The following is a 57,671-nucleotide window of genomic DNA, read 5'->3' as shown; positions in this document are numbered from 1 at the left end:
TGGGCTACTTGGCCAGCCAGCAAGAGAAGCCAAATTTTGTTTAAGATTGCGAGCATTATGCGAGAGAGGCTCTCTGACTTGGTACAGCTTGAAGTGTTAAACACAGGGAAAACGGTATCGGCGGCGAAGGGGCAAGTGTACCAAGCGATTGAAGACTTTGAGCTATACGCAGGTGCAATTACGACGATTCAAGGGGCTACAAAATCGGTTCCCAAGGGATTTTTTCACTATAGTGTAAAAGAACCGGTGGGGGTTTGTGCGCAGATTATCCCTTGGAACTATCCCTTGATGATGGCAGCATGGAAAATAGCTCCTGCTCTGGCGGCTGGATGCACGATTATTCTAAAACCAGCTAGTCTTACACCTCTTACTGCTTATGCACTAGCCGAGATTTGTCATGAAGCAGGCGTGCCAAAAGGCGTGTTGAATGTCATTACGGGAAGCGGTGCAGACGTTGGTTCCTATCTAGTCCAGCATGCCGGTGTTGATAAAGTTGCCTTTACAGGTGAAACCAGCACGGGCAAAGATATTATGGCAAAAGCTTCCGAGTCTCTAAAGCGGGTAACTCTTGAATTAGGTGGTAAATCCCCTAACATTGTGTTTGCCGATGCGGATTTGGAAGGTGCGATCCATGGTTCCATTTATGGTATCTACTATAATACGGGACAATCTTGTGAAGCGCGTTCTCGCCTACTGGTTCAAGAGGAAATCTATGATCAGTTTGTGGAGCAATTTGTAGAGAAGACGAAGAAACTTCGAATCGGGGATGTATGGAATAAAGATAGCCACGTAGGATCAATTATTTCCCGGGAACAGTGGGAAGTGGTAGATTCGTATGTAAAATCCGCGATTGTGGAAGGGGCTACCGTACTCTGCGGAGGGCGTACGCCGGAAGGGGAGTTATTTGCCCAAGGATATTGGTATGAGCCGACGGTGATTGTAGATGTTACTTCGAGAATGAAAGTGGTACAGGAAGAGATTTTTGGCCCTGTTGTCGTGATTCAGAAATTTTCAACGGAGCAGGAAGCGATTCAACTCGCTAACGATAGTCATTATGGCCTAGCGGCGGCTGTCTGGACAGCGGACCATGCCAAAGCGCATCGCGTTACTTCGCAATTAAAAGCGGGGGTTTTGATGGTGAATAATCCATTCTCTACCTTCCCTGGGCTTCCATTTGGTGGGTACAAACAATCTGGTTTTGGAAGAGAGTTGGCTACCGAATCACTTGAATTATATTTGGAAACCAAGAGTGTTTTATCCTATATAGGTCCAAAGCCACTCAATCCATTTCAATTATAAATTACAGCGAGATGATGATTTCACATGAAAACAGGTTTGGAAAAAGGGAATAAGAAATCAATGCAAATGACAGTATCACCAGAAATGACTGCTTCTTTTGCTGGCCGCTTGATTCACCCAGTCTTGTCCACTGTGGCCATGGTTTATCACATGGAATGGGTGGGGCGGTTGATTATTGAACCGTTCTTAGAGGAGAATGAAGAGGGGATTGGCGTGGAGATTCAAGTGAAGCATTGTTTGCCTGCTCCAGTTGGAGTAGATGTCGTGTTTGAAGCAGAGGTTATGGATCGGACAGATCGACAAGTTACCTGTAGAGTGACCGCTTCCCATGAACATGGGATAGTAGGAGAAGGAGAGTTTATACAGCGGATTGTCTCGAGAAAGAAGCTGTATGATAAATTTCGAGAGCTGTCTTAGCATTCTTTGCGAGTTTTGCCACTTGCCCGAAGTTTCGATGGACGATGCGGACTTGCTTTTTCACATCTTTGCTGGCTCACAAAATCAACTCCCATCTAACCCAAGTGCGTGTATTTTTGAAAATACCGCTTACTTGGGTTATTCTATTCTGATAGAGTAAAAAAGATAGAATCCAAAAAGAAACTTAGAAAAAGGTGTAAACGCCATGAGCATTTTAACAGTAAAAAACTTGAGCCACGGATTTGGTGATCGTGCTATTTTTAATAACGTGTCCTTCCGTTTGTTAAAAGGAGAACACGTAGGATTGATTGGTGCAAACGGAGAAGGAAAATCGACATTTATGAATATCATCACCCGTAAGTTGGAACCAGATGCGGGGAGTGTGGAGTGGGCGAATAATGTACGTGTTGGTTATCTAGACCAGCATGCGGTTCTCACTAAAGGATCTACGATTCGTGATGTGTTAAAAGGGGCCTTTTCTTATCTGTTTGATCTGGAAACGAAGATGAATCAGTCTTATGAGCGAATGGGGGAGTGTACTCCTGAGGAACTAGAGGCATTGTTAGAAGACGTAGGCGTTATTCAAGACCTCCTTACAAACAATGATTTCTATGTGATCGATGCGAAGGTAACTGAGATTGCTCGCGGTTTAGGCTTAGATGACATCGGACTGGATCGAGATGTAAATGATCTTAGTGGTGGCCAACGGACAAAGGTTCTTCTAGCTAAGCTGTTACTCGAAAAGCCTGATATCCTCCTATTAGACGAACCTACCAACTATCTGGATGAGCAACATATTACATGGTTGAAGCGATATCTTCAAGAATATGAAAATGCATTTATTTTAATATCACATGATATCCCGTTTCTCAATAGTGTAATCAACGTTATTTATCATATGGGGAATCAGGAGTTAAATCGTTATGTGGGTGATTATGATAACTTCTGTATGATCTATGAGGCGAAACAGGCCCAGTTAGAATCAGCATTTAAGAAGCAACAGCAAGAAATTGCCGATTTACAAGACTTTGTACAACGCAATAAAGCACGTGTCTCGACGCGTAATATGGCGATGTCTCGTCAGAAGAAGCTAGACAAGATGGAGAAAATAGAGCTAGCGCCTGAGAAGCCGAAGCCACAGTTCGATTTCAAAAGTGCTCGTACATCCGGTAGGATGATTTTCGAAGCGAAGGATCTAGTCATTGGTTACGATGATCCGTTATCTCGTCCTCTCAATCTCTCGATGGAACGAGGGCAAAAAATTGCGCTGGTCGGAGCCAATGGGATCGGAAAAACGACCCTACTGAAAAGTATTTTAGGACAAATACCATCCTTAGGAGGTTCTGTTGAGTTAGGAGACTACTTGGAAGTGGGCTATTTTGAGCAAGAGATCAAAAAAGCGAATCATAATACTTGTATCGAGGAATTGTGGCAAGAGTTTCCTTCCTTTACTCAGTTTGAAATAAGAGCTGCATTAGCTAGATGTGGACTGACTACCAAGCATATCGAGAGTAAAGTGGAAGTGCTGAGTGGAGGGGAAAAAGCAAAGGTTCGCCTATGTAAGTTAATCAATCGTCCTACGAATCTTCTAGTTTTAGACGAGCCTACCAACCACTTAGATGTAGATGCGAAAGAGGAATTAAAGCGAGCTTTGAAAGAGTATAAGGGCAGTGTCCTCATCATCTGTCATGAACCTGAGTTTTATCAGGATGTCGTAACAGATGTGTGGAATGGTGAAAACTGGACTACTAAGATTTTTTAAGTGAGGGCTTTGTAAGCCTAGCACCGTATGCATGGTCACATGTGGTGCTAGGCCTTTTTATGTTAATTATTCAGTTTACAGTTTATAGTAATCCACGAATAATGGTTAATTCATTTCTCTTTGAGTCATAGGTCATTGGATAGACTTGACCTGCGTCTAAATTAAAACGATCTAACGTTCTTGCTGTAAAACGTACGGCACTTCGTGATTCACCTGGGAATGTGAATAAAACAAACCTAAAGAAGAATACCTTACTTCCTAAGCGTACTTTAATGTGAGTAGTATTTGGTGAAATTCCGAGTCTTCGGGCGGCCGTTGCATTTATGAAAATAGTATGATTGGGTCTAGGAGATAGATTATAGAAACTACGATCTAGCTCCAGTACTCTAACTGGTACGTAATCGTAATGTGATTTTTTTTTCAAGTATGTTTTCCTCCTCTCAGTCTCTTTCTATATATATGTAAGTTTTTATAGATTGATAGGAACAAACGTTGATTCGTAAATCAAAATAGTTGAATAGGATTTATTAGATTTAGGAACGTGATAAAAGTTCTGTTTTTTCTTATTGTTTTATTATTATTTTTATTTTTTTATAAATGTGTACAATATATTAAAAAATATATTTATGCCTAGGAAGAATGATTTTGTTATGTTAAAGTGTTAAATAGTCGATATACAGAATTTAAATAATAATGTAATTTAGTGTGTTGAAACAAAATGATTTTCTAAATCAGTATAAATACAAAATAGAGTATTATTATAGGAGTTTGTATATATGGAAATGAAGTTGAGGCATAAACCATTTGAATCTCCATATGAAGAGCTTATCCACCCTCATCTATACAGAGTGCGTGATAATCTCTTTCTTGTTCAGTTTAAAGTGATGAAGGTGTTGCCGGCCTTTAATATTGTGCGTCGTGCAATGGATCGGGGAGAAATTAAACAAGATTCATTGGTGGTGGATACTTCGAGTGGGACATTTGCTCTAGGTCTTGCTCTAGTATGTCATCATTTTAAATTGAAATTGAAGATTGTAAGCGACCCTGCCTTAGATAAAAATTTAAAGGCTCGATTAGAAGACTTAGGGGCTCAAGTAGTAGTTGTTGAACAGCCGGACGAACAAGGTAATTATCAGTCGAAGCGCCTACAGGTTGTGAAGCAAATCGTAGAGGAAAATAAAAATGCCTTTTGGTGCAATCAATATGACAATCCTGATAATCTGCAGTCATACAGCCTGATTGCAGATTTGATTGCTGAGAAAATCGGTGATCAGGTTTCACTTGTAGGTGCTGTGGGGTCAGGTGGATCAACGAGTGGTATTATTCAAGCTCTTAGAGACCGAAACCCTGATTCGAAAATGATTGCAGTAGATACGTTTGGAAGTGTCTTGTTTGGATTAAATGATTCAAAAAGACAGCTACGGGGATTAGGGAATAGTGTGGTTCCAAAAAACTTAAAGCATGATCTTTATGATGAAGTTCACTGGGTAAGTGCACGATTGGCATACTCTTGGACCAGAAATTTACATAGAAAACATGCTATATATGCTGGAGGAACGACAGGAGCATGCTATGGTGTGGCTGATTTTCTTTCAAGGAATTCACCAGATGAAACGTTTGTGTTCATTGGACCTGATGATGGAGTCCGTTATATGGAAACGATTTATAACGATGATTGGCTACGGGAGAATCAGTTTCTTCTAGCCAGTAATGAGCTCGTGGAACCACAGGAATGCATAGGTCCGTGGGATGTATCTGGTAGTCCTCATGATTGGGCTTTTATGAAATGGAATCGAAAATCGGCTTTATAGGGGGGTTGATTTATGGAAGCTAGATCCATTGTTTTTGTGGAAAGTAATACCACGGGAACGGGTGAGCTTTTTATCAAAGAAGCTTTGGTGATGGGGTATAATGTATTTTTCTTATCAAAAGATCCGTTCAAATACCCGTTTTTAGAGAAGTACCCAATCCATTACGCTCAAATAAACACAGAAAATTTCGATGAAATCATTCATATGGTGGAAGGAATTCCTAATGTTGATCTTGTCTTTTCATCAAGCGAATTTTATGTAGAGATCGTGAATCAGATTAATATGCGTTTGGGGTTGGTATCGAACCGACCGGAAGCAATAGCAATCTGTAGAAACAAACTTGCATTATATGAAATGCTCAGTAAGAAGGAATTATGCCCGAAGGCAATACGTGTCTTACGTTCTACCGTTCTAACTAATACGGCTGATGATCTAATGCCATACCCGTTTGTTGTGAAGCCACTTAAAGGATCGGGTAGTCAGGGAGTACGTTTTATTCGGGATGCAGACCAATTAGCTATATACGCGAATGAGATAGATTCAGACGAGTTTATTGTCCAGGAATATATGGATGGTGAGGAATTTTCGGTAGAGGTTCTATCTGTACATGGTGAGCATCATGTGATGGGGATTACAAGAAAGTATCTGGGTAAGGAACCGAATTTTATTGAAATAGGGCACGATTTCCCTGCTAACTTGCATGGGGATGAGGCAGAGAAGATTTGCTGTATCGTACATAAGGCTCTTGATGAAATTGGTTATATGACAGGAGCATCCCATGTTGAAATCCGCGTAAAGCACCATACTGTGAAGATAATTGAGATCAATCCTAGATTAGCCGGTGGGATGATCCCAGTTTTGATGAACAAATGTACCAATATCAATATGATTCGACTTTGTCTGCTTTTACACTTAGACAAGGTGGGAGAGTTTGCCGAGGAGATGGCGGGATTTACATTCCGTCAAAAAGGTGTTATTCGTTTCAAACTGGCAGAAGATAGAGGAGAAATCGAGAACATAATGGTAAAGAAAGGAGAAAATGATGATAAGTTGGATCATGAGATCCTACTGTTGAAAAAGAGTGGAGATCAAATTACTCTCTCGGGAGATTTTAAGGATCGCATTGCATGCGTGATTGTAGCAGGTTCAGATACCAAGGAATGTGAGCAGGTTGCCAAAGGTTGGCTGTGCAGGATAGAAACTGTTTATTGCGATAGGAAGGATCCATCTTTAGCAGACCACACCCTTCATTTTTTAGAGAGTACAGGCAGGTTAAGTTCCACACTCCATCCTTATGCGCAAGCAGTTATGAAGACAGAAAAAAGCAGGACAAGCCTAGAAGAAATACGGCTAATTTGTGACATAGATGAAGCACATCAGATTATGCTTCTAGAAAGTGGGATTTTACCACATGATGATGTGATTCCAGTATTAAGAGAAATACAGAGATTACGAGGACTTGAGTTTGAGAGCGTTCTCAGTCTTCCAGCTCCAAGGGGCTTATATTTAACATATGAAAGCTATATGATAGCCCAGCTTGGGGAGAGGTTAGGGGGGAACTTGCAGTTGGCTCGATCTCGAAATGATATCAATGCAACGATGAATCATCTTTTTATCCGAGATCATGGGCTCGATTTGATTCAGACTCTTTGGAGATTGATGTCTTCGATGACGTTGCTCTCTAGAAAGTATGTAAACACCGTGTTCCCTATCTATAGCCAATATCAAACGGCATTGCCGGGGACATTTGGACACTATCTCATGGCAATTGTAGAAAGTCTGTTAGACCATACCCATCAGTTGAGTAGCCTTCTTGAATGGAGTATGAAGTCACCTTTAGGGGCTGGCTCTGGGGGAGGGACAACACTTCCGATCAATCCCAATATTACAGCTCAGTTACTAGGTTTCAGAACGGGATATCGAAATTCAATTGCTGCTGTTAGTAGTAGAGACCTGAATTTGCGTGTCGCTAGTGAGTGTTCCTTTATTGGTCTGACCCTCAGTCGATTCATTCAAGACCTGCAAATCTGGTCTTCGATAGAATTCTCGTTATGTTCATTACCGGATCACCTTTGTGGGGGGTCATCAGCCATGCCACAAAAAAAGAACCCGTACCTACTGGAGTGGGTAAAATCTCGGATAGATGAGTTATTAGCGATCAAGGATACCCTTACTTTTTCGGTACATAAGACTCCATTCTCGAACTCGTTTGAGATTTCAGGGATTAGCACAGACCATTCTTGTGAAATGATTTCAAAGGTAACGAAAGTCATCCATATGACTAATATCCTATTAAACGGTTTATCGATTCATGAGGCATCGGCTAAAAAGCACCTGATGGAAAGCCATTCCTATCTAAGTGATATAGCTGAGTATTTATTCCATGAACACTCCATTTCGTTTAGAGAATCGCACCATTATCTTGGTGAAATCATCCCGTTGGTTGGGACTGATTATGAGGCTCTCGTCAAGTTAGTAAATCAAAGGTTTGGTATTCAGATGAGTCAGGTGTTACCATCACAAGATCGATTTTATGGGATGGGTCCTGGAGAGAAGCAAGTGAATAAGCATATTTCCTACTGTATGGATTCATTAGAACTGATCAAGAATCAATTAGATGATGTTTCTCAGCAAATACGGATGGCATATCGTAAAAAGGAGCAGTTGATTTATCGTATGGTTCCGTCCACGTAAGTTAGACATGAGTACCCTACTTCAGTGAACGAAATAAAGAGGAGAAATTAGGTTATGCCGGAAGCAATCGCGAACTACACTCAATTGGGCGTGGATTGGGCAAGAGGTACTTTTGGAGAGTTGTTACAGGGACAGCTACCTGATGGAAATCATTTTCTCGTTACTCTACCGATCTCTTTACAATCCAAAGCAACTTTTTTACCCGACCAAAATACGAAGGTGATAAGTGTTTATCCTCCTAATAAGAAGAAAGTGAGAGTAGCAATCGACTACTTATTACGCCGATTTAATATTCAGTTTGGTGGCCTTCTCATGATTCATAGTGACATACCAGAGGGGAAAGGATTGGCTAGTTCATCTGCAGATATCGTCGCAAGTATTCGAGCTGTTTCTAAATATCTGAGTCTTCCTGTCACTCCCAGTATGATTGAGGAGGTCATGCGTCAAATCGAACCGAGTGATGGTGTCATGTATGAAGAATGTGTCACTTTCTATCATAGAGAAGTACGTCTAGCCGGGAGGCTGGGTGAATTGCCCCCGATGATTATTGTAGCTGCAGATACAGGAGGAATGGTTGATTCCATACAACATAATCGTAGGAGTCCTCAATATATCGATTCGGAACGAAATACGTTTCAACGTTTGCTTGAGGACCTTAGAATTGCGATCACACGTAGAGATTTAGATGCAATTGGTAGAGTTTCTACAATGAGTGCTGAAATGAATCAGAAAAGACTTTATAAAGAGTACTTTGATTTTTTCATGAGCTTGAATCATAAAAAAGAAGTTTGTGGTACAGTCATTGCACACTCTGGCACGATGATTGGATCGATTCTCAATCCATATGATTCTAGGGTGACAGGAGCAATAAACGACATATTGCAGGGATTTCAGGATAGAGATATCGAGCCCATAATCTATACCAATATGTAAGGTGTTTCAGAGGCACTGGATCACAACTCTCTGATAAGAGGGAATATTAGTATATTTTATGGGTGAGCTAGATGGAGAGGGAGAAAGCTATGACAACCAATACAGAACTCAAACTTAGCAAGTACGAGTTATCACACACACAGAAGCGCTTCTGGTTTACGGAACAATTGGAGTTTGTACAAGCATCAAAGGTAAATGCGCTGTCTCATGTATCTACTGCATTTACATTAAAAGGGAAGTTAGATAGAGAGGTCTTTCATCAAGTCATAAATACTTTAGTGAGTCGTCATGATATATTGCGCACTTGTTTTCGTGAAGAAGATGGAACTCCTGTACAAGTAGTCTTTTCCGATATTGACTATGATACGTATATGGTAGATATGTCTCAGCAGGATACATCTCTACAAGAGTTAGTGATGAGTGAGCTCAATAAACCATTTCGGTTAACGGAGGCGCCGCTCATTCGCATTACTCTATATAAGTTGTCGGAGTCAGAGCATATGTGTCTCCTTGTTGCACATCACATTATTGCGGATGGTTGGGCAATTGATATTTTAATGTCTGAGTTCGCTACTCTTTATCGTTCTATGGCAAATAAACAGCCTAATCCACTAGTACCTCTAGCGATTCAATATAGTGACTTTGCACACTGGCATAATGAATTGCTAGAGGGAGGAGAATTAGATGAACAACGGAAGTTTTGGTTAGATCGTTTGGCGGGGGAGTTGCCTGATCTCAATTTCCCCTTGGACTTTCCACGACCCCTCATGCAAAAATTTGATGGTGATACTGTTCCGCTCGTAATTGACGGGGAGTTAATGGAGAAATTAAAGAAAACGTGCGAAAAGCTAGATGTCAGCATGTATATGTTTCTATTAGCATCGTTTCAAGTTCTCTTAGCCAAGTATACTCGAAACAAAGATATTATCGTAGGAACGTCGTTATCGGGTCGAGTTCATCCAGAGGTAGCCGATCTGGTTGGATGCTTTATTAATACATTACCTGTACGAAATGAAGTAAACGGAAGTGAGTTGTTTACAGACTTTGTGAAACGAGTCAAACAAACAGTTCTCGAGTTATATGCGAATCAAGAATATCCGTTTGATCGCATTGTGGAAGAGTTAGGGATTGAACGGAATCTAAGTCGAAATCCAGTGTTTGATGCGGTTTTTGAATTACATACATTGCGTACAGATAAACAGTTAGAGGTAGAAGTGACGAAAGATCTTAGCCTCTCCTTTGAAAAGTCGTTAGATCATATCGAGTATTCGGGGTTTGACTTTGTTTTTGAACTGTTCCAGACGGAAGGCAAGATCGATGGCTATATCCAATACAGTACATCACTGTTTCGAAAGGAAACAATCGAACGTTTAAGTCGGCATTTTATTCAATTAGTGGCGCAAGTGGTAGAAAGACCCGAACAAAATGTTTGTGAGATTGACATGCTATTAGAGGAGGAAAAAAATCAAGTCCTGAAGCAGTTTCATTCGAGTAAAGAAATATTCCCTATTCACGTTCCGTTGCAAACTTTGTTTGAGGAGCAAGTGGCTAAAACGCCAGGTCATATTGCGGTGAGTTTTGAAGGAGAAGAGTTATCATATCAGGAGTTAAATGAACGAGCGAATCGCATGGCGTACTTACTTCGTTCACAAAGAATCGGGGCCAATCAATTTGTAGCAGTGGTAAGTGAGAGAAATCCCGATTGGGTTGTAACCATGTTGGCTATTTTTAAGAGTGGGGCTGCTTATGTGCCGATTGATCCCAACCTTCCAGATGAACGGATTGCGTATATCTTACAAAATAGCGAATCGAGGGCAATCGTGACCCAGAATGCTTTTGTGGAACGATTACTATCGCTACAGATCGACCAGACGGTACAAACGATGATCTGCTTGGATGCAGAAATGGGACATTCGAAACGAACCGGGCTTTATGCAAAGGGTGATCTAAATCAGTGCAGTTCAGATAATCTCGATCCGATCAACACTTCGATGGATCTTGCTTATATGATTTATACATCAGGTTCTACAGGTAAGCCTAAGGGGGCATTGGTACGTCATGATGGCATGATTAATCATCTTTATTCGAAGATTACTAGCTTGAGTTTAGGAGCTGGGGATGTCGTTGTGCAAAATGCATCTATCAGCTTTGATGTCTCTGTTTGGCAGTCCCTAGTGGCCTTGTTAGTAGGAGCGAAAACATCGATTGCTTCGTTTGAAGTTTCACGTGACCAAGCTTTATTGTTTGAGCATTTGCAAAAAGAAGGAGTAACGATAGTCGAAACTGTTCCTTCACTCCTGTTCGCATTTCTTGACACAGTAAAAGGATTATCGGAAGCCAATAGACAATTGCCCAAGTTACGTTGGATGATTGCGAATGGTGAAGAGCTACCTATTAAACTAGTAAATAGCTGGTTTGATCTGTATCCAACTATCAAATTAATTAATGCATACGGTCCTACAGAATGCTCGGATGATGTAACACAGCATGTTATGACTGGCGTGATAGATGCAGAGCAACTCCGTGTTCCGATCGGACAACCCTTACCCAATATGATTTTATATGTAGTAGATCAATACCATCATTTGGCACCAGTTGGGGTCAAAGGCGAAATTTGGATTAGTGGGATTGGAGTAGGCGATGGTTACTGGAAGAATGAAGCGCTGACAAAAGAAAAATTTATTTCGAATCCGTTTGCAGAGGATTGGACAGAGGAGCGTGCCTATCGAACAGGAGACTTAGGCCGCTGGTTGCCGGATGGATCGATTGAGTTCTTTAGTCGCATAGACTTTCAAGTGAAAGTACGTGGATTTCGAATTGAGCTAGGTGAGATTGAGAGTGCGATTGGAAACCATTCACAAGTTGACGAGGTAGCGGTTATCGTGAAGCAGACAGAAGCCGGTGATAATACGTTAGTGGCTTTCTATACCAGTAAGCAATTACTTGGATCTAGTGATCTACAGGAATATCTGCGGGGGATTCTACCCTATTATATGGTGCCGGCGCTCGTATTGAGAATTGATAGTATGCCTCTTCTAACGAGCGAAAAAATAGATCGCCATGCTTTAAGGGCGTGGGAAATAGGAGAGGGAGAGAAACAGAGAGTATCAGGGCTACACACGAAAACCGAGATAGAGCTTGCATCGATCTGGCAGGATATCCTTGAGTTGAACCAGATAGATGCCGGTGATAACTTCTTCCAACTGGGCGGACATTCAATTAATGCAGTAAAAGTGATCAACCGGATACGTGACCGATTCCAGATCAAAATGACTCTGCAACAGATCTTTATTACTCCTGAATTGAGTGAGTTGGCGGGTGTAATCGATATAGAGGTTGCGAAAAAGAGTGATTTAGAAGAAAAACACGATCTCTCCCTTCAACGTATGCCTAAGCAGGAGTTATATGAATTAGCTCCAGTACAGCTTCCTGAATGGTATATGCACCATTTTGAACCAGATAATCCGTTTTATAATACTAGTTTTGACTTGATGTTTCATGGAGATATGGACTTGCAGGTGTTTGAGAGGGTTTGGCAAACTCTCATGTCGCGACATGCAGTACTGCGTACCACCTTTAAAAACGAGAATGGAATCCCACTACAAATAGTAGCTCCAAGTAGAGAAATGAGGCTTAGTGATCTCTATGAAGATTATAGCCACATAGCGGAAGATCAGATTCCTGGGGCTATCAAAGAGCTTGCTGAGGCACATGCGAATCAAATATTTGATTTTGAGAGAGGTCCTTTATTTTCTACTAAGTTGGTTGAACTGCCAGGTAAACAGTTCTTATATATGTTTGCTAGTCACCATATCATTTGGGATGAAACTTCCTCGATGAACCTAATGAAAGAATTTAAAGAGCTTTATAATGCATATATAACAGGTAGACAGCCACAGTTACCCACTCTTGAGGTGGAGTATACAGATTATGTACAGTGGATGAATCGTTTGGTAAAGGAAGGGCATTTGGAGAATCAACGTCAATATTGGTTAAAGCAGTTCTCTAATGTGCCTCCAGGCCTTGATTTACCAACAGACTACCCTAGACCGCCTATGGTTACATTTAATGGGGGGACGATACTAGGAAGATTTGATCCAGGTCTTCAAAAGCAAATGGTTGATTTTTGTCAACAGAATGATATTACGTTAAATATGTTTTTGCTCACTGTATTAAATTTACAGTTGCACCGGTTAAGTGGTCAATCTGATTTTGTGGTAGGCTCACCGATTCTCAACCGTGATGATGTGAAGCTAGAAAGTATGCTTGGTTTGTTTGCTACAGCTCTCCCACTGCGCTGTACGATTGAGCCAGATATGACTTTTGAACAGCTACTTGCACATAGTAAGCAGACCTCGATTGAGGCATATGATCATCATGCATATCCAAGTAATTTTGTGATTGAGCAGATTGAAGCGGAAGTAGACTTGTCGCGAACGAAACTGTTTTCTGTGATGTATGGTTTACAAAATAACAAGCAGAGATTGATGGATGAGATTCAATTTGAAGGGTTGCAATGTAACTTTCGCGTGTATGATTTCATCGAGCGAAATTCCCGCTTTGACTTAACATTTGTTTTTGATGAATTAGAAAGTGGTCTTGAAATTAACCTTAATTACAACTCTGATTTATTTACGAAATCAACAGCAGAGCAGATTTCGCAGCAGTTTATATGGCTCGCGGAGCAGGTAGTTAGTGCACCAGGGAAACAGCTTCAAGAGTATGCGCTGGTATCGGAATCAGAGAAACAGCAGATGAATGAGTGGAATCAGACAGAGAATTCCTCCGAAGGTGCAATGTGTCTTCATGAAATGATCGAGAGACAGGCTGCGAAGACACCAGAAAATCCAGCCATTCTATATAACGAGACTACTCTCAGCTATCGTGAGCTAAATGAGAAAGCAAATCGCTTAGCACACTGGCTCACACACCTGGGTGTAAAGCCTGAAGATAAGGTAGGGATTACATTTGAGCCATCTACAGACATGATGGTGGCACTGATAGCTGTGTTAAAAGCAGGAGCTGCCTACGTTCCTCTTAGCCCAGAAGTTCCAATAAGTCGTCAGCAGATGATCATCCAACGCGCAGGAATTGATGTAATCCTTACGGAGAGTCAATATGTGAGAGAAGATCTATTATTTCAAGGGAAAAGGATTATCGTGGATGTAGATGGTTCGCTGATTGATAAGCAATCGAATACGAATCTAAATCTCTCTGTATCATCTAGCACGTTAGCCTATGTGTTATTTACTTCCGGTACGACAGGCATGCCAAAGGGAATCGAAATAGAACATCGCGGTATCATTAATCTGTTTGAGTGGAGTCAGAGCAAATATCCACTTTCTGATTCAGATGCAACTTTGTTTATGACACCTTATACATTTGATGCATCGCTACTTGAAATATTTTGGCCTCTAACACAAGGTGCGAAAGTAGTGATTCCAGAGCCTGCGGAACGTAAAAGCCCAGCTTCGATCGGGAAGTTGGTAAAGAAACATCAGATTACGATTCTCCAGTTTGTGCCGATATTATTAGAAGCCTTTGTAACGGCAAGGAAAAATGGGGATTTTGAAAACTTGCCGTCACTCCGTTATGTGATTTGTGGAGGGGCTCTACTTACTCGCGAGTTATGCGATCAATTCAAGAGTCAGTTTTCCTGTCGTCTGAGCAATCACTATGGCCCGACTGAAATAACAGTAGATGCGATTACATTTGATTGTGATGAGCCCTATTTAGGAAATGCCGTTCCGATTGGTAGGCCGATTCACAATGTGAAAGTGTACCTACTAGATGAATTCATGAATCGTGTGCCCGTTGGAGTACGGGGTGAAATTTATATCGATTCTCCAGGACTTGCACGTGGATATCTGCATGATCCAGCTATGACGGACCAGTACTTTGTACCGAATCCCTTTACGTCAGATGTGAACGCTCGATTATATAAAACGGGTGACGTTGCGAAGTATGTAGAAGATGGAAATATCGTCTACCTAGGCCGTATCGATCATCAAGTAAAAGTGCGTGGGAATCGAGTAGAGCTAGAAGAAGTAGAGAGTTGGCTAGCTTCGCACGAGCGTGTAAGTAGTTGTGTCGTGATTCATAAGAAAGATGAACGAATGGATGGACTCGTCGCTTATGTGGAAATGAAATCGGAAAGTCCTGTTCTTCAAATGGATGGGGAAGGGTTAAAGTTATATACTCTTTCACAAATCCCTAGTCTACAAGACAAAATGAACGAGCTTCATTTTACTGCATGGCCTGAATTTTTCTCTGGAGAAGAAGTGCTACGGGAATATTGGCCTCAACTCTTTACTCAATTTACCGAATACCAACTTGCTTTGGTCGATGGTTTAGGAGAGGTAGTAGCTGTTGGGAATGCAATTCCGATTTACTGGGAGGGTACCAAGGAGCATTTGCCACAAGGTTGGGATGAGGCTTTGATTAAAGGTTTTACAGACGCCAAAGGAGACCAAAAACCAAATACACTACTCGTTCTCGCGGGGGTAGTGAATACGAAATATCAAGGAAAAGGACTTGCAACATTACTAGTAAAAGCGTTTAAAATGCTCGCTCATGGACATGGATTACAAAGTCTGATTGTACCCGTTCGCCCAACAGGTAAAAATGCGTACACGGATCTCGATTTTTCTTCTTACTGCGAATTGCGGAGGGAAGACGGATTGCCTGTAGATAACTGGTTACGTTCACATGAGCGTGTAGGAGGAAAAATCCTTCAGATTGCGCATAAGTCTCAGTATGTTAAGGCAAGTGTTGTTGATTGGCAAAGATGGGCAGGTACTATCTTTGAGGAAAGTGGTTCTTATGAGGTAGAGAAAGCTCTATCACCTGTCCATATTGACTTGGAACAAGGAATAGGGGAGTATTGGGATCCGAGTGTTTGGGTGGAGCATCCACTTGATTCAGCGCAGACTTGGAATTATGTTGATTCAAGTCAATTGGAAAGCTATTTGAAAGAATTTATGCCTGAATATATGGTCCCGCAGCAATACGTTTTTGTAACCCAAATGCCACTTATGACAAGTGGTAAGATTGATAAAAATAGGTTGCCTAAAGCCTACACACTCTTTGCTGAGCGAGAGTTTATATTACCGAAGAGTCAAACAGAGGAAGAAATTTTGAATATCTGGAGAGAGATCCTTCAGATGGAGAGCATTAGTGTAACGGACAGTTTTTTTGATTTGGGAGGTCATTCTTTGAAAGCTGCTCAAATCGTTTCACAGATTAGTAAAAAATGTCGAGTCTCGTTCTCGATTCGTGAGCTATTCGAATTTGTCACGATTCGCAAATTAGCTCAGGTGGTAGATGAAAAGCGAGACATGCTAGGGAGCGACAAGTCTTAGTAGATAGAGAAAAGGGAAGCCCTCTTCTGATGCAAACATTCGAGGAAGAGGGCTTTGTTTTTTAAAAAAGGTGTTGACCACTTCATAACGGGTATGTTATATTATTTCTTGTCATTAATTGATTGCATAAGTTGAATATCGGGATGTGGCTCAGCTTGGTAGAGCACCTGGTTTGGGACCAGGGGGTCGCACGTTCGAATCGTGTCATCCCGACCACTCAAAAAACTACTCACTAGTTGGGTAGTTTTCTTTCTATGCCCAGATCAATATAGAAAAGATTAGAGGATTTAATAGACCCGAATAGAAGAGGAGATACCTAGGGATGTCCTTAGTGGAGCTGTATGAAAAATACTGTCAATGTCAAATGTGCCCACTCCATGCACAAGGGAGGTCTCAAGTTGTTATCGGGGAAGGAAATCCATCTTCTCCCTTGATGCTGGTAGGAGAAGGGCCAGGAGCGGATGAGGATCGTTTGGGAAGACCTTTTGTGGGAAAAGCTGGACAATTATTAAGTAGAATGTTAGAGGCTGCTGAAATTCCGAGAGAGGAGATTTATATCACCAATATTGTCAAATGCCGCCCTCCCGGAAACCGCACTCCCGAACCAGAAGAAATGTCTGCCTGTATCCACATCCTACGACAACAGTTTCAATTGATACGTCCGAAATTAATCGTTCTCTTAGGTTCAGCACCTACGCGAGCGATTCTTGATCCTAAGGCGCGAATTACACAAGTGAGAGGGCGATGGATCGAGCGAAAAGGGGTCCATTTTATGCCCACACTACATCCTGCGTACCTATTACGAAACCCATCTGCGAAAAAAGATGCATGGAGTGATTTCCAGCAGATTCGAGATGCCTATCATATGCTTCTACAAGGAGATGAAAATCGGTGAAAGAAGTAATTGTTTATACAGATGGAGCATGTTCTTATAATCCTGGACCGGGAGGATGGGCTGCTGTTTTGCTATATGGCGGGCATCGTAAAGAAATCTCAGGTGGAGATCCCAATACCACCAATAACCGTATGGAGTTACAGGCTGTCATCGAAGCGCTTAAAATATTAAAGACGAAATGTAAGGTAAAAGTGCACTCTGATAGCGCTTATATCGTGAACTGCTTCCATCAAAAGTGGTATGTCAAATGGGAGAGAGAGGGCTTTAAAAAAAATCCTGATCAATGGAGAGAGCTACTTGCCCTGACACGAAAACACGACGTAGAGTTTATCAAAGTGAAGGGTCACAGCAATGTAGAGTTAAATAATCGTTGTGATGAATTGGCCCGAGCTGCGGTGCCTAGAAAATAACCCATAACTACATAATGGAAAAAGGAGGTGGACTAGGTGAACGCAATGGAATTGAAACAAAAGCTGATTGAAAAAGCAAACGAGATCGGAATCGATAAAATCGGCTTTACTACAGCGGATCCCTTTGTTGAATTGAAACAAAAACTTGTTCAGCATCGGGAATCAGGTTACGAATCAGGTTTTGAAGAACCGGATCTTAATCTGCGCACGATTCCTACACTCACACTACCAGAAGCGAAATCCATTATTGCCATTGCGGTCGCCTACCCCTCCAAAATGAGTAATCCCCCTCGTTCTGAGCCTGGAGCGTACCGGGGGATTTTTGCTAGGGCGTCATGGGGACAAGATTATCATGATGTCTTGCGAGATAAGCTGGCACTGCTAGAGGCGTATCTACTCGAATTAGTCCCTACCGCTCGAATCCAATCGATGGTAGATACTGGTGCTCTATCGGATCGAGCTGTAGCGGAACGTGCCGGGATTGGTTGGAGTGCGAAAAATACTTCGATTCTAACCGAAGAATTTGGCTCATGGGTCTATCTGGGGGAGATGATTACAGACTTATATATTCCTCCTGATGAATCGGTTTTAGATGGATGCGGTGATTGTACGTTGTGTCTAGATGTTTGTCCTACCGGTGCTCTAGTAGAGCCAGGGCAACTAGACTCGACCAAGTGTATTGCGTTTCTTACGCAAACGAAAGGATTTATAGATGAGCTCTATCGTGAAAAGATAGGAAACAGGCTCTACGGATGTGATACGTGTCAAACGGTTTGTCCAAAGAATCGAAAACGTAACTTTACTCATCACGCTGAGTTTGAGCCTGATCCTGAGTTGGTGAAGCCTCTTTTGCAACCACTTCTTACCATGAGCAATCGTGAATTTAAAGAGAAATATGGGTATATGTCAGGCTCATGGCGGGGGAAAAAGCCGATCCAACGAAATGCGATTATTGCACTTGCTCACTTTAAGGACCAATCAGCCGTTCCATTATTGAAAAATCTATTAAGACAAGATTCCCGTCCTGTTATTCGAGGGATGAGTGCATGGGCTTTGAGCAAAATCGGTGGGGTGGAGATAGAAGAGATATTAAATCAAGCATTGCATGAAGAACAGGATGAAGAGGTTCTTCGTGAGATTTGTTTTGGCTTAGAGCGAATTCAGAAATCAGCTTCCTCCTCATAAACAAAGAAAGATTGTCCTAACTATTCGTTATAAAAATTGACAATCATTACATGCTCACCTACTGTGCCGAAAGGGGTATGATCGTAGTATGAATTGTATTGGTATGATCAAAAGGAGGATCTACTTGTGAACCAGTGCCAGCCCATTATCGCTTGGAGTACATTGAAATCCCAAGTGGGTGTTATTACTGTGGCGGTGTCTCAGCAGGGGCTTTGTTATCTTGACTTTCCGAAGAAAGAGGATCCTATTTTCGGTTTGCGAATTTGGGCGAGTAAGCGAGCCCGTTCTACTCATTTCGAGCAGAATGAGCAAGCATGTACTCCAGCCCTAACCCAATTGCTAGAGTATTTTGACCGGAAACGTAAAGAGTTTGATTTGCCCCTAGATCTCACAGGTACCCCCTTTCAACAGCTCGTATATCGGCAACTATGTCAAATCCCATACGGGACTGTTGCATCTTACAAACAAGTTGCAGAGGCGATTGGAGCTCCGAAAGCAGTTCGAGCAATAGGGGGAGCAAATAATAAAAATCCGATTTCGATTGTTGTGCCTTGCCATCGAGTGATCGGTGCAAACGGATCCCTTGTTGGATACGGTGGCGGCTTGGATATCAAAAAAAAACTGTTATATTTAGAAGGATTTAGTGAAAATAAAGATTAATCTTTTTGAAAATCAATATGGAAGCGTGCTTTTTTCTTTTCTCTCCTCATACTCTGTTTCTGAGAGAGGAGAGTTTTTTATGCCAATGGAAGTATCGACGTATGTACGTGAACAAGCAGTAGCCTATGCGAAACAACATTGGAATCATAATAATCCAGCATACCTAGTGTTTTCGGATAACTGTACCAATTTTATCTCACAGTGTTTGTATGCAGGTCATTTTCCGATGGAAGGTCATGGAAATCCCCAAAAAGGTTGGTGGTACATGCATAGAGGGGGGAAAAATGACCGTTGGAGTGATAGTTGGGCTGTGGCTCACAGTTTATATTGGTACTTAAGAGAGAATAAACGCGTTCAAGTGAGGCAAGAGGCTAGACAGCTCCAGTTAGGGGACGTCATTTGCTATGATTGGGAAGGCGATGGCAAATGGAACCATAATACGATTGTAACCGGCTTTGATGAAAATGGAGAACCACTTGTACATGCGCAAACATATCCGAGTGCCTTCAGGCCGTGGAGATATCTGGATTCACCAGGTTGGACTCCTAAAACGAAGTATGCATTCTTCCATATTGTCTATTAGCTTGTGGATTAGGCATTCCTTTCGTACAATAGGGAAGAATTGTTTTCAGATGGAAGGGATGCCTACATGTCATTTCATATTGTACTCGTTGAACCTGAAATCCCGCAAAATACTGGGAATATTGCTCGTACATGTGCGGTTACGGGGGCCAAGCTACATTTGGTGAAGCCTCTTGGTTTTGAGATTGATAATGCGAAATTAAAGCGTGCGGGATTAGATTATTGGGACGATTTAGGAGTTGAGTATCATGATTCCTTTGCCGATCTCAAGCGGAACTATCCAGATGCTCGCTTCTTTTGTTCAACTACAAAAGGTTCTAGCTGGTATACAGACTTTACATATCGTGAAGGCGATTTTTTCGTGTTTGGCAAAGAGACGAAGGGGCTAAGTAACGAGATTTTAGAGGCGAATCGAGATACATTAATTCGTATACCTATGCTGCCGGTGAGGCGTTCGTTAAACTTGTCCAACTCTGTGGCGATCGTGACATATGAGGCTTTTCGTCAGATTGGCTTTCCGGGGATGAAGTAAGTGAAATGGGGCGGAATCACAGCCCCTATTTAGCCCCCTTTGGGAAACAATCCATACATATAGTACCAAAGACAAAACAAGTTTCGAAATACTAATGGATGGAACCGTTTTTTCTTATCCTTTAAATTGTTTTAATGTTTGTATTATTGTATAATATTAATATGTATCATCTTTTTCATGTCAATTTATCCATATTCTACACCTCTGATTAATAGACCCAAAGACCCCTTCATTACGAGTGATGTGAACCCCCAATTTGTTCTGATTCGAATGTGCGTACGCAACTTGTATCTCCTACTAGCATATACTAGAACTCTCATTCTTTTTTATGGATTTTGCTAGAGTTATGATGCGTATGATGTCATGAGACAAATAAATGTTAGATACTCAGACCGATTGGTTTGAGTGAAGCTGGATAGGGAGAGGGGACCTCTATGGATATTTTAAAGCGTCTCGCAGATCACCGAGAACAAGAAAAGAAGCTGTTGTGGGAAGGGACATTTACGGAATATCTGGAGATTGTAAAGCAGAATCCTCAAGTTACCCAAACGGCTCACTCACGTGTCTATGACATGATTCGTAGGGCTGGTGTTGAAACAGATTCCAATGGAAATAAAAAATATCTATTTTTTAGTCAGGAAATTTTTGGACTGGACTACGCAATTGAGCGCCTTGTCGAAGAGTACTTTCACTCAGCCGCTCGTCGCCTGGATGTTCGAAAACGAATTCTGCTTTTAATGGGCCCTGTCAGTGGAGGGAAATCAACTCTAGTAGCTATGATCAAAAAAGGACTAGAAGAGTATTCGCGAACCGATGAGGGTGCAATCTATGCGATCAAAGGGTGTCCGATGCATGAAGAGCCATTAAATTTGATTCCTAAAGAAGTACGTTCAGAGTTTGAAAAAGAGCTAGGGATTCGTATAGAAGGAAACGTATGTCCGTCTTGTCGTCAACGCCTACGGGATGAGTACAATGGACGGATTGAAGATATGGTAGTAGAGCGAGTCTTTTTATCTGAAGATGAGCGGGTGGGGATTGGGACATTTAGCCCATCTGACCCTAAATCGCAGGATATTGCTGACTTAACGGGTTCGATTGATTTTGCGACGATTACGGAGTACGGCTCCGAATCAGATCCACGTGCCTACCGCTTTGATGGGGAATTGAATAAAGCGAATCGTGGACTGATGGAGTTCCAAGAAATGCTAAAGTGTGATGAGAAATTCTTATGGAACTTACTATCTCTCACTCAAGAAGGAAACTTTAAAGCAGGGCGTTTTGCACTCATCTCTGCAGATGAATTAATCATTGCTCACACAAATGAAACAGAGTACCGCAACTTTATTGCAAACAAGCGAAATGAAGCGCTTCACTCACGGATTATCGTAATGCCGATCCCGTACAATTTACAAGTCTCCGAAGAAGAAAAAATTTATGAGAAACTGATTAAACAATCCGACTTATCTCATATACACATCGCTCCTCACTCTCTTCGTACCGCTGCTGTATTTTCCATCCTAACTAGATTAAAAGATTCCAAAAGGCAAGGAATGGATCTCATCCAAAAAATGCGCCTCTACGACGGTGAAAGCTTAGAGGGCATTAAAGATATTGATGTAGATGAGCTGAAAAGTGAATTCTACGACGAAGGATTGAACGGAATTGATCCTCGTTATGTGATCAACCGTATTTCAAGTGCTCTTATTCGGACAGATGCCGATTATATCAATGCTTTAGATATCCTCCGTTCGCTGAAAGATGGCTTAGATCAGCATCCATCGATTACCTCTGAGCAACGCGAGCTTTATCTTAACTTCATTGCCTTAGCAAGAAAAGAATATGATGATATCGCGAAGAAAGAAGTACAAAAGGCATTTGTCTACTCCTATGAAGAATCAGCAAAAGCCCTGATGGATAACTACCTCGACAATGTGGAGGCGTACTGCAATTGGCACAAAATCAAGGACCCTCTTACAGGTGAAGAGATGGAGCCAGATGAAAAGCTGATGCGTTCCATAGAAGAGCAAATTGGAATCTCGGAAAATGCCAAAAAAGCATTCAGAGAAGAGATTTTAATCCGCTTATCTGCCTACGCTCGTAAAGGGAAACGCTTTGATTACAACAGCCACGAACGCCTCAGAGAAGCGATTCAAAAGAAACTATTTATCGATCTAAAAGATATCGTCAAGATTACCACATCTACTAAAACTCCAGATGAAGGGCAACTGAAACGGATGAATGAAGTGATTGCGCGTCTAGTCGAAGATTACGGGTATACCCCTGCTAGTGCCAACGGGCTTCTACGATATGTTGGTAGTTTGTTAAACCGTTAGCCAGCAACCAGCGGGATAGTGGGAGGTGAATTTATGCTTGTATCAGAGGAGGATTGGTCCCTGCATCGTAAGGGAGATCAAGACCAGCTTCGGCATCAAGAGAAAGTAAAAGAAGCGATCAAGAAAAATTTACCTGACCTCGTAAGCGAAGAAAGCATCATTTTATCCGATGGAAAACAAGTCGTGAAAGTCCCGATCCGCTCCATGGAAGAGTACCGCTTTCGCTTCAATCACAATAAAAATAAACAGATGGGTCAAGGACAAGGTGACACGCAAGTAGGGGACGTCGTAGCGAAAGATGGTGAACCACAGAAAGGATCGGGTAAAGGGCAAGGAGCTGGAGAGCAAGCGGGCGAAGACTATTATGAAGCAGAAATATCGATGGAAGAACTCGAAAGCATTCTCTTTGCGGAAATGGAACTTCCGTATCTCGTGCAGAAGGAAATGGATTCAATTACGGTTGAAGACACACGATTCAACGATATTCGTAAAACGGGTCTTTCCGGAAACATTGCGAAGAAGCGAACTCTCTTAGAAGCCATTCGCAGAAACGGTAGACTAGGTAATAAAGGAAAGCCGAACATCTCGATTGACGACCTACGATATAAGACATGGGAAGAAATCACCATCCCACATTCCAACGCTGTTGTGATGGCTATGATGGATACCTCTGGTTCAATGGGCATGTTTGAAAAGTACGTTGCACGGAGCTTCTTCTTCTGGATGGTCCGCTTCTTACGAACCAAATATGAAAAAGTAGAAATCGTCTTTATTGCCCATCACACGGAAGCCAAGGAAGTCAGCGAAGAACATTTCTTCACCAAAGGAGAAAGCGGAGGCACCATTTGCTCCTCCGCTTATCGCAAAGCTCTAGAAATCATCGATACTCGCTATCCTCCATCCCAATTCAATATCTATTCCTTCCACTTCTCCGACGGTGACAACCTTACCAGCGACAACCAAAAATGCATCGGCCTCGTCCAAGAGCTAATGAAACGCTCCAACATCTTCGGCTACGGCGAGGTCAATCAATACAACCGCCACAGCACCCTCATGAATGCCTATCGCCATGTGAAAGATGAGAAGTTCTTGCACTACGTTATTAAAGAAAAAGGACAAGTGTACCAAGCATTGAAGCACTTTTTTGCGAAAACAGAGGATAGGAAGTAGAGTGATAGATCGCCTTCTCGAGGAGGCGGTTTTTCTTTATATAAATGCAAGAATATAAAAATCAATCTATATTATTAAAAATATTATTATAATTTATATGTTTATTTATCATTTGACTTTAGTGTATAATCTAATAAATTAAACTATTTAGTAGCCGGAGTGACGAAGCAAAATGCAAAATAATAACCTTCCTATTTTAGAAATGGGAAATAAGAAACGAATGGAAATCAAGACTTTAATCTCAAATACATTTAAAATTGAACTTGATTCAGTTGTTGATGATCTAGAGTATCTATCTATCAATGAATGGGACTCCTTAGGACATGTGAATTTAATGATTGCCCTTGAACAGAAGTATTGTATACAAATCGATCCAGATTTAATAGTCAAATTGAACTCTGTTGCTGCTATTGTAGACCATATTGAAAAGCATAATAGAACATCAGGAAACGAGTTAATGGAAATGAGTGGACAAAATGGAGATGAGTCTGAGGATTCCATTCATAAGAAGCCCGTTCATCGAGGGCTCTCTGGAGTTGTGTTTGATCGAACACGTACAACTTTCATTGATGGTCATAAGGGAAAATTACAGTATAAGGGATATTCCATTCACGACCTTGTGGAATTTTCGACGTTTGAAGAGACCACTTTTCTCTTTTTATACGGGATGTTACCCACTACAGAGGAACTGAGCCAATTCAATGAAAGGCTGAAAGTTGCGCGCGATATCCCTACTCCAATGTTTGATATGATTCGGACCATGAGTAAGGCGCATCCCATAGAGGTGCTCCGGACTGCCGTGTCTTTGTTGTCTGTATTCGATCCTGAAAAAGATGATGTCTCTATGGAGGCATTTCAAAGAAGAGCAATTAGGTTGATTTCACAAGTCCCTATCCTAGTGGCGGCTCACCAAGCTATACGACAAGGTAAAGAGCCTATCTCACCAGATCCTTCGATTTCCCATGCAGCCAACTTTCTCTATATGTTGAATGGAAAGATACCAACTGAATCTGCTGTTCGAGTGGTAGATAAAGTATTGATTCTTCATACTGATCATGGATCTAATGCTTCAGCGTTCACTGCACGAGTGGTGTCTGGAACAGGCGCAGATATCTATGCTTCATTAACTGCAGCTATTTCCGCTTTTGCCGGTCCTCTCCATGGCGGGGCAATTGAAAATGTTATGTCGATGATTCAAGAGATAGGTGAGTCCCGGTATGCAGCTGAATATGTGATGCGGATCCAGAGCCAAAATAGACCCGTTATGGGTTTTGGGCATCGAGTCTATAAAACAGAAGATCCTCGCGCCAGACATTTGCGTAAAGTTGCGTTTGATCTTAGTAGTGCATTGGGTGATTCCAAGTGCTATGACATTTTAGAGGCAGTGGTTGATGCTATGCATCCTTACATGGAAAAAGGGGTGGGTATAAACGTGGATCTCTATGCAAGTGTAGTGTATCACTTGCTTGGAATTTCTTCTGATTTATTCATATCTTCTTTTGTAGTTGGCCGTATTCCTGGATGGATTGCTCAGATACAAGAACAGTGTGAGAATAATATCCTCATTCGACCTTTACTAGAGTATGTGGGTGATACTGATCTCGCCTATATTCCGATAGATCAAAGAGGTAAAAAATCTTAATAATTTGTAATCATTTCGGAGGTTTGTTATGACTTTGCAACCCACTATTCTCCAAGTGGAAAATCAGGGTCCATTATTACACTCTGGTTTTCTGTCTAGTGTTAAACGCTTCCCAGGTAATGTAGCGTTATCTATTAAGCAAAATGAATGGACCTATACTGAACTAAATGATAAGGCTTGTCGTTGGGCATCTGCTCTATTAGAGGCCTCTGATACCACACCCAAAAGGGTAGGGATTTTCGCCTATCGTAGTTTGACTTCCTATGTAGGTGTTTTGGCGAGTTTATTTTCTGGGGCGACATTTGTGCCGTTTAATCGTAATTTTCCTATACAGCGAACATGTATGATGATGGAGTTAGCTGACCTCGATGCTGTTTTGGTTGATAAGGGTTCTTTGCCTCAGTTTTGCGAAATAATAAAAAATTTAAAACAGGTTCCTAAGTGTGTACTTTTACCCGAGTCTAGTAAAAAAGACCTAGTTCATATTAGAGCTGAAGTTCGTGATCAAACTGACTTAGAGTGTGCACCTCCATTAGTAAAATTCCCTTTTATTTCTACTAATTCAGTTGCGTATCTTCTATTTACATCAGGAAGTACTGGAATATCAAAAGGTGTGCCGATTACCCATAAAAATGTTACTCATTTTATGCAGGTGAACCAACAAAGGTATCAAATCACTGATCATGATCGATTCACCCAAACTTTTGATCAGACCTTTGATCTGTCTATATTCGATCTTTTTATGGCATGGGGATGTGGAGCTGCTGTCTGTTCTATGGATCCCATACATCTCTTATCTCCATTTAGCTTTATTCGGGAAAAGGGGATTACGGTTTGGTTTTCTGTGCCGTCTGTTGCTGTACTTTTGTGTAAGCAAAACTTCTTGAAGCAAAATAGTATGCCAAGTTTGCGCTGGAGTTTCTTTTGTGGAGAGGTACTTCTGAAAACAACGGCTGAGGCTTGGCAGTTGGCTGCGCCCAATTCGATTATTGAAAATCTCTATGGTCCTACGGAGCTTACGATTGCTTGCACGGCTTACCGCTGGGATCCGATAAAATCACCTATGGAGTGCGTAAATGAATCAGTTCCTATAGGTAAACTGTATCCGGGAATGGAGTCTCTCATCTTGGATGAAAACTTGGAGCCAGTTCCATATGGAAGTGAAGGAGAGTTATGTATATCGGGTCCACAGACATTCTTAGGCTATTGGAGCAATTCCGAGCAAACTCTTACATCTTTGGTTGAGTATAAGGATGACTCTGGTCAGACTAAGGTTTTTTATCGAACTGGAGACCGTGTTCGCTATCTACCGAGTGGAGATCTGACTTATTTAGGTCGCTTGGATCATCAAGTGAAGGTACAAGGTTATCGAGTGGAGTTAAGTGAAGTAGAAGCAATGCTCTTGCGACAACCCAATGTGGTGTCTGCAGTAGCAGTGGGATGGCCGCTTGAAAGCGGTACTATTAAAGGAATTACTGCTTTTGTTGTAGGTGCCAATCTAGATTCTAATGCGATACTTAGAGGAGTTCGAAAAGAGTTGCCCGCTTATATGGTCCCCCATACCGTTCATGTGCTTGATAAGATGCCTTTGAATTCGAATGGGAAAATAGATAGAAAAGCTCTTATGAAACATCTTGAGTCTGAGGAGATGAAAGGGGAGTACTAAATGATAAACTCTTTAAAAGATCCCTTAGGGGTTTGTATTCCTCTAGAGTTTGAACAGCAGGTCTATACATTTTGGTCATTAATGAAATTAGGGGAACGATTTGATCTAAATTTATCGCATATTCCTTATTCAATTAGGTTATTGCTTGAATCTCTTTTGCGCTCAGTGAGTATGGGGCATGTTGATATGGATACAATCGATTCGAAGATTCATGTTTTGGTTAATGGGAAGGAAAAGACTGCCATTCCCTACTTACCAAGCCGTGTACTGATGCAGGATTTCACGGGTGTTCCTGTACTAGTAGATTTAGCTGCTATGCGAGAAGCGATCAAGGAACTTGGTGGAGATCCCACACAAGTCAATCCTGTTATCCAAACGGATGTAGTGGTTGATCATTCCATAATAGTAGACTATTCGAATTCATCGGATGCTTTTGTACGAAATACAAAACTTGAATTTCAGCGAAATCAAGAGCGTTATAAACTGTTGCGTTGGGGAGAACAAACATTCCAAAACTTTCGGGTGTTCCCACCTGGAATGGGGATCTGTCACCAGATTAATTTGGAATACTTAGCAAGTGTTATTCAAGTGAAAGAATGGGGTAGTGCCCAAGTTATATTTCCAGACAGTGTTTGTGGAACAGATAGCCATACAACTATGATTAATGGGCTCGGCGTGTTAGGTTGGGGTGTCGGAGGGCTCGAAGCAGAAGCAGTTATGTTGGGCCACCCACTCATGCTTGTAAGTCCTTCTGTGGTGGGTGTGGAATTGAAGGGGAGACTTGGACCCGGGGTTACTACGACGGACTTAGTGCTGACGATTACGGACAAGTTGCGCCGTGAGGGAGTAGTGGATCAGTTTGTTGAATTTACTGGTGAAGGAATGAGATTTCTTAGTTTAGCGGAACGGGCCACCATTGCAAATATGGCGCCCGAGTATGGAGCTACCTGTGCCTATTTTCCTGTAGATGACGAGGCACTGTGTTATCTGCGCATGACAGGGCGTTCGGAAGCACAAGTAAAATTAGTGGAGAACTATTATAAGCTTCAGGGATTGTATTGGACTGAAAATGATCAGATGCCTATGTTCAATAAACTGATTGAATTCAGGCTGGATGAGGTAGAACCAAGTGTTGCTGGTCCAGTACGCCCGCAAGATCGTATTGTATTGAAGGATTTAAAAACGTCTTTCAGGGCATCTCTCGAAACTACCTTAGGTTCTCAGGAGTTTTCGCAGAACGGAAGAAACGGACCTGAAGTAAGAGTACAGCTTGATGATCAGACGATCACCCTTACCCACGGATCCATATTACTTGCCGCTATTACTTCTTGTACCAATACTTCGAATCCCGCTGTTATGATCGCTGCAGGTTTGTTGGCACGAAATGCTGTTGAGCGTAATCTGTGTGTGCCTGCATACGTGAAAACCAGCTTATCTCCTGGATCGCAGGTGGTTTCAGATTATCTAGCATCTTCTGGTTTGATGCTACCTTTGGAGGAGCTAGGATTTCATGTAACAGGATATGGTTGTATGACTTGCTCAGGTAGCAGTGGTCCAATCGATCCGCGAATTGCGCTTGCGGTGAAGGAGCAGGGTATCGTTACAAGTTCTGTACTTAGTGGGAACCGCAATTTTGAAGGGCGTATTCATCCATCTGTTCAGGCTAATTATCTAGCATCACCACCCTTGGTTATCGCATACGCCATTGCTGGCACAGTTTGTATCGATCTGGAACATGAACCGATCGGTTACGACAAAGGTACTCCCGTTTACCTACATGATATTTGGCCTTCTGATGAAGAGATTGCTTTCATGATGAGAACGTTTATTTCAAAAGATATGTATATCAAACGTTATGATCAAAAGGCCGATGAACGTTGGCAGGCAATTCCTATGGTTAAGAGCGAATTGTATCATTGGGAGGAAGATTCCACCTATATAAAAAAACCACCTTATTTTGATAAGGTGACTGCACCGAAGTCGATTATCGGAGGACGCGTGCTTGCTTTGTTAGGGGATAGTATTACGACAGATCATATCTCTCCAGGTGGAGTAGTCGATTCCAATAACCCTGCTGGTCTTTATCTTAAAGAGAATGGAGTCGAACGGGAAGCATTCAATACCTATGGTTCTCGACGTGGTAATCATGAGGTTTTAATGAGAGCCACACTTGCCAATATTCGTTTGAAAAATAAGATGCTGCCGGGAGTGGAGGGAGGATTCACAATGCATTATCCATCCAATCAGATGATGACTATCTATGATGCTGCTATGAGATACACAGCAGAGGATATTCCTCTAGTGATTATTTCAGGTAAAGAGTATGGAACGGGTTCGTCACGGGATTGGGCAGCTAAAGGTCCTAAACTCTTGGGAGTTAAAGCAGTGATTTCTGAGAGTTTTGAGAGAATCCACCGTTCCAATCTGATCTGCATGGGCATACTTCCTTTGGCATTTCAACTAGGTGAAAATTCGGGCTTTCTTGGCTTGGATGGAAGTGAAATCTATGACATTAGTGGAATTGAACAGCTTCAAGTAGGAATGAAATTAAGCGTGAAGGCCCTGAAGGAGAATGGTGATCTGGTTCAGTTTATTGTACGGGCTTGTATCGAGTCGGATGATGAGCTGAAATATTATCAAAGCGGAGGAATTCTACCCCTTGTGATAAATAATATGCTACTTTCAATGAGTCACTTTTCTAGTGAAGGAAGCAACAGGAGGATTTAGCATGGGAACAGAAGTAATGAAAAGTCCAATCGAGCTTCTGACTGAACTCAGTGTGCTAGATAAATTAAGATGGAAGAAAGATTCCGCACTAGATGCATTCGAAAGGAGGGAATGTTCCTTTAATTGGATCCACATGGGAACTACAGATGTTAAGATCGGAAAGCTTCTTTCTCTTATCCAGTCCTCGCCTGAGTTGCTACCACCACGAACGGGACATATTGGGAATTGGGAGCAAATTATGCAAGGCAGAGCGGGAATGATGGATTTTAATAATGCGATTTGTTCTAAAGGATACGGATACCCGCTACTTTACTGTTTTACTCAAACAGAAACACAAGACATGCAAAATGGTGATATTGTGTATGTGCCTGGTTCGATCGTAGAACAGGATAATAGAATGGAGCTGCCCTTGTTTACATGGGATCGATCGGGGTTTGTTAGAAGAGGACGTGAACATTCGTACTTTACTCCTTTTGTAAAAACTGAATACAGGGGAGAGTTCATTCCATTAATACAAGTTCATAAAAATCGGCTTCAGTATCAAAAATTTGAATTTCGTTTTGAACCTTCTATTGTGTATGAGCAGGAGCCTTTAGTAAAAAGGATTCTATGTGATTTGATAGAAGATGCTTCTCAACGTGAGAATTCGAGAGCCATTTTCCAAGATTTAATCAGTCATCAAGTGACTCTAGATGGAAGAATGTATAGATCAGACCTGATTTGTGAAGATAGAGGTTTCCGAATGGGAGAGGTTTTTTATTCAAGTGCGAGTGAACTAGTTGAAGCAGCCATGATACCATTTCGAGCCGTGGATGAACCAGATCAGTTCTTTCAACAAATCGATCAAATGCCTACACATATGCCACTTGTCTCCAATGTGGCCATGCGTATTTTCTCTGCTGTAGTAAGTTCGCATTATCCAGATAGAAATGTCATTCGTTCTACAATGACTCAACCATTTAACCCACACTTTCACTGGGGAGCTAGAGACATGGCAGGTTATCCACCCAAACGGAGCGGATATATTGCTACTAAGTCCAAGGTTAGGAGTTATAGGAGGATTTGTAAACTTATTATAGATCGATACCCAGAAGTAGATCCGATTTTGTTTGTAGTGATCCCAGCAGTCGTGTTTTCTTTATGTCCGACTGATCAGCATCCTAGAGACAATGAGCTTTTAGCTGAGTTATTCCTCAGAGTTAGGAAGGGAACAGATCATCTTGCAGAATGTCCAGGTCAGATGGCTATAGAGGTGGAGTGCATAACATTGCAATGGCTAGGAGAGCAAAAATCCAACCTCTCCCAATATTTTCTCGATCGCTTTATCCCTAAGTGTGGAATCTTGAATAATCAAAAATCACATGACTTTAGCCGCTCGGTTGAGCCAGAAGGATTTAGAGAGTTATCCTTTCAACAGTCGTGTATGATTGTTGGATCACTTATGGGTTGAAAACTAAAAAATGGTAACGGGGTGTAGAGAATGAAATGGAAATGTGTCATATTGGATGATTATCAGAATGTAGCTATGAAGATAACAGATTGGTCTGCTATAGCAGATAAAGTAGAAGTCACTTCGATTCACCATTATATTGAGAATGAAGATGAACTTGTAAATACCATCCAAGATTATGAGATTGTGGTCATTATGCGTGAACGTACTCCTTTTCCTGCGAGACTATTTAAGCGTTTGGAGAAATTGAAGCTGTTGATTACATCTGGAATGCGAAATGCATCCATAGATCTACAGGCTGCCTCTTCCAATGGCGTTACCGTCTGCGGTACAGCAAGTAGTTCGGAGCCTCCCACAGAGCTTGCCTGGGCTTTAATTTTAGGTTTAGCTCGAAATATTGTTGTAGAAAATAATGCATTGAAACAAAGTGGTCCATGGCAACAAACTGTGGGTACGGATTTATATGGAAAAACACTTGGTTTGCTTGGGTTGGGTAAAATTGGAGGTAGGATGGCACGAATCGGGAAAGCATTTGGGATGAATGTGATTGCTTGGAGCCAGAACTTGACACGTGAACAAGCAGAAAATACAGGTGTAGCACTGGCTGCTTCAAAGGAAGAACTACTTAAAAACAGTGATTTTGTTTCCATCCATCTGGTACTTAGCGATCGAACGAGGGGCTTAATCGGTGAAGAAGAGTTACAGCTAATGCGACCATCATCTTTTTTAATTAATACATCACGTGCAGCCATTGTGGATCAAGTGGCTCTCATGAAAGCTCTTGAAAGTAAACAAATTGCAGGAGCAGGCGTGGATGTATTTGAAATCGAGCCTTTACCGGAGCTCGATCCGTTACGGACCCTACCTAATCTACTCGCCACGCCACATTTAGGATATGTGACACAGAGAAACTACCACACTTATTACAAGGAAGCTGTGGAAGACATAATTGCATTTGTAAATGGTTCACCGATTCGAACACTCGTATAAGCATTTGAAATGATTTACGTGTAAAAATAGGGTTTCGTATTGTCTAGCAACCAAATGAGAGAGTATGAAACCCTTATTTATCCTAATGAGAAATAATGGGGTGTTTTAATGGAAAAAGCGGTGCTAATCCTCGGGGGGTTTTCTGAGATTACAGAAGAATATGTAAGATGTATTCGAAAAAGAGGTCTAAAAGCCATTATTGTAGATAGCAGAAAAAATAAGCTGAATCAATTATACAGATATAAGCAGTGTAATCCTCATCATTTTATTAATCTCGTGGATGAAATCATCTGCATGGAAGAATATTCTATGGAATCGTTTTTTTTGGTTGTGAATAATATTTTAGAGCATGATCAAATAGTAGGGATCATTCCTATAGATGAAAGATTGGTAGTAGAAACAGCCATCTTAGCGGGATATCTAGGATTGTCTAATGGAGGACTTGAGGCAGCTGTTATTTCTCGAAATAAAGAAAAGCAGAGACAGCTTATCCAAAACACTCCGTGGAAGGTTCGCTCACAAAAAGTGACGTTAGAGGAACTAATGACCACTATTTTGCCAGATAGCGGAGTTATAAAACCTATTAATAAGTACGGTTCTATGGACGTAATGATATGGTCTGATGAGAATCAAAAGAAATCGGTGCTTGATTTATTGAAAGTGCAAAAGTCTAAAGAGCAATTATATTTACTTGAAGAAAGAATTGTGGGGCAAGAGTATTCAATCGAGAGTTGGGTTAGGGATGGGGGAGTCCTGTATTCTTCTATTACTAAGAAGCAAACTTTAAAATCAGAAGGTATCGAATTCCCGGTAGAAATCGGCCATCAAGTTCACTACCGTGAATTATCAGAGGATACGATTCAACAAGTTAATGAAATGAATCATTTCGTCATTACAATGTCAAAAATTCAGAGTGCCATTGTGCATCTTGAGTTTAAGATCGATGAAAGTGGCATACCGAAAGTGATGGAATGGTGTGTACGCAATCCAGGTGATCGCATTATGGATTTGTATCTATACGCAGGTGAAGTGAACCCATACGATCTGCTTCTTTCGATTGTGTTAAATGAACCAGGTAAAGAGTACGTATCCAGTCATTCGAGTAAGAAAGTTATCCAAAAATATTATGTTTTAGAAGAAGATACCATTTTAAAAGGTAAAATGAGTCATCATGACCTACCCGTTCATTGGCCCTCAAATCCAGACTCTCAAGGGTTGGTACGAAACAGAGAAGGTGTTCTTATTGATAAAGGTCTAGATTTAACTGTATATGAATTAGGTATATTGGTCCCTCCTAATCAGAAAGCCTTACCAGTGAAGGATTCTTTAACAAGACATCTATACATTGTTTATAGTATCAACTCTTCATCATCGCAAGACATGGAAATGTCGGAGAAAATATTAAATGAAACAATCATCAATCAGCTATATGAATAAAAGAGTTAGAGGAGTGCTTTATGGTAATTAAACAGTTTATGAAACTGAAAGCCATTCACCGACTCATTTTACTTCTTGATTTTATCTTTGGTCTATCTCGGGGCATTATCATTCCCTTTTTGGTTACGGACATGATGACGCGTTTAGGTGCTAGTTATACTACTATAGCTGGAAGTGTTTTCATTTATTTCATTGCGCGTACATTTGGTGGAGTGATCGGTGGCGCTTTATCAGATCGATACGGACGTAGACCGCTTATATTGATGGGCTTGTTTGTAACAAGTGCTTCTTATCTATTCCTCCCTTTTGTAAGTGACGTCTTAGAATTCACAACAGTCTATATTGTGTTAGGATTTGCACATTCATTTTTCCGTTCTGTTTTTTCTGCCTTAATCGGAGATACAGTGGATAAAAAAGATCCTACTATCCCATTTGCGATGTTTTATATCAATCAAAATATTTCTGTTGGTATAGGAGCGCTTCTAGGGGGGGTTATCCTAGCAGTAGGTTCTAGCTTTATTTATATCTCTACTGGGTTATTATTACTTTGTTTTTCTATTATAACGATGTTCCATCCATTATTAAAAAATCAAAGTAGATCCGAAATAAAGGTAGAAGAACAAGAACCAGTTGAAGTGGAACAGTCCTACCAAGGTAAGTCTAGTCATATATATATATTGATTAGTATTTTCTTGCTCAATGTTATTTTAGTCTCCACATACGGTGTATTTAATGATTTATTAGGAGCGATTCTCCATGATTTCGTAGAACTATCTCCATTCGTTATTGGTTTGTTGTTTGCGTTGAATTCTTTCTTGATTGTCATATTACAACTCCAAGCATTAAAAATAGTAAGCAGATGGAGTTTTATGAGCCAAATGTTATTTACGGCTACCTTATTTTCCTTATTCCATTTGTTACTCGGAACCCTTGAGAGGATTCCCGCTATCTATCTATGCGTACTTCTCATCGTTGTATTTACAATCGGAGAGTTAACCCATGTAGCTAATTTAAAATCAAAAGTAAATCAGTTTACTCCTGCAAAGAAGAGGGGGCTAGCATTTGGGATCCTAAATGCAACATTTAATATAGGGTTTGGATTAGGTCCATTTGTTTTTGGCTTTTTCTTAGATAAGTTAGGTTTAGAAAGGGTCGGTTATAGCTTTTTCGTTTTTTATCTAGCTACAGCAGTGGTTCTAAGTGTACTCGTAGTGAAAGAAAAGCAGTCTAAAAGGTCACCGAAAAAGGTTCAAGGTGAAGTGAATCATTAATACAGAAGCTATGTCATCACAAAAAAGAATGAGGTGCTAATATGAGTCGTTCAATGATAAAATTGGGTGCTTTTTTACCTGCTCCAGGACATCATATTTCTGCTTGGAGACACCCGAATGCATATCCAGCAGGTGTACTTGATTTTCATTATTATAGTTCGATAGTTAAGACAGCAGAACGCGGTAAATTCGATATGATTTTTTTATCGGATGGTGTAGGAGTACGTACGCATTATAAAGACTCGGATGAACTTAGTCGCTGGGGACGGATGGTTCATTTTGAGCCCTTAACATTACTATCTGCACTGTCAGTGGTAACGGAGCGTATTGGGTTAACTGCAACATGTTCTACTACTTATAACGAACCTTTTCACGTTGCCAGAAAATTTGCTTCTTTAGATTTTTTGAGTAACGGTCGTTCTGGTTGGAATGTCGTTACTTCAACAACTGACGTGGAAGCCCAAAATTTTAATCTGGACAAGCAACCTGACCACGAGACAAGATATCTCAGAGCTAGGGAGTTCATGGAGGTAGCAACTGGATTGTGGGATAGTTGGGAAGACGATGCCTTTTTGTTTGATAAGGAGTCGGGTCGTTTCTTTGATCCTGAAAAACTTCATATATTGAATCACAAGAAGGAATTTTTTTCAGTACGAGGCCCCCTAAATGTGGCTCGCCCCCCTCAAGGTTATCCAGTTATTGTACAGGCAGGCTCTTCCGCAGATGGACAGGATTTTGCTGCTCAATGGGCAGAAGTTATCTTTACAGCACATAAGAATTTGGAACAGGCAAAAGCGTTTTATCGAGGTATAAAGGAGCAAGTCGTCAAATATGGTCGATCTCCAGATCAAGTGAAAGTGATGCCTGGTATCTTTCCAGTGGTAGGAAGGACCAGAGATGAAGCAGAACAAAAATATGAAACATTGCAAAATTTAATCGATCCAGTCGTAGGTCTTGGCTTACTTTCCACTCAATTGGGAAATATCGACATTTCAAAATATCCAGTGGATGGCCCATTACCAGAACTTCCGGAGACACAAGGAAGTACGAGCCGTCAGAAGTTGTTGTATGAGGAAGCGAAAACCAAAGGGTTAACGATTCGTGAGCTTTATCGTTCTATTGCAGGTCCGCGTGGACACAGAATGATCTTAGGCACTCCCCAAGAAATTGCAGATCAACTAGAAGAGTGGTATGTGAGTGAAGCTGCTGATGGATTTAATATTATGCCACCGCAATTACCAGATGGGCTAACAGATTTCGTTGAACTTGTGGTTCCCGAGCTCCAACGACGTGGGTTATTTCGAACAGAGTATGAAGGCCAAACACTACGAGATCATCTGGGCCTAGAGCGTCCTTCTTTTCGTGCACGCTCTGGGAGTAAATAGGGAACATTTTGCAGGGAATTTGATGAGAGAAAGATGTAAGGAGTACACACAATGGAAATCGAATATGAAGATTTAATTTTAAAGTTAAAGCAGCCTTTTCAAAGTAATAAAGGAACATTTACATCTGCTCATCAGATAATAGTCAGACTGAAATGGAAGGAATGGAGAGGGTATGGCACTGCTGTATTCGCCAAAGAATACGGCATGACAGCTGAGACCGTTGTAAATGCTTTCAATCTGTGCTCAGACATAGTGAAGGAGCATACCCCTTTTGAAATCGAAAAGCTATTAAACGATCTCGAGGCGTTGATACCAAATCAGCCAACTGTGATAGCAGCAATCGACATGGCACTTCATGATATGTTAGGGCAAATGACTAATCTTCCCATTCATCGGTTATGGGGACTTGAAGGACTATTCATTCCACCCACTAGCATTTCCCTAGGTGTAATGGATCAAAACGATTTATTGAAGCAGGCCAAGATGCTTTCACAATGGCCTATTTTAAAATTGAAAATGACTTTGACCAGTGAGGTAGAGTTGATCGGAAGGCTAAGAGAAATATACCAAGGGCGTATTTGGATTGATGGGAATGGAACTTGGAATTGTGAAGATGCCATTGTAGCAGCCAATAAACTTCATCAATATGGTGTAGAGCTTTTAGAGCAACCGATTCCTGCAGGATCACATGAACAGTTGAAATGGGTTCAAGATCATTCGCCTATTCCCATTGTTGCGGATGAAGATTTTCATTGTATTCAAGACCTACTAAGTTTGAGCGGAAGTGTAGGTGTAGTTAATATCAAACTTCTGAAGTGTGGTGGGCTTCGACGAGCAAAGGAAATAATCCAGTTAGCTCGAAATGTTGGGATGAAGGTAATGTTGGGGTGTAAAACAGAAAGCTCTTTAGGGATTACTGCCATTGCGCATTTAGCTGGGCTTGCAGATTACATTGATCTTGATGGCCATTTGAATCTCCAATCAGATCCCTTTACAGGAATTAGAGTAAACAATGGTTTGATTACATTACCTAATAGGTTTGGAATAGGAATTATAGATAGGAGGGGCAGTTGAATATGAGTATTCTCATTATGAATAAAACGGGGTATCCGTATGACGATTGGTTAAAAGATTTGAATGAGGATTTGTTGCTACTGACTACTTCGGAAAAGGCCCGAGGAGCAGTGAATTACCATTTAGTTGAAGGTTTTGAAAACTATCGAACCAATGGTGAAATGGAGATACGTGCTTTAGAGTTGTATGAGACTCATAAGTTTGATGCGATTATTGTAACATCTGAATATGACCTTATACGAGCAGCTAGATTAAGAGAACAGTTGGGCATAGAGGGTCAATCTTTGGAAAGTGCGATCGCTTTCAGGGATAAAACGGTTATGAAGAAGCTTGCAAGAGAAAAGGGTTTAAATGTCCCAGAATTCTCACCATTAGAGTCCCCGTTGGATTTGTATAAATTTATCCAAAAACATGGATATCCCGTTATTGTGAAACCAATAGATGGGGTAGGTTCGTGTCATACAGTCATTATAAAAGATCGAGATGATTTAATGACTTTCTTGAGCAAGGGATTAGCTGTTCATCTTGAGGTGGAGAAATTCATCGAAGGGGACATGTATACGGTAGATGGCTTAGTCATAAACGGTGAAATGGTACTTTGTTGGCCATCTAAGTATATAAATGGATGTCTTGCCTTTCAAGATGAGTTATTTAATGGAGGTTATCTTCTAGAATCAGAAAATCCATTGCTACCCCGACTCGTAGAGTTTACTCAAAAATTATTAAAAGCACTTCCTACCCCTAAAAACACTTCATTTCATGCCGAAGTGTTCCATACCCCACATGATGAATTAGTCCTGTGTGAAATTGCTAGTCGTACAGGAGGGGGATTCATTCGTGAGAAAATAATACAAGGCTTTGGAATTGATTTAGTTAAGCTCTCTGTACAGGCACAATGTGGATTAGTGGAACAGGTTTCTGCCTCATTGTCCAATGTTCCAAAACTTGAGATGCTGGGAGGCTATCTTTTAGTACCAGCTAAAAAAGGAGTTCTAAAAGAGATGCCTGCAGATCCTCTGCCAGAATGGGTAACTCAATATAAGGTCACCGCACATTGTGGCCAGAAATTTAATGAGATTTCAAGTAGTGGTGACTATATAGCTAAAGTGCTTATTAAGGGAGAGTCTGAGGCACAAGTTCAGAACCGTATCGATGAGTTGGCAATGTGGTTTGAAAACCGTGTAATATGGGATGATACGATTTAGTTGTGAAAAATGGCCTTCTCAAATCATTTTTTGAGAAGGCCATTTTTCCAATTATATCAGATGTTCTTATAAATAATTCGGGAGTGTAGGACGGTTTTTTGGCTTGTTCTTTTCAGAATTATATTATATAGTTAAACTTATATGTTAATTTGTATATTCTACTAAATGTCCTTTCTACCTAAGGAGAATGGTATGAAAAAGATATCGATTATTCCTGTTATAGCGTTATTGTTAGCAGTGATTCTGTGGGGCTATAACTTTATTGTGACAAAACTTCTATTAGTTGTACTAAGTCCCTTTGTATTAGCTTTTTATGCTATTTTCGGGGCAGCGATTATATCGGTTCTTATTTTTTGGAGAGGATTATTTAGTTACGACAAGAAAATATTAGTAAAAATATTCTTTGCTAGCTTTTTTGGGATTTTTTTATTCAACCTCCTTGTGAATTTCGGGATGAAGAAAACTTCTTCAGTTGATGCAGCTTTGATTATCGCACTCGTCCCATTGATAAGTAATATTCTTGATGTGATTTGGTTAAAGAATCCATTACGAGCAATAAATATATTTGGAACTTTATTGTCTATTACAGGAATTGTTTTATTAGTAACCAATGGAGAGTTCGGCTCGGTCCGATTTAGCGATGATCATTTATATGGTAGTCTCATTTTATTTGTAGCCGTTATTTCGTTCGTTATCTACATTTCACTTGGAAAAAGCATTATGAATTCGATTAATCCCATTCACTATTCTACATGGTGTTTTATATTTGGCAGTGGATTGCTTTTTATTCCGGCATTCATTTGGGGTGATTTGACGGCGTATAAGAATCTGGATCATACTTCTCTACTCTATGTACTGTTTGCTATTTTATTTGCCAATCTAGTAGCAGATATGGCTTACAATTTTGGAGTTAAGAAGACCAATATAATTATTCCATCGTTGTTTTCTAATTCCATTCCTATTTTTACCATGTTATTCTCGATTTTTGTATATAACGAACCGATTTCAAATGTAAAAATAATAGCGGCATGTTTCGTCATTATTGGCTTAGCCCTACCTACCATTGCAAATAGAAACGAGAGCGTGAAAATATGAAAGTTATTGTTTTTGATTTAGATGAAACGTTGTGTAATCATACCCGGGGTGAACAGGATAGCCTACAGGAAGTTTTTAAGGCTTATTTTTGTGATCTGGGTCTTTCGTTTGGAGAGTTTCATGAGGTTTTCTCAAAGTTTAATAGGGTTTCTTGGGCGAATTTTGAGAAGGGGATACAGGATGTAGAAGCTACTTTAACATATCGATTTAAGTTGCTTTGTGATTTTTATGGAATGGAAGAAAGGCTGGCGGAAGTTTCGAGTGCTTACAAGTCGGCTTACATAAAAAAATGTGTGCCGTATGAGGGGGTTGAATCTTTACTAAGCAAATTAAGCGAGTCCTATTTGCTTGCTGTTTGTAGTAATGGGATGGAGCAAATTCAGATGGGGAAGCTGAAATATCATAAAATGGATTCATACTTTTCTTGTTTTCAATTCGGAAGTTGTTATCCATTTTGTAAACCTCATCTACATTTTTTTCAGAGTTTAGTGGATGAACTTGCGGCAGAGCCAAGAGATATTTTGTTTATTGGAGACTCGCTCACAAATGATATCATGCCAGCTAAGAATATAGGGATGAAGACCCTCCATATTCAACAAGAACATATAGTAGAAGAGGTGCTCCAGTGGGAATTAGTATGGAACCAAATAAAGGAATGGATCGGATAACGTTAAAAAATGCTACCTATTATTCAGATCAACACGATTTTCGCCTTGCTGATATTGTGATTTATGGGAATAAAATCGAAAAAATATGCCAGCCAAATTCTCAGAGTAGTGACCATGTAATCGATGCGAAAAGTCTCATCGTTTTACCTGGATTAACGAACGGACATTTACATCCAAGTAAAGAGCTATATGGAGGAGTAAAAGCTTTTAGTAGTATAAGTGAGGTTTTGGATACGGTTCATCGAAATAATCATCTAGAAACAGAAGAACTGCAAGGATTATCTTCTTTATACTCGATATTACATTCGCTACGCCAAGGTATAACCACTCTAGGCATCTTCACGAGCCGAGCTGAGATAGATGCGGAGCAAGCGAAAAAAGCGGGTGTTCGAGCAGTTATTCATTTTTCACAAAATGATCAATGGTTAGGGAGGGAATCCAAACCGAGTTCTTCCTCTCTTGAAGAGGTTATCAAACGCTATTCTGATTGTGTACATACATATGAATCAGACTTGATAAAAGTTCATCCAGCCACCGCCTCAGAGCTTTCGGCAACTCCAGAACTAATGAAAGAGCTTCATAAAATTGCCTTTCAAGAAAATAAGAAGTTTGTCATGCATATTTGTGAAGGTAAAAGCCAAGTTGAGCAATGTATCTCTCATTATGGGAAATCTGGAATTCAGGTACTCGACAAGCTTCATTTATTAGACTCTTCTACTCTATTGGTTCATGCTTCAACACTGTCAGATGAAGATCTTCATGTACTATCTGACAAAAAGGTAAACTTTATACACTGTCCAGTCAGTAATAGTTTTACGGGAGCTGGAAGATTTCCGTTTAAGGCTTTAATCCATAACAAAATTGGATTAGGTACAGATGCAGCTATGGTAAACCCGTTTCATAAATTAGCATTTGATGCTGCCTTCTCACTTTATTTTCATGGTGAATCAAACTTAGAGGAAAAAGTGGATGTAACAGACATAGTTGATTCGATAACGAAAACAGGAGCGTCTGCATTAGGGTTAGATCATGTAGGAAGTGTGAAAGAAGGAATGTTCGCTGATTTATGTTTTTTTAAGCGAGGTGATGTGGTAGTTGAATCACAAGATCCGAGCTTACTGTTTTTAGATGTGATTCTAAGCCATCATCCGATTCATGTAATGGTGAACGGGGAATTTGTTATTTTGAATGAGAGTTTTCTTCACTGTGATTTTAATCTAGTGAGCGATCATTTTTTACAAAACAAAAAATGGGGAAGGTAGAGATCATATGAAAAAAAGAGTGGCATTTTTATTTTCTGGACGTGGGTCGTTATTAGGGGCGGTACAGGACGGTTTAAAGAAGTTATCAAGTGAACTTACTTTAGTTATTACGAACAACCCTAAAGTTGATTCTTCCCAACTTCCCATTTCCGAAGGTTGCTATTTTACCTGCATTGATCACCAAAATTATAAAAGCAGAAGGGATCATGAAAATGAAATCTCATCTTTGATCGATCGATATCAGATTGACTTGATTGTACTTGGGGGATACCGTCGTATTTTTAGTACTGAATTTGTGGAGCGATACGGCCATAAAACCATTAACACGCATCCGTCCCTACTCCCAGCATTTGTAGGAGATAAGGCACAGCTAAAGGCAATTCAGAAAGGAGTCAGAATTACAGGAGCTACGGTTCATTTTATCAATAATGAAGTGGACCAAGGTCCTATTATTACGCAAGCAGCCGTCGAGGTAAAACCGCATTATACAGAGTCGGATTTGAGAGAAGCCATTATCGATGTGGAAAAATTAGCTTTGGCAAGGGCGGTACATCTATTCTTGGAGGATAAACTTGAGATTAAAGATGATGTGGTTTATGTGAAGAGTGGGCATGAGAGCGAACTTTTTGTTTAATGATGCCTGAATCATTCAGTAGGCGAATATCGAAGTCATGCTCTGAGATAGGAGTGGTATATAGTGGAGTCTAACTTGTTATTTTCAAGTCAATATTCAGTTGCAAATATTCACCGCCACGAAAATAAGAAATGTTGCTTTGTATTGGTTCACGGCTTCTCTGAATCAGCAGTATGCTGGGATGACATGATCAATCCCATCAAAGATCATGCTAATTTCATAACATATGATTGTGTAGGACACGGAAATAATGCACATTTATGGGAGCTTGCTTCATTTCCAGCATATGTCCAGCAATTAGATGATCTGGTCAGTTACCTAAAAGAAAAAGAATGTTTTCAAAAGATGATACTGGTTGGTCATAGTCAAGGAGCTGGGATTGTTGCACAGTATTCCATACAAAACCCTACGAATGTAGATGGTCTGATCCTCATATCCCCATTCCTCTATATTGGAGCACCCCTTAGAGCCCTTTGGACTAATTTTCTTCAGTTAGTGGAGCAGGGGGAGATGAGAAGATTTTGGGATCTAAATAGTAGCCTGTTGTTGGGTCCTAAATCAGAGAGTTGGTCGCAATTTAGAGAAAGCTCTATGCAGGAGCGCCTCAACTTTTTTACGAAAGAACAGTTAGTGATGCTTTTGAACGCCTTGTTACATATTGAAGTTACAGGCGATCTCTCCACTCTCAAAAATAAACCGATGTATTTGATACACGGTCAATACGATTTGATGTTTCCTAGCTACTATAGTAAAGAAATACAAAGCCAAGTGCTCGAAGCAGAATATATCGAGGTTGAAGGTGCGAATCATTTATTGATCGAGCTTGAATCAGCGGTGTATTCAGTAATGTTGAAGATGATGAAGGATACTAATAAGAAAGATAGTTTGTGAATTGATAGGAATTTTATATTTCGTTTGAAGCCACCTATTTTAAAAGGTGGTTTTTTCACATATGAGGGGCGTGGACAGATCGTGTTTTGTTTGTAAAGGAATTTAGATATAAGAAAGCTCATATTATGAATCGGTTTTTAGGATCATACTGTAAATAGAAAGATGTTTTTTTGGATGACAAAATGTATAGATGGAGAGATCAACGATGTGGTGGGACGTTTGTGTTGGAGTTATTTTGGGCATTGTGGAAGGGATGACAGAGTTTATCCCTGTCTCGTCTACCGGTCATATGATTTTGGTAGGAGATTTGTTACTAGGCTTCCATGAAAATAATGAAAGAGCACCCACTTTTGAAGTAGTCATCCAGTTAGGATCTATCTTGGCTGTGGTGGTTGTTTTTTGGAAACGTCTATTAAGTCTTATTGGAATTCATATTTCTCAAAAATCAAAGGATGATAACAAGGGACAAGGTCATCTTACGATTCTACACGTAATTGTCGCGATGATTCCGGCTGTTTTGCTGGGATTGTTGTTACGGGACTCTATTAAAGATTTATTCATTCCTGAAGCCGTGGTTTATCCCCTAATTTTGGGAGGTATTTTATTGATCATCGCGGAAAAGTGGAATCGCCCTGTCGTAACTACCAGCTTAGATGAGATTACATATAAACAAGCATTTATGATTGGTGTATTTCAATGCTTTGCTTTATGGCCAGGTTTTTCCCGTTCTGGCGCCACTATTTCAGGTGGACTTTTAATGGGTGCAAATCATAAAACTGCGGCAGAGTTTTCTTTTATTGTTGCCGTACCGATGATGATGGGTGCCAGTAGCCTTGAATTGTACAAGAGTTGGGGTAAGTTGCATTTCAGTGATCTTCTCCTTTTTGTAACGGGGTTTGTTACAGCATTTTTAGTAGCGCTGTTAGCGATTAAATTCTTCTTACATTTGATGGAGAGAATTAGTTTAACCCCATTTGCCATCTACCGTTTTATTTTGGCGGTTATTTTGTTGATTTTCTTTATGTTAGTAGATTAAACAAGAAAGTAGAAAAAAGACTTTACTCGTGGACAAGTCCATAAGTAAAGCCTTTTTGTGTTGCTAGACATGATATATTGAACAACCAATTATCTACCAAAAAGATCTTTTAGGATAGAAACATCCTATGTCTAACTTCCTTTTTTTAGCGATGCAGAGGCAAAGTTGACAGAAAAGCGTTCACACCAAATCGAAACGGTCTGGTATTTGTTTAAGTCAATATTCTCGGGAATTTCGTAGTTTTGATCTCCTTTGTTCCCCTTTATTTGTCCCAATGAAATAGAGTTTTCTTGGGTTACCTCTTTACTTTTTTTGATTTCTGGAAGGGCAACCAGATAGATTTTTACGTCAGGACCGTTATCTGTTTCAAATTCCGTGAAGCGCAAAATTCGTTTCCCATCTTCCAGTTGATGAATCGTTGCAGTTCCTTTTCCCTTATGAAAAGTATCTCCACTATGAAACTGACCTTGGTATAAAATGTTCGATCCTTGCGTTTTTCCACTAGTGGTTTGAAGTGCTTCATTTACTGTTTTATCAATAAATAATTTTTCGGGACGGAATATAAACCAAAGTCCAGCAAGCACGATAAATAAAATAGATATGATTTTCCATGTATTGCTCTTCACCAAGAATCCTCCTTACATTACTCTTCATTAAAGTAATACATTAATATGTTACGATGTTTATTTTTTTTATTCAATAGATTTATATTTATACAGAAAAAAAGATTATTCGTATGAAATGCGATATAGATTGATGAAAAGGTGTGTGACAGAATTTAGATTAATAAAAGTTTCATTAAATAATTTTATTTGAATTAATAAAAAGTAATGTATGTTTACTATATAGTTTTTGGGGACTATGAGTTACTTTTCGAAAAATAAAGGAAATCAAGTTTCAATGAAGAGAACCAAGGGGTATATGTGTTAAGGTTGTATTTATAAAGAACTATAAATTTTTAGATTAGGAGGAAGTGAGTTATGTTTTTTAAGTTGATTCACAACGAAAATATTAAAACGTCATATCGTTTATCTACTTGGATTATGATGGGACTCTTAGTAGTGGCTGTGCTGCTTACTACATTTATTGGGGGGTATAAACAGCCCGCAGATGGGCAGGCGGATCTGCAGAAGGGAATCGAGAAGAATACGGCAATATTAAACGATAAAGAGGCTGACGAAGATGCAAAGGAAATGGCACAAAAGGAAATAGCAAAAAGTGAATACCTTTTGGCCAATCATATTAAGCCATATACGATCCATACATATTTAGATAATGGACAAGGGATGATTGTTTTCTTTGGTGCGTTCTTTGGGATCATCATCGCTGCTAATAGTGTAGCAAGTGAATTTTCAACAGGAACCATTAAATTATTGTTAATTAGACCCATCCATCGTTTTAAAATATTACTTTCAAAATACGTTTCTGCCCTCTTCTCTACAGCTAGCTTATTACTATTAGGTATACTTCTATTCTTAGTAGTAGGCGGATTATTGCTTGGGTTCGAGGGAATTACTGCATCGCATGCTGTGATGCAAGGGGACCATCTAGTGAAGGAAACTTTCCTTTATACTTGGAGTAAAAGCTTTTTGTTATCACTTATTCTACCATTTTTCGTCATTACCTTTACTTTTATGATTTCAACGGTTTTCCGCAATAATGGATTAGCAATCGGTCTCTCAATGGCTGCTTATTTTGGGGGTAATATTGCAACACTATTCATGCTGAAGTATAAATGGGTTAAGTTTACGCCGTTTATCCATATGGATTACTTGTCTTCAGGAGATGCGCTTATTAAGGGAATGACCACTTCCTCCTCCTCTATCGTACTCGGTGCCTATTTCCTCCTCTTCTTGGCCATTGCTATGATTACTTTTAAGAAGAGGGACATCGCCATTTAGAGAGAAAGGGGAATGAATCATATGAAAAAAGCAATTGTACAGATAAAAGATTTAAAAAAGGTAATAAGAGGTAAGGAAATCATTAAAGGGTTAACATTTGATATCTACCCAGGTGAAGTCTTTGGTTTTCTAGGACCAAATGGAGCCGGAAAGACAACAACGATTCGGATGATGGTAGGTCTCACTTCTGTTTCGGCAGGAGATGTAATAATTGATGGTAATAGCATTCAGAAGAACTTTGAGAAGGCTGTTGCTAAAGTAGGTGCTATAGTAGAAAATCCGGATATGTATAAGTTCTTATCGGGATATCAAAATTTAAAGCAGTATGCTCGTATGGTGAATGCTACAGATAGCCGTATCGATGAAATCGTGAAATTAGTTGGTTTGGAGAATGCAATTCATAATAAGGTGAAGACGTACTCTCTTGGTATGAGGCAGCGTCTGGGACTGGCACAGGCACTTCTTCATCATCCATCGGTCCTTATTTTGGATGAACCTACTAATGGACTTGACCCAGCAGGGATTCGCGAATTACGTGATTACCTTCGAAAACTGGCCAGTGAAGAGGATATTGCAGTGATTGTTTCGAGCCACTTGCTAAGTGAAATGGAACTAATGTGCGACCGAATTGGGATTGTAGAACAAGGTAAATTGGTAAAAGTAGAAGATATGAATGAATTTATCCATGGAGATAGTAAAGAGACGCAAGTTACGTTCCAAGTAGAGCCTCTTGATCTAGCAGAGCGCCATGTGAGAGAGCAATTCCCGAATAGCCAGGTGGCCATAAAAGATAATGAATTAGTCCTCGCTATTAATAGAGAGGAAATTTCCGAGGTAAGTAGTTTTCTCCTTCATAATGGGGTTCGTTTATACGGCATTCAAAGTAAAGCAAAATCATTGGAAGACCGCTTCCTAGAGGTTACGAGTCAATGATGAGAATAAAGGCTTATGTCAAAGCAATCATCTATTTTGCATGTGGCTTAGGAATAGGATTACTCGTTTCAAATACCATTTTTTAGTAGATTGTATGTTAATTAATATAAGAGTGAAGGTGATTACGTGGCGTTTCAATTAGAAGGGCTGGATCATATTCAGTTAGCTGCACCAGCAGATAGTGAAGAGACAGCACGTACTTTTTTCAGTGATGTCCTTGGAATGAATGAAATTCCTAAGCCAGATAATCTGAAGAAGCGAGGAGGAGTTTGGTTCAGTGTAGGGGCACAGCAACTACATATCGGGATTCAAAAAGACTTTTCTCCAGCTAAAAAAGCACATCCTGCATTTCAGGTTAAAAACTTAGAAGGATTGCGTGAACAGCTCATTCAAAACAAAATCGAAGTAATAGACGATGAGCCTTTGGAAGGGACTAATCGCTTTTATGTTCATGATCCATTCGGTAATAGGATAGAGTTTTTAGAAAGAATATAGGTTTTAACAACAAACTCGCACTTATCATTAATAGAGATGTGTGGGTTTTGTTATATATACATCAGAGTCTAGTTTTAAACGAAGGGAGTGATAAAGTCATAGAATATAAACGAATTGAGTATGTTCTACTATGTTTCAAAGAATTACTCCAGTGGTATGTACAATAAAAGTGGTTGATTGTTGAAATGATTCGGTACGAATGTGAAATTGTACTCCATTTCAACAAAACCGTACATAACTAAGTTTCACTTTTTTGATAGGATATAAGTACTGGTATAAACGGAGGTAATAATATGTTTAAAAATTTGCTTGCTAAATTTGGTCACGGTTCTGCGAAGGTGGACTTAGTTTTGGATAAGAAATCCTTTACACTGGGTGAGTCTGTTAGTGGAAGCCTGATGATTCAAGGTGGAGAGGTAGAGCAGAAGATCAATCGCATTGATATTGATTTCGTGGTAAGTATTCGAAAAGATGGACATGAGTATAAACAAGTGATCCAAACGTTTCCTTTTCATCATACATTTCATATTCAACCTGCAGAGAGACGCACCTTTCCATTTTCGTACACGATGCCAAACAATCTACTTGTATCGGGGACTTCGGTTGCCTATTTCTTTAAGACTCGTTTAGACATTGCAGACGGAGTAGATTCCTCAGATCGTGATTTTGTTCACATTGATCCTCCTGTCCGTCTCCAACAAGTCATCCATGCTTTCCAACAACTGGGCTTCCACGAGAAATATGATTCACGTTCGTTTGATGGATATATGCAAGAATTTGAGTTTGCACCTACGAACTATTTCCGGGATAAAGTGCAGGAAGTAGAATTTAAAGCCGCGATTGAAGAAGGAGGAATTCGGTTACTTCTAGAAGTTGATTTATATTCTTTCTTTGGAGAAAGGGAAATTAAGCGTGAAATCTGGCTTGCGAATGAAATGCTAAGTCAAACTTCAGAGTTAGTGCAGTATCTGAATCAAGTGATTACCGAGGTGGTGAATGACCCAAGTATGTACTCTCAAGGATATTCAGGATATTTCCACCAAGGACAGCAAGGACATCGTAGTCATCATTATAGCCGCGGACATCATCGCAGTCATTCCTCCGGTGGAATGGGCAAAACGGCGATGGGGGCTATCGGGGGTTTTGCCGCGGGAATGCTCGCAGCTGAGGTAATGGACGAGGTTTTCGATGGTGCAGAAGATATGGCAGGCGGATTTGATGATTTCTTTGGCGACGATGGTGAAGCTTAATGTTGTTATTTTTTGTCTCAAAACATTCTTTTCTCTTTTTGGGAAATGGATGTTTTTCTTTTCGAACTATAGACTAATAGAATAACGTTCGATGTGAGTTTATTTCATATCAAAACAACTTTAACTTAATAGTTTGTCAGATGTGTTGATTTGCATAATTTTAGGAGTTAAAGGGATGATCTATGACATTCTTCATGAAGGAACTGATAGATCCTCATTAACCACTCGGTTGGGAGTTGACCAAGCCACAGCTTGCGCAAGAAAACGATTTTCGAAATGGCAGAAAAGGCTGGACGTGTGTAACCATACAACCATTGAATTAATGCATAAGCGATAAGGGAAGCGTATAGCTGACCGTATACAGCATTTGGAGTTGTTCCGAACAACCGCTTTACATTCAGATGTTGTTTCATCCAGCGAAAAAACAGCTCAACTTGCCATCGGGCACGATACATTCCAGCAATTGCCTCAGCGCTCACATCATATAGATTCGTAACCACTCGAATCTCATGTCCCTCCAGATCTTGAAAAGTAACTAACCGAAATGGATGGATCGTTCCATTCACTTCCTCGCCCAAACGCGCTATCCAGTCTTCTCTAACAAAGGATTCCTTTGTTGGAACAGAGCAGATACGTTCATCACGAGTAACGGCATTTTTCTTTAATCGGATGACAAAGAATTTGTCTTCTCCATGAAGTTCATCCATCCGATCATATTTGGCATACGCACGATCACAAATATAGATGGCTCTTTTCATAGTAACCAACTGAGATGTCTTCTTTGAATCATGTTGCGACGCAACTGATTCTTCCACACATATGGGAGTCATTGTTTTCACATCAAAGGAAACATGCAACTTCACACCCGCTTTTTCACCGCGGAATTGTGCCCATTTCCAGTTTCCGGCTCCAGTTGTAATGGTAGTAGAATCTACAGCAATGGATGGTGGCAATTCTAGATCTCTGCGAAGGCGTCGATTACATCGACTTAGGAATAAGTGAAGTAGTTTTTTGAAAAAAGAGTAAGGGACAGATGATGCCTTCTTAGAAAATGTCGAATAATTCACTTCTATCAAGTTTTCGCTTGCCCTTAGATTGTTCTTCGCTTTCGCGAAAACTGCCCCATTTCTCGGCCGCTGATGAGATCCAAACTTTCAATAGCTCGAAAGTATTGAACTTCCTTGCTGTACCAGGTCAATACTACTTGACTTTAAGTGTCATAGTTTAGGTACTCTCAACCCTTGGTATTATTGGATTTTACGTATCTGACAATTCCTATTTGCTACCTGTTCTAGCTATAGCAAAAAACAAGGTAAATCATACATTTCTTTAGCATGATTGATTTTCATAAATTATTCGTATACAATTGCTAATGGTCTTAAGCCGTATATTATTACATAGGGAGATGTATTTGAATGAAAAAGAAATTAGTCGGAACATTAGTGGCTGCTGGAGTATTAGTTACTTCACTAGGAGCAGCATCCGCTACCTGGTTCCATTGGGCTCATGAAGTGAAAATCGGAGCGCATGGTAACCATGACCATTATTCGCAAGCACATGAAGCTGGATACGGTGGGTCAGATCCTACTCATCAGCTTGTAAGAGTAAAGAAAGCAAGTAGTCGTGTCTTCTGTATGACGAATGATTATCGTGAGAACAATATATCTGCGCAAAAGCAATGTGTACAGGATGCAACTACATCTCTGAAAAGCTCAGCATATCGTAATCAACTTATTAAGATGCATTTTGAAACAGCTCAAAATAACCCTGATCCTACTACCTTCTTTTACAGTTGGGCGCCGTAAATAGAAGATTACCGGATGGAAGATTTTATAATCTCCATCCGGTATTTTTAATGTTGTTCTATCAAATGACGTGAATAGTAGAAGATAGGATTTAAAACACCTTAAAGTAAAGTAACTCCTCTTGCTGAAGGTGATTGAGTAGTGTGTTTATATTAAATTAGATAATCTATGAAAAATAATCATAAATAGCGAAACTATTTTCATATTATATGAGTATATGTTGTATAGTGTAAAAAAACGAAAAGAATGGAGAGGTTTATATGAAAAAGAAATTAGTCGGCATGTTAGTTGCTGCTGGAGTATTAGTTACTTCACTAGGATCAGTTTCTGCTACGTGGTTTCATGAGGATGAGGAATATACATGGATTGGAGCGAATGGTACAGATGACCATTATTCAGTTCCACGAGTGGCTGGACACGGTGGAGGCGATCCTCAAACTCAGCTTGTAAGAGTAAAGGATGCAAGTAGTCGTGTCTTCTGTATAACGAATGATGAGAATGAGAACAATATATCTTCACAAAAACAGTGTGTACAGGGTGCAACTACAGCTCTGCACAGCACAGCACAGCGTATGCAATTGATTAAGATGCATTTTGAAACAGCTTACAATAACCCTGATGGTACTACCTTCAAGTACAGTTGGGCACCGTAAATAGAAGATTACCGGAATACAACGTGCCCTATCGAATCTATAAACCCTACCTATAGAAATGTGGGTGATTTTTTCCTACAGTCCCAACCTATCCCTCTTTTCCACCCACCACCACCTCCTTTTTATCTGTAGGAAATGACAGTTAAGGTTCCTTTGTTAATATATATATATAAATACTACTTACCCTTAAGTGTCATAGTTTAGGTATCATCAGCCCTTGGTACTACTTGATTTTACCTGTCTGACAATTCCTATTTGCTACCTGTTTCAGCTATAGGAAAAAAACAGGGTAAATCATACATTTCTTTATTACGCTAAAGCGTTTTGTTGCTCTAAAAATCCGATATTTTGGAGCATATTTCGCGGTAGGATATCATCCTACAAATTCTCCTTGTGATCAATAAAAAAGAGGTTAATATAATTATTGATTTTCATAAATTATTCTTATATAATTACCGACGGCATTAAGCCGTAATAATATTACATAGGGAGATTGATTTTATATGAAGAAGAAACTAGTCGGCACGTTAGTGGCTGCTGGAGTATTGGTTACTTCACTGGGAGCAGCTTCTGCTACGTGGTTCCATGAGGATGAGGGATATACATGGATTGGAGCGTATGGTATGTTTGACCATTATTCAGTTGACCGACCTGCTGGACACGGTGGAGGGGATCCTCAAACTCAGCTTGTAAGAGTAAAGGAGGCAAGTAGTCGTATCTTCTGTATGACGAATGATGTTAACGAGAACAATATATCTTCACAAAAACAGTGTGTACAGGATGCAACTACAGCTCTGCACAGCACAGCAAAGCGTATGCAATTGATTAAGATGCATTTTGAAACAGCTTACAATAACCCTGATGGTACTACCTTCAAGTACAGTTGGGCACCGTAAATAGAGGATTACCGGATGGAACGGTGTCATCTCCATCTGGTATTTTTAATGCTGTTCTATCATATGACGTGAATAGTAGAAGATAGGATTTAAGACACCTTAAAGCAACGTAACTCCTCTTGCTGAAGGTGATTGAGTCGTGTGTTTACGTGTGTTTATATGGAGAAAGATAGTCTGTTAAAAAATAATCATAAAAAGTGAAACTATTTTTCTATTATATGAGTATATGTTGTGTAACACAAAAAAATAAAAAGAATGGAGAGATTGATATGAAAAAGAAATTAGTCGGCATGTTAGTGGCTGCTGGAGTATTAGTTACTTCACTAGGATCAGTTTCTGCTACCTGGTTCGCAAATGGCTACCAGGAAATTGGAGCATTTGGTAAAAATGATCATTATTCTCCTGCGCAACAAGCTGGACACGGTGGAGGGGATCCTAAAACTCAGCTTGTACTAATAGAGTTTGCAAGTAGTCGTGTCTTCTGTATGACAAATGATAATAATGAGAACAATATATCTGCACAAAAACAGTGTGTACAGGATACAACTACTGCTCTGCACAGCAAAGCAAAGCGTGGGCAATTGATTAAGATGCATTTTGAAACAGCTTACAATAACCCTGATCCTACTTACTTCTTCTATAAATGGGCACCGTAAATAGAAGATTACCGGATGGAGATTTCATAATCTCTTCATCCGGTTTTTTAAACCTATGTTTTATTAAATGAGGTGAATTTTTGTTGTTACATATTCTAAATGTAGAATTCAAGAGGGCCATATTACGTTGGCAAACGTGGATTGCTTTTGTCTTGTTTGTTGGATGTATAATTGTAGGAGTAGAAATTTTTCGTCCGGGGGAATTGGTTCCATTTGATCCTAACACCCATAATCCATTCAATGCATTTTTATATGCAATAGGGAATGGAGCTAGACCCATCCTACTGTCTCATGGCCTGCTGATTCAAAACCTAATCGAAATCCTCTTATCCCTGCGAATAAATCTAATATTTTCACAGTCCCAACCTATCCCCCTCCCGATTTTTTCTACCCCCACCACCCCCTCTAGAAGCATTGAACCCTTGATATGACTGGATTTTATAGTCTGACAATTCCTATTTGCTATCTGCTTCAACTATAGGAAAAAAACAGGTTAAATCATACATTCCTTTATCACACTAAAGCGTTTTGTTGGTCTAAAAATCCGATATTTTGGAGCATATTTTGCGGTAGGGTATCATCCTACAATTCCTTGTGATCAATAAAAATACGATTATTATGATTGATTTTCATAACTCATTCTTATACAATTACTGATGGCATTAAGCTGTAAATTATTACATAGGGAGATTGATTTGTTATGAAAAAGAAATTAGTCGGAACATTAGTGGCTGCCGGAATGTTAGTTACTTCTATGGGAGCAGCTTCTGCTACCTGGTTCCCGTCTTTTGGTCCTGTGGCAATCGGAGGGTATGGTTTTGGTGACCATTATTCGAGTCCACGTGAAGCTGGACACGGTGGAGGGGATCCTAAAACTCAGCTTGTAAGAGTATATCAGGCAAGTAGTCGTGTCTTCTGTATGACTAATGATGTTAACAAGAATAATATATCTTCACAAAAACAGTGTGTACAGAATGCAACTACAGCTCTGCACAGCACAGCATATCGTGGGCAATTGATTAGGATGCATTTTGAAACAGCTTACAATAACCCTGATATGACTACCTTCCTCTACACTTGGGCACCGTAATATAGAAGATTACCAGTATAATTTTTTATATAATTTCCATTGTCTTTAAGCTGTATATTACTACACAGGGAGGTAGATTTAAATGAAAAAAAAACTAGTCGGAACACTAGTGGCCGCCGGAATGTTAGTTACTTCTATGGGAGCAGCTTCTGCTACGTGGTTCCATGAGGATGAGTTTGATACAATTATTGGAGCATTTGGTAAGGATGATCATTATTCTGATCCACGCCCCGCAGGACACGGTGGAGGTGATCCTACAACTCAGCTTGTAAGAGTAATGGATGCAAGTAGTCGTGTCTTCTGTATGACTAATACTGTTGACCATAGAAATATATCTTCACAAAAACAATGTGTACAGGATACAACTACAGCTCTGCACAGCTCTGCAATTCGTGATCAACAAATTAGTATGCATTTTGAAACAGCTTACAATAATCCTGACTGGACTGGCTTCAGGTACAGTTGGGCACCGTAAGTAGATGAAAAAGGAGATGAGGTTTATTAATTAATCCCCATCTCCTTAATGTGCGCCCGGCATGGGCGTCCACCGTGAGGTGGAATCTGAAGGAAGCCGGCGGCAAATCTCCGGTCTGAGGAACACGAATCTCATATAAGGCTAATATTCGTTGGATGAGTCTGCGTTACAAGACAAAGTCCTTGCTACCGAAGGCGAATGAGAGTAAATGAGACAGATAGATGGAGAGAAAGACTGCGTTCTTACCCGGGGAGATCTGCATGGCAAGCCATGCTCACATGGTAACCTAGACCGAAAGGTTTAGCTGAACGTGCAGAAGTCAGCAGAAGCCATAGTACCTGAGTAGGGGACGCTTGAAAAGGGAAGGGCTGAACATTTAAGAAGAACGGTTCACTATGGTTCATTCTTTACATTGATACAGACAACCTATAATAGGCTTGCCTAGAGGAGGAAGTGGTGAAGTCCATGGGGGACTCTAGGAGGGTGGAGTAAGGAATGGACGAATAGAACGAATGGTTCACGGGGAAGGTTATATCGATGTTAATGAAACGGCTACTTTCAAGAGAAAATCTCTTGAAAGCACTCAAACAAGTGGAAAAGAATAAGGGTAGCCATGGGATGGATGGAATGTCAGTAGAATCCCTACGAGAACACATCCAAGAACATTGGATTTCTATCCGTTCTTCCATCGAAGATGGAACCTATAAACCGTTGCCCGTACGTCGAATCGAAATCCCGAAACCGAACGGGGGCGTTCGGTTATTAGGTATACCTACTGTGTTCGACCGTTTCGTACAACAAGCAATCGCTCAAATTCTAACACCTTTATTTGATCCGGGTTTTTCAGATTGTAGCTACGGGTTCCGTCCAGGAAAACGTGGACATGACGCAGTTAGAAAAGCCAGGGGATATATAGAGGAAGGCTATCGATGGGTAATAGATCTAGATCTTGAGAAGTTCTTTGATCAAGTGAGCCATGACAAATTAATGAGCTTACTTGTAAAGAAGATAACAGACAAGCAAATATTGAAACTGATTCGTAGGTATTTGCAGTCTGGAATTATGGTTAGGCTTACGAGTTTCCAATGAACAAGGTGGCCCATTAAGCCCAGTTCTTTATCTAATATCATGCTAGATGTATTAGATAAAGAACTGGAAAAGCGCGGGCATAGATTCGTTCGGTATGCCGATAACTGCAACATATACGTGAGAACCCGCAAAGCGGGGGAGAGAGTAAAGAAATCAGTCACCGAATTCATTAAACAGAAATTGAAACTCAAGGTAAATCAAGAGAAAAGTGCAGTAGATAGGCCCTGGAAACGAAAGTTTCTAGGATTTAGCTTTAGAAGCCATTTCAAAAAACATAAATATGCAAATAGTGAATAGAAAACATTGAAAAAATAAGTAAAGTGTGTAAAGTCAGTAATATGAGTAGACATGAGATAACAGATAAACAGTGGCGAAAGATAAACGGATATTTGCCGAAGGCAAAACGAGGAAGAGGAAGACCTGAAGCAAATTTACGAAAGACATTGAACGGAATTCTGTACGTATTACGCACAGGGTGTGCTTGGATGGATATGCCTAAGAAATATGGCTCTTACACAACGTGTTGGAGGAGACACCGTCTCTATTCCAAATTAAGAATTTGGGATCGAATATGGAAATGGTTACTGCGGGATCTATACGAAGAGAAGAAAATCCAACTAGGCATCGCACATGTGGATGCTAGCTTTGTTCCGGCCAAAAGAGGAGGAGACAAAATCGGAAAAACGAAGCTGGGTAAGGGATCTAAGGTATTTAGTGTTGTGGAGAATAAGAACGGGTTACCCATCGCTTTGCTGATTGAAAATGCGAATCCTCATGAGATTACCTTTGCTGAGAAAATCGTAAGTGAGATTCGTATTCCACAAAAACGAGGAGCACCCATTCGAAAACCTAAGATACTTGTAGCAGATAAAGGCTATATAAGTCAAGCCTTTCGGACTTATTTGCGAAGAAAAGGGATTCTTGTACGTATACCATTTAAGAAAAATCAAAAGCCCCCGAAGGGGCTTCAGCCAAAGGACTTCCAAAGCTCCTATAAACAACGGTTTAAAGTTGAACGTAGTTTTGCTTGGATGGATAACTTTCGTCGACTGGTTGTTCGGTATGACCGTTTTTCTTGGATAACAGGTGGAGCACTAACGTACGCTGGATATATCGTTTTCAAGAAATTTACTAGTTGGGCTTTCCTTTTCCCTACTTCACACCTGATGTTTTTAGCCCATTTTCCAAATCAACTTGTTCCGCCCATTCCTACACTTACGGCAAGTATATCGATGTTGTGTGGTCTTGCCTTCATTCTCGTTTGTTTAGTAGTAGGATGGATAAAGGTTAGAAAAGTAGATTTTGCAAAGTAGGCGGTATAGATGATTAAACTAATATTAACTAACGTTAACTTGTGCATTCGAAGCAAAATGGCGATTGGGATTTCGATTTTGCTGATTCTCCTTACCCTCATACATATCCCAATGATTAATGAACTGGGACAGAGAGAGAAATTTGAGCCGCAGTTGGTAGATTATTTACTATTTTCAATGGGAGGCGTATTTCCGGACTCTCTACTGCAATACTTAACTTGGGTGTGTGTCGTTTTCCCGATTATCTTATTTGTGTATCATATGATGAATGTAAATAGTGGATTTGATTTATTCGTTCTAACACGCATGAAAAAGAGGAGTAACTGGTGGATTGTAAAAGTACTCGCTCTCATCATGACTGTTTTGTTGTATTGTGTTGTGTATTTTCTCATTCACATGATAATCGGTTCTATGTTTTTCTCCATAAATGCTAGGTGGAGTTCCTTTTTTCAGATGTTCTTCTCTCATTTGGAGTTAAACGTGGGAACTCTCCTTTGCTTCATGATGATATTTTTCTTTATAGGACTCACGGCTTTTGCTCTACTTTGTCAATTGATAACGAGTCGATTTCGTAACGAAACAGCCGTCTACACGGTATTTCTTATCTCCTCAGTGGTGATAGGCTTTTTGGCTATGAG

46 protein-coding genes, 1 tRNA gene and 2 pseudogenes (1 of these 49 running past the window's edge) are annotated in these 57,671 nt (G+C 40.2%); 45 read left to right on the top strand and 4 right to left on the bottom strand.

Annotated elements, in window-relative coordinates:
- From BT147_RS10460 to BT147_RS10450, 3 genes are all read left to right on the top strand, one after another.
- Positions 1–1,299: the 3' portion of an aldehyde dehydrogenase family protein gene (locus BT147_RS10460; RefSeq protein WP_072334769.1), read on the top strand. 198 nt of this gene lie to the left of the window's left edge; only the last 1,299 of its 1,497 coding nucleotides appear in the window; its start codon lies beyond the left edge, outside the window; its stop codon occupies positions 1,297–1,299.
- Positions 1,300–1,323: 24 nt separating this feature from the next.
- Complete coding sequence (locus BT147_RS10455) at positions 1,324–1,716, top strand: thioesterase family protein (RefSeq protein WP_072334766.1); 393 nt, start codon at positions 1,324–1,326, stop codon at positions 1,714–1,716.
- 205 nt (positions 1,717–1,921) lie between these two features.
- Positions 1,922–3,478 carry an ABC-F family ATP-binding cassette domain-containing protein gene (locus BT147_RS10450; RefSeq protein ID WP_072334763.1) on the top strand — a complete coding sequence of 519 codons (1,557 nt, stop codon included), beginning with the start codon at positions 1,922–1,924 and terminating at the stop codon, positions 3,476–3,478.
- A gap of 82 nt (positions 3,479–3,560) precedes the next feature.
- On the opposite strand, the gene BT147_RS10445 is transcribed toward BT147_RS10450, so the two are convergent.
- Positions 3,561–3,902, bottom strand: coding sequence for a hypothetical protein (locus BT147_RS10445; RefSeq protein ID WP_072334760.1), 342 nt, complete (start codon positions 3,900–3,902; stop codon positions 3,561–3,563).
- 352 nt (positions 3,903–4,254) lie between these two features.
- Here BT147_RS10445 and BT147_RS10440 point away from each other — a divergent pair, with 352 nt between their 5' ends.
- The 29 genes from BT147_RS10440 to bacA all read left to right on the top strand — a co-directional run bounded on the left by BT147_RS10440 (position 4,255) and on the right by bacA (position 44,477).
- A complete protein-coding gene (locus BT147_RS10440; RefSeq protein ID WP_072334757.1) occupies positions 4,255–5,289 on the top strand; it encodes a pyridoxal-phosphate dependent enzyme in 1,035 nt (344 codons plus the stop codon).
- A gap of 12 nt (positions 5,290–5,301) precedes the next feature.
- Positions 5,302–7,983 carry a lyase family protein gene (locus tag BT147_RS10435; RefSeq protein ID WP_072334754.1) on the top strand — a complete coding sequence of 894 codons (2,682 nt, stop codon included), beginning with the start codon at positions 5,302–5,304 and terminating at the stop codon, positions 7,981–7,983.
- A 54-nt stretch (positions 7,984–8,037) separates the two neighbouring features.
- Positions 8,038–8,916 (top strand): GHMP family kinase ATP-binding protein, encoded by an 879-nt coding sequence (locus BT147_RS10430; protein ID WP_072334752.1) that lies wholly within the window; start codon positions 8,038–8,040, stop codon positions 8,914–8,916.
- A gap of 89 nt (positions 8,917–9,005) precedes the next feature.
- A complete protein-coding gene (locus BT147_RS10425) occupies positions 9,006–16,277 on the top strand; it encodes a non-ribosomal peptide synthetase (protein WP_072334749.1) in 7,272 nt (2,423 codons plus the stop codon).
- Positions 16,278–16,416: 139 nt separating this feature from the next.
- A tRNA-Pro gene (locus tag BT147_RS10420) sits at positions 16,417–16,493 on the top strand.
- Between the two features lie 106 nt (positions 16,494–16,599).
- Positions 16,600–17,172 carry a uracil-DNA glycosylase gene (locus BT147_RS10415; RefSeq protein WP_072334746.1) on the top strand — a complete coding sequence of 191 codons (573 nt, stop codon included), beginning with the start codon at positions 16,600–16,602 and terminating at the stop codon, positions 17,170–17,172.
- Positions 17,169–17,582 (top strand): ribonuclease HI, encoded by a 414-nt coding sequence (rnhA, locus tag BT147_RS10410; protein ID WP_072334743.1) that lies wholly within the window; start codon positions 17,169–17,171, stop codon positions 17,580–17,582. Before BT147_RS10415 ends, rnhA begins: the two co-directional genes overlap by 4 nt.
- A gap of 36 nt (positions 17,583–17,618) precedes the next feature.
- Positions 17,619–18,767: a tRNA epoxyqueuosine(34) reductase QueG gene (queG, locus tag BT147_RS10405; protein ID WP_072334741.1), complete on the top strand. Its 1,149-nt coding sequence runs from the start codon at positions 17,619–17,621 to the stop codon at positions 18,765–18,767.
- Between the two features lie 126 nt (positions 18,768–18,893).
- On the top strand, positions 18,894–19,427 hold the full coding sequence (locus tag BT147_RS10400; RefSeq protein ID WP_072334738.1) for a methylated-DNA--[protein]-cysteine S-methyltransferase: 534 nt from the start codon (positions 18,894–18,896) through the stop codon (positions 19,425–19,427).
- Between the two features lie 79 nt (positions 19,428–19,506).
- Positions 19,507–20,010, top strand: a complete 504-nt coding sequence (locus BT147_RS10395) for an amidase domain-containing protein (RefSeq protein WP_143187977.1) — start codon at positions 19,507–19,509, stop codon at positions 20,008–20,010.
- Positions 20,011–20,076: 66 nt separating this feature from the next.
- Positions 20,077–20,541: a tRNA (cytidine(34)-2'-O)-methyltransferase gene (locus BT147_RS10390; RefSeq protein WP_072334732.1), complete on the top strand. Its 465-nt coding sequence runs from the start codon at positions 20,077–20,079 to the stop codon at positions 20,539–20,541.
- Positions 20,542–20,975: 434 nt separating this feature from the next.
- Entirely contained in the window at positions 20,976–22,874 is a 1,899-nt protein-coding gene (locus BT147_RS10385; RefSeq protein WP_072334729.1) for a PrkA family serine protein kinase, read from the top strand.
- A 33-nt stretch (positions 22,875–22,907) separates the two neighbouring features.
- Positions 22,908–24,044, top strand: coding sequence for a sporulation protein YhbH (gene yhbH, locus BT147_RS10380; protein ID WP_072334726.1), 1,137 nt, complete (start codon positions 22,908–22,910; stop codon positions 24,042–24,044).
- Positions 24,045–24,216: 172 nt separating this feature from the next.
- Positions 24,217–25,686, top strand: coding sequence for a citrate/2-methylcitrate synthase (locus BT147_RS10375; RefSeq protein ID WP_083426511.1), 1,470 nt, complete (start codon positions 24,217–24,219; stop codon positions 25,684–25,686).
- Between the two features lie 28 nt (positions 25,687–25,714).
- Positions 25,715–27,352, top strand: coding sequence for an amino acid adenylation domain-containing protein (locus BT147_RS10370; protein ID WP_072334723.1), 1,638 nt, complete (start codon positions 25,715–25,717; stop codon positions 27,350–27,352).
- The gene (acnA, locus tag BT147_RS10365) at positions 27,353–30,079 is read left to right on the top strand and encodes an aconitate hydratase AcnA (protein ID WP_072334720.1); all 2,727 of its coding nucleotides are present in this window, start codon (positions 27,353–27,355) and stop codon (positions 30,077–30,079) included.
- Position 30,080: 1 nt separating this feature from the next.
- Positions 30,081–31,529, top strand: coding sequence for a DUF6025 family protein (locus tag BT147_RS10360; protein ID WP_072334717.1), 1,449 nt, complete (start codon positions 30,081–30,083; stop codon positions 31,527–31,529).
- A 30-nt stretch (positions 31,530–31,559) separates the two neighbouring features.
- Positions 31,560–32,519: a D-2-hydroxyacid dehydrogenase family protein gene (locus BT147_RS10355; protein ID WP_072334714.1), complete on the top strand. Its 960-nt coding sequence runs from the start codon at positions 31,560–31,562 to the stop codon at positions 32,517–32,519.
- 108 nt (positions 32,520–32,627) lie between these two features.
- A complete protein-coding gene (locus tag BT147_RS10350) occupies positions 32,628–33,956 on the top strand; it encodes an ATP-grasp domain-containing protein (RefSeq protein WP_072334711.1) in 1,329 nt (442 codons plus the stop codon).
- Positions 33,957–33,976: 20 nt separating this feature from the next.
- Positions 33,977–35,227, top strand: a complete 1,251-nt coding sequence (locus BT147_RS10345) for an MFS transporter (RefSeq protein ID WP_072334709.1) — start codon at positions 33,977–33,979, stop codon at positions 35,225–35,227.
- Positions 35,228–35,268: 41 nt separating this feature from the next.
- Complete coding sequence (locus BT147_RS10340) at positions 35,269–36,612, top strand: LLM class flavin-dependent oxidoreductase (protein WP_072334706.1); 1,344 nt, start codon at positions 35,269–35,271, stop codon at positions 36,610–36,612.
- Positions 36,613–36,663: 51 nt separating this feature from the next.
- Positions 36,664–37,686, top strand: coding sequence for a dipeptide epimerase (locus tag BT147_RS10335; protein WP_072334704.1), 1,023 nt, complete (start codon positions 36,664–36,666; stop codon positions 37,684–37,686).
- Positions 37,687–37,688: 2 nt separating this feature from the next.
- Positions 37,689–38,891 (top strand): ATP-grasp domain-containing protein, encoded by a 1,203-nt coding sequence (locus tag BT147_RS10330; protein ID WP_072334701.1) that lies wholly within the window; start codon positions 37,689–37,691, stop codon positions 38,889–38,891.
- Between the two features lie 192 nt (positions 38,892–39,083).
- Complete coding sequence (locus BT147_RS10325; RefSeq protein ID WP_072334698.1) at positions 39,084–39,986, top strand: DMT family transporter; 903 nt, start codon at positions 39,084–39,086, stop codon at positions 39,984–39,986.
- On the top strand, positions 39,983–40,654 hold the full coding sequence (locus BT147_RS10320) for an HAD family hydrolase (protein WP_072334695.1): 672 nt from the start codon (positions 39,983–39,985) through the stop codon (positions 40,652–40,654). The genes BT147_RS10325 and BT147_RS10320 overlap by 4 nt, the downstream gene beginning before the upstream one ends.
- On the top strand, positions 40,612–41,916 hold the full coding sequence (locus tag BT147_RS10315) for an amidohydrolase family protein (protein ID WP_072334693.1): 1,305 nt from the start codon (positions 40,612–40,614) through the stop codon (positions 41,914–41,916). The genes BT147_RS10320 and BT147_RS10315 overlap by 43 nt, the downstream gene beginning before the upstream one ends.
- Positions 41,917–41,923: 7 nt before the next feature.
- Positions 41,924–42,550 (top strand): phosphoribosylglycinamide formyltransferase, encoded by a 627-nt coding sequence (gene purN, locus BT147_RS10310; protein ID WP_072334690.1) that lies wholly within the window; start codon positions 41,924–41,926, stop codon positions 42,548–42,550.
- 63 nt (positions 42,551–42,613) lie between these two features.
- Complete coding sequence (locus BT147_RS10305; RefSeq protein WP_072334687.1) at positions 42,614–43,441, top strand: alpha/beta fold hydrolase; 828 nt, start codon at positions 42,614–42,616, stop codon at positions 43,439–43,441.
- 205 nt (positions 43,442–43,646) lie between these two features.
- Complete coding sequence (bacA, locus tag BT147_RS10300; RefSeq protein WP_072334684.1) at positions 43,647–44,477, top strand: undecaprenyl-diphosphate phosphatase; 831 nt, start codon at positions 43,647–43,649, stop codon at positions 44,475–44,477.
- A gap of 131 nt (positions 44,478–44,608) precedes the next feature.
- Here the strand turns inward: bacA and BT147_RS10295 are convergent, their stop codons facing one another.
- A complete protein-coding gene (locus BT147_RS10295; RefSeq protein ID WP_502688568.1) occupies positions 44,609–45,106 on the bottom strand; it encodes a DM13 domain-containing protein in 498 nt (165 codons plus the stop codon).
- Between the two features lie 351 nt (positions 45,107–45,457).
- Between BT147_RS10295 and BT147_RS10290 the strand changes: the two genes are divergently transcribed.
- The 4 genes from BT147_RS10290 to BT147_RS10275 all read left to right on the top strand — a co-directional run bounded on the left by BT147_RS10290 (position 45,458) and on the right by BT147_RS10275 (position 49,056).
- Positions 45,458–46,378 (top strand): ABC transporter permease, encoded by a 921-nt coding sequence (locus BT147_RS10290; protein ID WP_072334678.1) that lies wholly within the window; start codon positions 45,458–45,460, stop codon positions 46,376–46,378.
- Between the two features lie 21 nt (positions 46,379–46,399).
- Positions 46,400–47,311, top strand: coding sequence for an ABC transporter ATP-binding protein (locus tag BT147_RS10285; protein WP_502688567.1), 912 nt, complete (start codon positions 46,400–46,402; stop codon positions 47,309–47,311).
- Positions 47,312–47,437: 126 nt separating this feature from the next.
- Entirely contained in the window at positions 47,438–47,806 is a 369-nt protein-coding gene (locus tag BT147_RS10280; RefSeq protein WP_072334673.1) for a VOC family protein, read from the top strand.
- A 293-nt stretch (positions 47,807–48,099) separates the two neighbouring features.
- Positions 48,100–49,056 carry a sporulation protein gene (locus BT147_RS10275; protein WP_072334670.1) on the top strand — a complete coding sequence of 319 codons (957 nt, stop codon included), beginning with the start codon at positions 48,100–48,102 and terminating at the stop codon, positions 49,054–49,056.
- Between the two features lie 167 nt (positions 49,057–49,223).
- Here the strand turns inward: BT147_RS10275 and BT147_RS10270 are convergent.
- Positions 49,224–50,141: pseudogene (locus tag BT147_RS10270) on the bottom strand (IS4 family transposase); the annotation flags it as partial.
- A 330-nt stretch (positions 50,142–50,471) separates the two neighbouring features.
- On the opposite strand from BT147_RS10270, the gene BT147_RS10265 reads away from it, so the two are divergent.
- The 4 genes from BT147_RS10265 (at position 50,472) to BT147_RS10250 (ending at position 53,066) form a co-directional block, all read left to right on the top strand.
- Complete coding sequence (locus tag BT147_RS10265) at positions 50,472–50,861, top strand: hypothetical protein (RefSeq protein WP_072334664.1); 390 nt, start codon at positions 50,472–50,474, stop codon at positions 50,859–50,861.
- A gap of 260 nt (positions 50,862–51,121) precedes the next feature.
- Positions 51,122–51,514 carry a hypothetical protein gene (locus tag BT147_RS10260; RefSeq protein WP_072334661.1) on the top strand — a complete coding sequence of 131 codons (393 nt, stop codon included), beginning with the start codon at positions 51,122–51,124 and terminating at the stop codon, positions 51,512–51,514.
- 503 nt (positions 51,515–52,017) lie between these two features.
- Entirely contained in the window at positions 52,018–52,410 is a 393-nt protein-coding gene (locus BT147_RS10255; protein WP_072334658.1) for a hypothetical protein, read from the top strand.
- 269 nt (positions 52,411–52,679) lie between these two features.
- A complete protein-coding gene (locus BT147_RS10250) occupies positions 52,680–53,066 on the top strand; it encodes a hypothetical protein (RefSeq protein WP_072334655.1) in 387 nt (128 codons plus the stop codon).
- Between the two features lie 270 nt (positions 53,067–53,336).
- On the opposite strand, the gene BT147_RS15260 is transcribed toward BT147_RS10250, so the two are convergent.
- Complete coding sequence (locus BT147_RS15260) at positions 53,337–53,423, bottom strand: DNA cytosine methyltransferase (RefSeq protein ID WP_218159116.1); 87 nt, start codon at positions 53,421–53,423, stop codon at positions 53,337–53,339.
- Between the two features lie 343 nt (positions 53,424–53,766).
- Between BT147_RS15260 and BT147_RS10240 the strand changes: the two genes are divergently transcribed.
- From BT147_RS10240 to BT147_RS10215, 5 genes and pseudogenes are all read left to right on the top strand, one after another.
- Positions 53,767–54,156, top strand: a complete 390-nt coding sequence (locus BT147_RS10240; protein ID WP_072334649.1) for a hypothetical protein — start codon at positions 53,767–53,769, stop codon at positions 54,154–54,156.
- 82 nt (positions 54,157–54,238) lie between these two features.
- Positions 54,239–54,631 carry a hypothetical protein gene (locus BT147_RS10235; RefSeq protein ID WP_072334647.1) on the top strand — a complete coding sequence of 131 codons (393 nt, stop codon included), beginning with the start codon at positions 54,239–54,241 and terminating at the stop codon, positions 54,629–54,631.
- A gap of 537 nt (positions 54,632–55,168) precedes the next feature.
- Positions 55,169–56,017: pseudogene (gene ltrA / locus BT147_RS10230) on the top strand (group II intron reverse transcriptase/maturase).
- A 41-nt stretch (positions 56,018–56,058) separates the two neighbouring features.
- Positions 56,059–57,033 (top strand): IS5 family transposase, encoded by a 975-nt coding sequence (locus BT147_RS10220; protein ID WP_072334641.1) that lies wholly within the window; start codon positions 56,059–56,061, stop codon positions 57,031–57,033.
- A 9-nt stretch (positions 57,034–57,042) separates the two neighbouring features.
- Positions 57,043–57,671 (top strand): hypothetical protein (locus BT147_RS10215; protein ID WP_072334100.1); only part of this gene is annotated, 629 nt, incomplete at its 3' end.

The sequence above is a fragment of the Thermoactinomyces sp. DSM 45891 genome, assembly GCF_900119485.1.
Lineage (GTDB): Bacteria > Bacillota > Bacilli > Thermoactinomycetales > Thermoactinomycetaceae > Baia.
This window is presented reverse-complemented; position numbering and strand designations above follow the sequence as displayed.

Bases quoted from the DNA above. Each gene is read 5' to 3' on its own strand.
- BT147_RS10455 (WP_072334766.1), top strand. From the start codon at position 1,324: ATGAAAACAGGTTTGGAAAAAGGGAATAAGAAATCAATGCAAATGACA.
- BT147_RS10450 (WP_072334763.1), top strand. From the start codon at position 1,922: ATGAGCATTTTAACAGTAAAAAACTTGAGCCACGGATTTGGTGATCGT.
- BT147_RS10440 (WP_072334757.1), top strand. From the start codon at position 4,255: ATGGAAATGAAGTTGAGGCATAAACCATTTGAATCTCCATATGAAGAG.
- BT147_RS10435 (WP_072334754.1), top strand. From the start codon at position 5,302: ATGGAAGCTAGATCCATTGTTTTTGTGGAAAGTAATACCACGGGAACG.
- BT147_RS10430 (WP_072334752.1), top strand. From the start codon at position 8,038: ATGCCGGAAGCAATCGCGAACTACACTCAATTGGGCGTGGATTGGGCA.
- BT147_RS10425 (WP_072334749.1), top strand. From the start codon at position 9,006: ATGACAACCAATACAGAACTCAAACTTAGCAAGTACGAGTTATCACAC.
- BT147_RS10415 (WP_072334746.1), top strand. From the start codon at position 16,600: ATGTCCTTAGTGGAGCTGTATGAAAAATACTGTCAATGTCAAATGTGC.
- BT147_RS10395 (WP_143187977.1), top strand. From the start codon at position 19,507: ATGCCAATGGAAGTATCGACGTATGTACGTGAACAAGCAGTAGCCTAT.
- BT147_RS10390 (WP_072334732.1), top strand. From the start codon at position 20,077: ATGTCATTTCATATTGTACTCGTTGAACCTGAAATCCCGCAAAATACT.
- BT147_RS10385 (WP_072334729.1), top strand. From the start codon at position 20,976: ATGGATATTTTAAAGCGTCTCGCAGATCACCGAGAACAAGAAAAGAAG.
- yhbH (WP_072334726.1), top strand. From the start codon at position 22,908: ATGCTTGTATCAGAGGAGGATTGGTCCCTGCATCGTAAGGGAGATCAA.
- BT147_RS10375 (WP_083426511.1), top strand. From the start codon at position 24,217: ATGCAAAATAATAACCTTCCTATTTTAGAAATGGGAAATAAGAAACGA.
- BT147_RS10370 (WP_072334723.1), top strand. From the start codon at position 25,715: ATGACTTTGCAACCCACTATTCTCCAAGTGGAAAATCAGGGTCCATTA.
- acnA (WP_072334720.1), top strand. From the start codon at position 27,353: ATGATAAACTCTTTAAAAGATCCCTTAGGGGTTTGTATTCCTCTAGAG.
- BT147_RS10360 (WP_072334717.1), top strand. From the start codon at position 30,081: ATGGGAACAGAAGTAATGAAAAGTCCAATCGAGCTTCTGACTGAACTC.
- BT147_RS10355 (WP_072334714.1), top strand. From the start codon at position 31,560: ATGAAATGGAAATGTGTCATATTGGATGATTATCAGAATGTAGCTATG.
- BT147_RS10350 (WP_072334711.1), top strand. From the start codon at position 32,628: ATGGAAAAAGCGGTGCTAATCCTCGGGGGGTTTTCTGAGATTACAGAA.
- BT147_RS10345 (WP_072334709.1), top strand. From the start codon at position 33,977: ATGGTAATTAAACAGTTTATGAAACTGAAAGCCATTCACCGACTCATT.
- BT147_RS10340 (WP_072334706.1), top strand. From the start codon at position 35,269: ATGAGTCGTTCAATGATAAAATTGGGTGCTTTTTTACCTGCTCCAGGA.
- BT147_RS10335 (WP_072334704.1), top strand. From the start codon at position 36,664: ATGGAAATCGAATATGAAGATTTAATTTTAAAGTTAAAGCAGCCTTTT.
- BT147_RS10330 (WP_072334701.1), top strand. From the start codon at position 37,689: ATGAGTATTCTCATTATGAATAAAACGGGGTATCCGTATGACGATTGG.
- BT147_RS10325 (WP_072334698.1), top strand. From the start codon at position 39,084: ATGAAAAAGATATCGATTATTCCTGTTATAGCGTTATTGTTAGCAGTG.
- BT147_RS10320 (WP_072334695.1), top strand. From the start codon at position 39,983: ATGAAAGTTATTGTTTTTGATTTAGATGAAACGTTGTGTAATCATACC.
- purN (WP_072334690.1), top strand. From the start codon at position 41,924: ATGAAAAAAAGAGTGGCATTTTTATTTTCTGGACGTGGGTCGTTATTA.
- bacA (WP_072334684.1), top strand. From the start codon at position 43,647: ATGTGGTGGGACGTTTGTGTTGGAGTTATTTTGGGCATTGTGGAAGGG.
- BT147_RS10290 (WP_072334678.1), top strand. From the start codon at position 45,458: ATGTTTTTTAAGTTGATTCACAACGAAAATATTAAAACGTCATATCGT.
- BT147_RS10285 (WP_502688567.1), top strand. From the start codon at position 46,400: ATGAAAAAAGCAATTGTACAGATAAAAGATTTAAAAAAGGTAATAAGA.
- BT147_RS10275 (WP_072334670.1), top strand. From the start codon at position 48,100: ATGTTTAAAAATTTGCTTGCTAAATTTGGTCACGGTTCTGCGAAGGTG.
- BT147_RS10265 (WP_072334664.1), top strand. From the start codon at position 50,472: ATGAAAAAGAAATTAGTCGGAACATTAGTGGCTGCTGGAGTATTAGTT.
- BT147_RS10260 (WP_072334661.1), top strand. From the start codon at position 51,122: ATGAAAAAGAAATTAGTCGGCATGTTAGTTGCTGCTGGAGTATTAGTT.
- BT147_RS10255 (WP_072334658.1), top strand. From the start codon at position 52,018: ATGAAGAAGAAACTAGTCGGCACGTTAGTGGCTGCTGGAGTATTGGTT.
- BT147_RS10250 (WP_072334655.1), top strand. From the start codon at position 52,680: ATGAAAAAGAAATTAGTCGGCATGTTAGTGGCTGCTGGAGTATTAGTT.
- BT147_RS10240 (WP_072334649.1), top strand. From the start codon at position 53,767: ATGAAAAAGAAATTAGTCGGAACATTAGTGGCTGCCGGAATGTTAGTT.
- BT147_RS10235 (WP_072334647.1), top strand. From the start codon at position 54,239: ATGAAAAAAAAACTAGTCGGAACACTAGTGGCCGCCGGAATGTTAGTT.
- BT147_RS10220 (WP_072334641.1), top strand. From the start codon at position 56,059: ATGAGTAGACATGAGATAACAGATAAACAGTGGCGAAAGATAAACGGA.